The 53,053-nt window shown below is 47.6% G+C and carries 43 protein-coding genes, 1 tRNA gene and 3 pseudogenes; 35 read left to right on the top strand and 12 right to left on the bottom strand.

Annotated features, from left to right (window positions below; genetic code table 11):
- The 18 genes and pseudogenes from tuf to ACO0K1_RS14465 all read left to right on the top strand — a co-directional run.
- Positions 1–182, top strand: a pseudogene (tuf, locus tag ACO0K1_RS14550) (elongation factor Tu); the annotation flags it as partial.
- 69 nt (positions 183–251) lie between these two features.
- Positions 252–327 (top strand) — tRNA-Trp (locus ACO0K1_RS14545).
- A 36-nt stretch (positions 328–363) separates the two neighbouring features.
- Positions 364–747 carry a preprotein translocase subunit SecE gene (gene secE / locus ACO0K1_RS14540; RefSeq protein WP_423026943.1) on the top strand — a complete coding sequence of 128 codons (384 nt, stop codon included), beginning with the start codon at positions 364–366 and terminating at the stop codon, positions 745–747.
- Positions 747–1,340 carry a transcription termination/antitermination protein NusG gene (gene nusG, locus ACO0K1_RS14535; protein WP_423026941.1) on the top strand — a complete coding sequence of 198 codons (594 nt, stop codon included), beginning with the start codon at positions 747–749 and terminating at the stop codon, positions 1,338–1,340. The genes secE and nusG overlap by 1 nt, the downstream gene beginning before the upstream one ends.
- A gap of 146 nt (positions 1,341–1,486) precedes the next feature.
- Entirely contained in the window at positions 1,487–1,918 is a 432-nt protein-coding gene (gene rplK, locus ACO0K1_RS14530; RefSeq protein WP_186913846.1) for a 50S ribosomal protein L11, read from the top strand.
- Positions 1,918–2,610: a 50S ribosomal protein L1 gene (gene rplA, locus ACO0K1_RS14525; protein WP_186913847.1), complete on the top strand. Its 693-nt coding sequence runs from the start codon at positions 1,918–1,920 to the stop codon at positions 2,608–2,610. Before rplK ends, rplA begins: the two co-directional genes overlap by 1 nt.
- 287 nt (positions 2,611–2,897) lie before the next feature.
- A complete protein-coding gene (gene rplJ / locus ACO0K1_RS14520; RefSeq protein ID WP_423026939.1) occupies positions 2,898–3,434 on the top strand; it encodes a 50S ribosomal protein L10 in 537 nt (178 codons plus the stop codon).
- Between the two features lie 51 nt (positions 3,435–3,485).
- Positions 3,486–3,860, top strand: coding sequence for a 50S ribosomal protein L7/L12 (rplL, locus tag ACO0K1_RS14515; RefSeq protein WP_422990939.1), 375 nt, complete (start codon positions 3,486–3,488; stop codon positions 3,858–3,860).
- 214 nt (positions 3,861–4,074) lie between these two features.
- Entirely contained in the window at positions 4,075–8,181 is a 4,107-nt protein-coding gene (gene rpoB / locus ACO0K1_RS14510) for a DNA-directed RNA polymerase subunit beta (RefSeq protein WP_423026937.1), read from the top strand.
- Between the two features lie 300 nt (positions 8,182–8,481).
- Positions 8,482–12,711 (top strand): DNA-directed RNA polymerase subunit beta', encoded by a 4,230-nt coding sequence (gene rpoC, locus ACO0K1_RS14505; protein WP_423026935.1) that lies wholly within the window; start codon positions 8,482–8,484, stop codon positions 12,709–12,711.
- Positions 12,712–13,270: 559 nt separating this feature from the next.
- The gene (locus tag ACO0K1_RS14500) at positions 13,271–14,077 is read left to right on the top strand and encodes a biotin--[acetyl-CoA-carboxylase] ligase (RefSeq protein WP_423026933.1); all 807 of its coding nucleotides are present in this window, start codon (positions 13,271–13,273) and stop codon (positions 14,075–14,077) included.
- Positions 14,078–14,091: 14 nt separating this feature from the next.
- On the top strand, positions 14,092–14,862 hold the full coding sequence (locus ACO0K1_RS14495; RefSeq protein WP_423026931.1) for a type III pantothenate kinase: 771 nt from the start codon (positions 14,092–14,094) through the stop codon (positions 14,860–14,862).
- A gap of 18 nt (positions 14,863–14,880) precedes the next feature.
- On the top strand, positions 14,881–15,561 hold the full coding sequence (locus ACO0K1_RS14490; RefSeq protein WP_423026929.1) for an SPOR domain-containing protein: 681 nt from the start codon (positions 14,881–14,883) through the stop codon (positions 15,559–15,561).
- A gap of 59 nt (positions 15,562–15,620) precedes the next feature.
- On the top strand, positions 15,621–16,265 hold the full coding sequence (locus tag ACO0K1_RS14485) for an alanyl-tRNA editing protein (RefSeq protein WP_423026927.1): 645 nt from the start codon (positions 15,621–15,623) through the stop codon (positions 16,263–16,265).
- 91 nt (positions 16,266–16,356) lie between these two features.
- Entirely contained in the window at positions 16,357–16,800 is a 444-nt protein-coding gene (locus tag ACO0K1_RS14480) for a hypothetical protein (protein ID WP_423026925.1), read from the top strand.
- 186 nt (positions 16,801–16,986) lie between these two features.
- Positions 16,987–17,760, top strand: coding sequence for an IclR family transcriptional regulator (locus ACO0K1_RS14475; RefSeq protein ID WP_423026923.1), 774 nt, complete (start codon positions 16,987–16,989; stop codon positions 17,758–17,760).
- Between the two features lie 74 nt (positions 17,761–17,834).
- Positions 17,835–18,650, top strand: coding sequence for an N-formylglutamate deformylase (gene hutG / locus ACO0K1_RS14470; protein WP_423026921.1), 816 nt, complete (start codon positions 17,835–17,837; stop codon positions 18,648–18,650).
- Entirely contained in the window at positions 18,647–20,014 is a 1,368-nt protein-coding gene (locus tag ACO0K1_RS14465) for a formimidoylglutamate deiminase (RefSeq protein ID WP_423026919.1), read from the top strand. The genes hutG and ACO0K1_RS14465 overlap by 4 nt, the downstream gene beginning before the upstream one ends.
- A gap of 72 nt (positions 20,015–20,086) precedes the next feature.
- On the opposite strand, the gene ACO0K1_RS14460 is transcribed toward ACO0K1_RS14465, so the two are convergent.
- The 5 genes from ACO0K1_RS14460 to ACO0K1_RS14440 form a co-directional block, all read right to left on the bottom strand.
- The gene (locus tag ACO0K1_RS14460; protein WP_423026917.1) at positions 20,087–21,484 is read right to left on the bottom strand and encodes a hypothetical protein; all 1,398 of its coding nucleotides are present in this window, start codon (positions 21,482–21,484) and stop codon (positions 20,087–20,089) included.
- A 49-nt stretch (positions 21,485–21,533) separates the two neighbouring features.
- Positions 21,534–22,892 (bottom strand): hypothetical protein, encoded by a 1,359-nt coding sequence (locus ACO0K1_RS14455; RefSeq protein ID WP_423026915.1) that lies wholly within the window; start codon positions 22,890–22,892, stop codon positions 21,534–21,536.
- Positions 22,889–23,737 carry an ABC transporter ATP-binding protein gene (locus ACO0K1_RS14450; RefSeq protein WP_423026913.1) on the bottom strand — a complete coding sequence of 283 codons (849 nt, stop codon included), beginning with the start codon at positions 23,735–23,737 and terminating at the stop codon, positions 22,889–22,891. The genes ACO0K1_RS14455 and ACO0K1_RS14450 overlap by 4 nt, the downstream gene beginning before the upstream one ends.
- Positions 23,730–24,134 carry a GntR family transcriptional regulator gene (locus tag ACO0K1_RS14445; protein WP_423026911.1) on the bottom strand — a complete coding sequence of 135 codons (405 nt, stop codon included), beginning with the start codon at positions 24,132–24,134 and terminating at the stop codon, positions 23,730–23,732. Before ACO0K1_RS14445 ends, ACO0K1_RS14450 begins: the two co-directional genes overlap by 8 nt.
- A gap of 267 nt (positions 24,135–24,401) precedes the next feature.
- Entirely contained in the window at positions 24,402–25,457 is a 1,056-nt protein-coding gene (locus ACO0K1_RS14440; RefSeq protein WP_423026909.1) for a 3-deoxy-7-phosphoheptulonate synthase, read from the bottom strand.
- Positions 25,458–25,855: 398 nt separating this feature from the next.
- On the opposite strand from ACO0K1_RS14440, the gene ACO0K1_RS14435 reads away from it, so the two are divergent.
- Both ACO0K1_RS14435 and sodC read left to right on the top strand, forming a co-directional pair.
- Positions 25,856–26,608 (top strand): phytanoyl-CoA dioxygenase family protein, encoded by a 753-nt coding sequence (locus ACO0K1_RS14435; RefSeq protein WP_423026907.1) that lies wholly within the window; start codon positions 25,856–25,858, stop codon positions 26,606–26,608.
- A 106-nt stretch (positions 26,609–26,714) separates the two neighbouring features.
- The gene (sodC, locus tag ACO0K1_RS14430; protein ID WP_423026905.1) at positions 26,715–27,233 is read left to right on the top strand and encodes a superoxide dismutase [Cu-Zn] SodC; all 519 of its coding nucleotides are present in this window, start codon (positions 26,715–26,717) and stop codon (positions 27,231–27,233) included.
- Between the two features lie 145 nt (positions 27,234–27,378).
- Here the strand turns inward: sodC and lysA are convergent, their stop codons facing one another.
- The gene (lysA, locus tag ACO0K1_RS14425) at positions 27,379–28,626 is read right to left on the bottom strand and encodes a diaminopimelate decarboxylase (RefSeq protein ID WP_423026904.1); all 1,248 of its coding nucleotides are present in this window, start codon (positions 28,624–28,626) and stop codon (positions 27,379–27,381) included.
- 133 nt (positions 28,627–28,759) lie between these two features.
- On the opposite strand from lysA, the gene ACO0K1_RS14420 reads away from it, so the two are divergent.
- Both ACO0K1_RS14420 and ACO0K1_RS14415 read left to right on the top strand, forming a co-directional pair.
- On the top strand, positions 28,760–29,206 hold the full coding sequence (locus ACO0K1_RS14420) for an Lrp/AsnC family transcriptional regulator (protein ID WP_423026902.1): 447 nt from the start codon (positions 28,760–28,762) through the stop codon (positions 29,204–29,206).
- 108 nt (positions 29,207–29,314) lie between these two features.
- Positions 29,315–29,836, top strand: coding sequence for a TlpA family protein disulfide reductase (locus ACO0K1_RS14415; RefSeq protein WP_423026900.1), 522 nt, complete (start codon positions 29,315–29,317; stop codon positions 29,834–29,836).
- Between the two features lie 80 nt (positions 29,837–29,916).
- On the opposite strand, the gene ACO0K1_RS14410 is transcribed toward ACO0K1_RS14415, so the two are convergent.
- The 3 genes from ACO0K1_RS14410 to ACO0K1_RS14400 form a co-directional block, all read right to left on the bottom strand.
- The gene (locus ACO0K1_RS14410) at positions 29,917–31,041 is read right to left on the bottom strand and encodes a beta-ketoacyl-ACP synthase III (protein ID WP_423026898.1); all 1,125 of its coding nucleotides are present in this window, start codon (positions 31,039–31,041) and stop codon (positions 29,917–29,919) included.
- Between the two features lie 334 nt (positions 31,042–31,375).
- Positions 31,376–31,999, bottom strand: a complete 624-nt coding sequence (locus tag ACO0K1_RS14405; RefSeq protein ID WP_423026896.1) for a YitT family protein — start codon at positions 31,997–31,999, stop codon at positions 31,376–31,378.
- Between the two features lie 188 nt (positions 32,000–32,187).
- Positions 32,188–34,191, bottom strand: coding sequence for a site-specific recombinase (locus tag ACO0K1_RS14400; RefSeq protein ID WP_423026894.1), 2,004 nt, complete (start codon positions 34,189–34,191; stop codon positions 32,188–32,190).
- A 493-nt stretch (positions 34,192–34,684) separates the two neighbouring features.
- Here ACO0K1_RS14400 and ACO0K1_RS14395 point away from each other — a divergent pair, with 493 nt between their 5' ends.
- Positions 34,685–35,983 carry a hemolysin family protein gene (locus ACO0K1_RS14395; RefSeq protein WP_423026892.1) on the top strand — a complete coding sequence of 433 codons (1,299 nt, stop codon included), beginning with the start codon at positions 34,685–34,687 and terminating at the stop codon, positions 35,981–35,983.
- A gap of 29 nt (positions 35,984–36,012) precedes the next feature.
- Positions 36,013–39,663, top strand: a complete 3,651-nt coding sequence (locus ACO0K1_RS14390) for a sensor domain-containing phosphodiesterase (RefSeq protein ID WP_423026890.1) — start codon at positions 36,013–36,015, stop codon at positions 39,661–39,663.
- A gap of 63 nt (positions 39,664–39,726) precedes the next feature.
- Here the strand turns inward: ACO0K1_RS14390 and ACO0K1_RS14385 are convergent, their stop codons facing one another.
- Entirely contained in the window at positions 39,727–40,599 is an 873-nt protein-coding gene (locus ACO0K1_RS14385; protein ID WP_423026888.1) for an MBL fold metallo-hydrolase, read from the bottom strand.
- Between the two features lie 244 nt (positions 40,600–40,843).
- Between ACO0K1_RS14385 and ACO0K1_RS14380 the strand changes: the two genes are divergently transcribed.
- Positions 40,844–41,629: a sulfite exporter TauE/SafE family protein gene (locus ACO0K1_RS14380; protein ID WP_423026947.1), complete on the top strand. Its 786-nt coding sequence runs from the start codon at positions 40,844–40,846 to the stop codon at positions 41,627–41,629.
- A 122-nt stretch (positions 41,630–41,751) separates the two neighbouring features.
- Here the strand turns inward: ACO0K1_RS14380 and ACO0K1_RS14375 are convergent, their stop codons facing one another.
- Positions 41,752–42,411 (bottom strand): GntR family transcriptional regulator, encoded by a 660-nt coding sequence (locus ACO0K1_RS14375; RefSeq protein WP_423026886.1) that lies wholly within the window; start codon positions 42,409–42,411, stop codon positions 41,752–41,754.
- Between the two features lie 272 nt (positions 42,412–42,683).
- Between ACO0K1_RS14375 and dctP the strand changes: the two genes are divergently transcribed.
- From dctP to ACO0K1_RS14325, 10 genes and pseudogenes are all read left to right on the top strand, one after another.
- Complete coding sequence (dctP, locus tag ACO0K1_RS14370; RefSeq protein WP_423026884.1) at positions 42,684–43,745, top strand: TRAP transporter substrate-binding protein DctP; 1,062 nt, start codon at positions 42,684–42,686, stop codon at positions 43,743–43,745.
- A complete protein-coding gene (locus ACO0K1_RS14365) occupies positions 43,742–44,305 on the top strand; it encodes a TRAP transporter small permease (protein ID WP_423026882.1) in 564 nt (187 codons plus the stop codon). Before dctP ends, ACO0K1_RS14365 begins: the two co-directional genes overlap by 4 nt.
- Entirely contained in the window at positions 44,302–45,651 is a 1,350-nt protein-coding gene (locus tag ACO0K1_RS14360) for a TRAP transporter large permease (RefSeq protein ID WP_423026880.1), read from the top strand. The genes ACO0K1_RS14365 and ACO0K1_RS14360 overlap by 4 nt, the downstream gene beginning before the upstream one ends.
- A complete protein-coding gene (gene mdcA, locus ACO0K1_RS14355) occupies positions 45,651–47,315 on the top strand; it encodes a malonate decarboxylase subunit alpha (protein WP_423026878.1) in 1,665 nt (554 codons plus the stop codon). The genes ACO0K1_RS14360 and mdcA overlap by 1 nt, the downstream gene beginning before the upstream one ends.
- Before the next feature lie 8 nt (positions 47,316–47,323).
- Positions 47,324–47,638 (top strand): malonate decarboxylase acyl carrier protein, encoded by a 315-nt coding sequence (mdcC, locus tag ACO0K1_RS14350; protein WP_423026876.1) that lies wholly within the window; start codon positions 47,324–47,326, stop codon positions 47,636–47,638.
- A pseudogene (locus tag ACO0K1_RS14345) lies at positions 47,635–48,495 on the top strand (biotin-independent malonate decarboxylase subunit beta); the annotation flags it as partial. The gene mdcC and the pseudogene ACO0K1_RS14345, both read left to right, overlap by 4 nt.
- 105 nt (positions 48,496–48,600) lie before the next feature.
- Positions 48,601–49,293: a biotin-independent malonate decarboxylase subunit gamma gene (mdcE, locus tag ACO0K1_RS14340; protein ID WP_423026945.1), complete on the top strand. Its 693-nt coding sequence runs from the start codon at positions 48,601–48,603 to the stop codon at positions 49,291–49,293.
- A 57-nt stretch (positions 49,294–49,350) separates the two neighbouring features.
- Entirely contained in the window at positions 49,351–50,061 is a 711-nt protein-coding gene (gene mdcG / locus ACO0K1_RS14335) for a malonate decarboxylase holo-[acyl-carrier-protein] synthase (protein WP_423026874.1), read from the top strand.
- A gap of 4 nt (positions 50,062–50,065) precedes the next feature.
- Positions 50,066–51,040 (top strand): triphosphoribosyl-dephospho-CoA synthase MdcB, encoded by a 975-nt coding sequence (gene mdcB / locus ACO0K1_RS14330; RefSeq protein WP_423026872.1) that lies wholly within the window; start codon positions 50,066–50,068, stop codon positions 51,038–51,040.
- Positions 51,033–51,977, top strand: a complete 945-nt coding sequence (locus tag ACO0K1_RS14325; RefSeq protein ID WP_423026870.1) for an ACP S-malonyltransferase — start codon at positions 51,033–51,035, stop codon at positions 51,975–51,977. Before mdcB ends, ACO0K1_RS14325 begins: the two co-directional genes overlap by 8 nt.
- Positions 51,978–52,933: 956 nt before the next feature.
- Here ACO0K1_RS14325 and ACO0K1_RS14320 read toward each other — a convergent pair.
- Positions 52,934–53,053 (bottom strand): annotated as a pseudogene (locus ACO0K1_RS14320) (IS30 family transposase); the annotation flags it as partial.

Raw genomic sequence — 53,053 nt, 5'->3', positions numbered from 1 at the left:
CAACGGACGTAACTGGTTCGATCGAGTTGCCAAAAGACAAAGAAATGGTAATGCCAGGTGATAACGTATCTATCACAGTAAAACTGATCAACCCGATCGCGATGGAAGAAGGCTTGCGCTTCGCTATCCGTGAAGGCGGTCGTACTGTTGGTGCGGGCGTTGTTGCTAAGATCATCGAGTAATAAATTAAGTGGTAAAACAATATAGCGACTTGCCAAGGTCGCTATATTGATCAAGTGGTAACAAGCAGTAGGGGTGTAGCTCAATTGGCAGAGCGTCGGTCTCCAAAACCGAAGGTTGTAGGTTCGATTCCTACCGCCCCTGCCACCATCAAGGCCGCAGGGCACCGAAAGTAAATTAAGTATGTCTAATCATTCCGTACAAACTGTAAGTACTTCCAATGACAAATATAAGGTCATCTTGGCAGTTGCTGCGCTGGTTTCGGGAATTGCTGCTTTTTATATTCTTGCTGGTCAGTCCACCTGGGTTCGGGTTGCTGCGCTAGTAGTAGGTTTGGCAATTGCTGCTGGATTGATTGCTGTCTCTGAGATGGGCAGAAATTTTGTAGAATTTGCAAAAGAAGCTGTTCGCGAAACCAAAAAGGTGGTTTGGCCTACACGTAAAGAAGCTGGTCAAATTACAGCTGTTGTGTTCGGCTTTGTTTTGGTTATGGCGATATTTCTCTGGGGAACTGATAAGTTTCTAGAGTTCTTGTTGTATGACGTAATCCTCGGATGGAAAAAATAATGAGCGATAACATTCAGGAAGACGAACAAGGTACAGCGCCAGAGGTGTCTGTACCTAAAAGTGCTAAAAAATGGTACGCAGTGCATGCGTATTCGGGCATGGAGAAAAGTGTTCACCGTGCTTTATTGGAACGTATAGAGCGTGCAGAAATGCAAGATCTGTTTGGGCGCATTTTAGTGCCAACAGAAGAAGTAATTGAAGTTCGCAATGGTCGTAAAGCAGTGACCGAGCGTCGTTTGTTCCCAAGTTATGTGTTTGTTGAAATGGAAATGACTGACGACACATGGCACTTGGTGAAAAACACGAGCAAAGTGACAGGTTTTATCGGTGGCAAATCGAATAAGCCATCACCGATTCCTCAGCACGAAGTGGATAAGATTTTGCAGCAGATGCAAGATGGTGTTGAGAAACCAAGACCAAAAGTATTGTATGAAGTTGGTGAAGTTGTCCGTATCAAAGAAGGTCCATTCACAGATTTCAATGGCAACGTTGAAGAAGTGAATTACGAAAAATCTAAAGTACGTGTGACAGTAACGATCTTTGGTCGTGCTACACCAGTGGAGTTGGAATTCGCTCAGGTGGAGAAAGTCTGAGCGTCTCGTCATAAATAATGCAGTAAAAAACGTTGATCGGTACGTTAAAAGAAATTTTAAAAACTGGTCGGTAAGCAGGCAGAGGAGCCTGGCAGCATGGAATGATGTTGTTGGGCGCTACTACTCAATTAATGAAGGAGCCAAACATGGCAAAGAAAATTATTGGTTTTATCAAGCTGCAAGTGCCAGCTGGTAAAGCAAATCCATCCCCACCGATTGGTCCAGCATTGGGTCAACGTGGTTTGAATATCATGGAATTCTGCAAAGCATTTAATGCACAGACCCAAGGTATGGAACCAGGTATGCCGATTCCTGTTGTGATCACCGCATTTGCTGACAAGTCTTTCACATTCGTGATGAAGACGCCACCGGCAACATACATGATCAAAAAAGCAGCTGGTATCACTAAAGGCTCTGCTAAGCCGCATACTGACAAAGTTGGTAAGATCACTCGTGCGCAAGCTGAAGAAATCGCGACCGTAAAACGCGCTGATTTGACAGCAGCTGATATGGACGCAGCAGTGCGTACAATCGCTGGTTCAGCTCGCTCTATGGGCATCACGGTGGAGGGTCTGTAATGGCTAAGTTATCTAAAAAAGCAAAGTTGCTCGCAACTAAGGTTGATCGTCTGAAAGTGTATCCATTTGATAACGCTATCGCGTTGATCAAAGAATGCGCTACAGCAAAATTCAACGAATCTATCGACGTTTCTGTACAACTCGGTGTTGATCCTAAGAAATCTGATCAAGTTGTTCGTGGCGCGGTTGTATTGCCAGCTGGTACAGGTAAAACTGTACGCGTAGCCGTATTCGCACAAGGCGCAAAAGCTGAAGAAGCTAAAGCAGCTGGTGCAGATATCGTTGGTATGGAAGATTTGGCTGAACGCATCAAAGGTGGCGATATGCCATTCGACGTTGTGATCGCTTCTCCAGACACTATGCGTATCGTTGGTACATTGGGTCAAGTTTTGGGTCCACGTGGTCTGATGCCTAACCCGAAAGTTGGTACAGTAACTCCTGACGTAGCAACAGCAGTTAAAAATGCTAAAGCTGGTCAAGTTCAATATCGTACAGACAAAGCAGGTATTATTCATACAACTATCGGCCGTAAATCTTTCGCTGATGGTGATTTGAAATCAAACCTGGTTGCGCTGATCGAAGCATTGAACAAAGCTAAACCAGCATCCAGCAAAGGTGTGTATCTGCGTAAAGTCTCTATCTCATCGACGATGGGTGCAGGCGTACGTGTTGATCACGCAAATCTGGGCTAAGCAAAAAATTAAGTCCCTGTGCTGAAAAGCATAGGGCGCATCTTTGGGCTGGATGTTTGGAAATAAACATCCAGAGTGTCAAAGACCGTGGGGCTTAAATCAAGGTTTAAGTTAAACATCTGGAGAGTAATCGACAGAGCCCAACGCAGATGGTGTACCCGAGCAAGTTTTGTAGTGAATACTGGTTCGCCAGTGAAACTCCTAACTTCGGACGCCGTGTTCGAAACGATATGAGGGAAGTACATCATTCCGATGCACCGACTGAGTATCATTAATGGAGGTTGACCGTGAGTCTCAATCTGAATGACAAAAAAGCCGTCGTCGCTGAAGTCTCTGCAAAAGTAGCAACTGCTCAGACTATCGTCGTGGCTGAATATCGTGGCATCCAGGTCGGTCATTTGACGCAATTACGTGCTTCTGCACGTGCTCAAGGCGTCTACATGCGCGTGTTGAAAAACACACTCGCACGTCGCGCTGTTGAGGGAACTGTATTTGCAAGTCTCGCTTCTGAAATGACCGGCCCGTTGATCTATGCGATCTCGGACGATGCTGTTGCTGCTGCTAAAGTCGTTCAAGACTTTGCAAAAGGCAATGACAAACTGGTTGTTAAAGCGGGTAACTATGCAGGCAAATCGCTGGATAAAGCTGGCGTTGTCGCATTGGCAAGCATTCCTGCGCGTGAAGTACTGTTGGCACAAGTGTTGGGTATGATGCAGGCTCCTGTATCTGCATTCGCACGTGCTCTGGCAGCACTTTCCGCAAAGAAAGAATCCGATTCTCCAGCAGCACCAGTAGCTGAAGCTACTGAAGCCGCCGCAGAATAAGAACTTTCTGTCAAATACCGAATCAATGTAATTAATAAATTGGAGTTTCAAATGGCAATTAGCAAAGAAGATATCCTGGAAGCCGTAGGCGCGATGTCCGTAATGGACCTGAACGACCTGGTTAAAGCTTTCGAAGAAAAATTTGGCGTTTCCGCTGCTGCAATGTCCGCTGGTCCAGCTGCTGCTGGTGCTGGTGCTGCTGCTGCTGAAGAACAAACAGAATTCAACGTAATTCTGGCTGAAGTTGGCGCGAACAAAGTTGGCGTAATTAAAGCAGTTCGTGAATTGACTGGTCTGGGCTTGAAAGAAGCTAAAGACGTAGTTGATGGCGCACCAAAAACAGTTAAAGAAGCAGTTTCTAAAGCTGATGCTGAAGCAGCTAAAAAGAAATTGGAAGAAGCTGGCGCGAAAGCAGAAATCAAGTAATGCTGTACATGGCAAATCTTCGGATTTGCCAGGGTCAAAAGCAGGAATCCTCTCGAAAGAGAAGATTCCTCTTTGGCTTCTTTGTCGTTCAGGGTTGTTTTGCTGTTTATTAAGACCGAGGGCTGAGACTTGAGGTTTTTTGTCGCAGGGTTGATTTAATTTTGTGACAGGAATCCTGAATTCTCCATCCTTCCTTGTCACTCACGGAGTGTCCATGCACTACTCATTTACTGAGAAGAAGCGTATTCGTAAATCTTTTGCGAAGCGCGCCAACGTCCACAACGTTCCGTTCTTGCTGGCGACTCAAATCGAGTCGTATCAAAGCTTTTTGCAAGAAGACAGAACACCGGCAAACCGAAAAAATGAGGGTCTGCAGTCGGCCTTCACTTCGATTTTCCCTATCGTTTCACACAATGGATTCGCTCGTCTCGAATTCTTATCTTACGTTTTAGGCGATCCGGCATTTGACGTCAAGGAATGTCAACTGCGTGGTCTGACCTATGCGTCACCTTTGCGTGCGAAAGTGCGTCTGGTGATCCTGGATAAAGAATCCCCGACCAAGCCTGTCGTTAAAGAAATGAAAGAACAAGAAGTCTACATGGGCGAATTGCCTTTGATGACAACCACTGGTTCTTTCGTTGTTAACGGTACCGAGCGTGTGATTGTTTCCCAGTTGCATCGTTCTCCGGGTGTGTTCTTTGAACATGACCGCGGTAAAACGCATTCTTCCGGTAAGTTGCTGTTCTCAGCACGTATCATTCCTTACCGTGGTTCATGGCTGGATTTCGAATTCGATCCGAAAGATATCTTATTCTTCCGTATCGATCGCCGTCGTAAGATGCCAGTGACAATTTTGTTGCGTGCTATCGGCATGAGCAACGAACAGATCCTGGCTAACTTCTTCGTCTTTGATAATTTTAATCTGCACAACGATGGCGCAGAAATGGAATTCGTCGCTGAACGCTTGCGTGGTGAAGTTGCACGTTTCGATATCGCTGACAAGTCAGGCAAACTGATCGTTGCGAAAGACAAGCGGATCAATGCGAAGCACGTACGCGAAATCGAAGCGGGTGGCATCAAGCACATCTCCGTGCCTGAAGACTATCTGTTAGGTCGCGTAATTGCTAAAAACATCATCGACGCTGATACCGGCGAAGTGATTGCGAACGCCAATGATGAACTGACAGAAGAATTGTTAGGCCGTCTGCGTGAAGCCAATGTGACAGATATCCAAACGCTGTACACCAATGATCTGGATCAGGGTGCTTATATCTCCCAGACTTTGCGTGCAGATGACACAGCAGACCAGATGGCTGCCCGTGTAGCGATCTACCGCATGATGCGTCCTGGCGAACCGCCAACAGAAGATTCCGTTGAAGCTTTGTTCAATGGTTTGTTCTACAGCGAAGAACGTTACGACTTGTCCGCCGTGGGCCGTATGAAATTCAACCGCCGTATTGGCCGCGATGAATTGACTGGTGCCATGACATTGTCGAACGAAGACGTGTTGGCCGTGATTAAAATCTTGGTTGAGTTGCGCAATGGTCGCGGCGAAGTCGATGATATTGATCACTTAGGTAACCGTCGCGTTCGTTGCGTTGGTGAGCTGGCTGAGAATCAATTCCGTGCTGGTCTGGTACGTGTAGAACGTGCTGTGAAAGAGCGTCTGGGTCAGGCTGAAGCCGATAACCTGATGCCGCACGATCTGATCAACTCAAAACCAATTTCTGCTGCAATTCGTGAATTCTTCGGTTCTTCACAATTGTCTCAGTTTATGGATCAGACAAACCCATTGTCCGAGATCACGCATAAGCGTCGTATTTCCGCACTGGGACCTGGTGGTTTGACACGTGAGCGTGCTGGCTTTGAAGTACGTGACGTTCACCCAACTCACTACGGTCGCGTTTGCCCGATTGAAACTCCAGAGGGACCAAACATTGGTTTGATCAACTCGCTGGCGTTGTACGCTCGTTTGAACGAGTACGGTTTCCTGGAAACACCATACCGTAAAGTTGTCGACAGCAAGATCACTAACCAGATCGATTACCTGTCTGCTATCGAAGAAGGTCGTTACATCATCGCTCAGGCGAATGCAACGATCGACGGCGCTGGTACATTGACGGATGAATTGGTTTCTTCCCGTCAGGCTGGTGAAACAATTCTGGTTTCTCCAGAGCGCGTACAGTACATGGACGTGGCAACTGGTCAGGTGGTTTCTGTTGCGGCATCCTTGATTCCGTTCCTGGAACACGATGATGCGAACCGTGCATTGATGGGTGCCAACATGCAACGTCAGGCTGTTCCTTGCTTGCGTCCAGAAAAAGCATTCGTCGGTACTGGTATCGAACGTACCGTCGCAGTTGACTCCGGTACAACGGTACAAGCATTGCGTGGCGGTAAAGTCGATTACATCGATGCAGGTCGTATTGTTATTCGTGTCAACGACGCTGAAGCGCAAGCTGGTGAAGTTGGTGTCGATATCTACAATTTGATCAAGTACACACGTTCCAACCAGAATACCAACATCAACCAACGTCCTATCGTTAAAGTCGGCGACGTGGTTGCTAAAGGTGACGTATTGGCTGACGGCGCGTCAACAGACATGGGTGAATTGGCGCTGGGCCAAAACATGCTGGTCGCGTTTATGCCATGGAACGGCTATAACTTCGAAGATTCGATCCTGATCTCCGAAAAAGTCGTTGCTGATGATCGCTACACATCGATTCATATCGAAGAGTTGTCGGTTGTTGCTCGTGACACAAAGTTGGGCGCGGAAGAAATCACACGTGATATCTCTAACCTGGCTGAAAACCAATTAGCACGTCTGGATGAATCCGGTATCGTCTACATCGGTGCAGAAGTGACCGCTGGCGACACACTGGTCGGTAAAGTGACACCAAAAGGTGAAACTCAGCTGACACCAGAAGAAAAACTGTTGCGCGCAATTTTCGGTGAAAAAGCATCTGACGTAAAAGACACCTCCCTGCGCGTGCCTTCAGGCATGGTTGGTACCGTCATTGACGTTCAAGTGTTCACACGCGAAGGCATCCAACGCGACAAACGTGCACAACAAATTATCGATGATGAATTGAAGCGCTATCGCCTCGATCTGAACGATCAGTTGCGTATTGTTGAAGGCGATGCATTTGAGCGTCTGGAACGTATGTTAGATGGCAAGATCGCTGATGGCGGTCCAGCTAAACTGGCAAAAGGCAGCAAGATCACGAAAGAGTATCTGGCGAGCATCGACAAATACCACTGGTTCGACATTCGTCTGGCATCAGACGACGCAGCGAATGCATTGGTTGCGATGAAAGATTCTATCGCTGAGAAACGTCATCAGTTTGATTTAGCGTTCGAAGAAAAACGCACCAAGTTGACACAAGGCGATGAGTTGCCACCAGGCGTACAAAAAATGGTCAAGGTGTACCTGGCTGTTAAACGTCGCTTGCAACCAGGTGACAAGATGGCGGGTCGTCACGGTAATAAGGGTGTGGTTTCTCGCATCGTTCCTATCGAAGACATGCCATACATGGCTGACGGTACTCCAGCGGACATCGTGTTGAACCCATTGGGTGTTCCATCACGGATGAACGTTGGTCAGGTTCTGGAAGTCCATCTGGGTTGGGCTGCTAAAGGTTTGGGCTTACGTATCGGCGAAATGCTGAAAGCAAAAGCAAAAGTAGAAGAACTGCGTGAATTCCTGAAAAAGATTTATAACGAATCTGGTAAAAAGGAAGACATCGACGGCTTCTCTGATGCTGAGATCCTGGAATTGACGAACAACCTGAAAAACGGTGTTCCGTTTGCTACGCCAGTGTTTGACGGTGCGCACGAAAGTGAAATCCGTCGCATGCTGGATCTGGCGTTCCCTGACCATATCGCGCAACAACTGGGTATGACACCGTCGAAAAATCAGGTAACACTGTTTGACGGCCGTACTGGTGAAGCGTTTGAACGTAAGGTAACTCTGGGTTACATGCACGTTCTCAAGCTGCATCATCTGGTTGATGATAAAATGCATGCCCGTTCGACTGGTCCTTACTCTCTGGTTACTCAACAACCATTGGGCGGTAAAGCACAGTTCGGTGGTCAGCGTTTCGGTGAGATGGAAGTTTGGGCACTGGAAGCATACGGCGCGTCTTATGTCTTGCAAGAGATGTTGACAGTCAAGTCCGATGACGTCAATGGACGTACTAAAGTGTACGAAAATCTCGTTAAGGGCGATCACGTGATCGACGCTGGCATGCCAGAATCGTTCAACGTGTTGGTCAAAGAGATTCGTTCCTTGGGTATCGACATCGACCTCGAACGCAATTAATTAGTAAAAACAGAAGCTTGCCGCGCCTTTTACAGGGATGCGGCAGGTGTTCTGAAGAAGTAGATAGTATTTAGATAGTAGTGAGAATTTAGTACTAAAACCATCGCCCGAATTCGCTTCGGGCGTTGGTCATTCAGCTAGCCAGCAGTTTGGAAGCGGATTTTCGTTCCCGGTATGAGCGGAACCAGCGTCGTAAGACCCGGCTCTCCCGTTTATGCGAACAGGGTAAGGCGAAAGACCTTCTGTTGCAGCACCATTCAGCCACCAAGCGTTTTCAAGCGCTTTACTGGAGTGATATACATGAAAGCCCTGCTCGATCTTTTCAAGCAAGTCCAACCAAACGAACAATTTGACGCGATCAAAATTGGTCTGGCGTCACCGGATAAAATCCGTTCCTGGTCCTATGGCGAAGTTAAAAAGCCGGAAACCATCAACTACCGTACGTTCAAACCTGAGCGCGATGGCCTGTTTTGCGCCAAAATTTTTGGCCCAATCAAAGATTACGAATGCTTGTGTGGTAAATACAAGCGTTTGAAACACCGTGGTGTGATTTGCGAAAAATGCGGCGTTGAAGTGACATTGGCTAAAGTGCGTCGTGAACGCATGGGCCACATTGAACTGGCATCCCCAACCGCACACATCTGGTTCCTGAAATCCCTGCCATCCCGTTTGGGTATGGTGCTCGACATGACATTGCGCGATATCGAACGCGTTCTGTACTTTGAAGCATACGTTGTGACCGACCCGGGTATGACGCCGCTGAAAAAATGCCAGATCATGTCTGAAGATGACTACGCTGCAAAATACGAAGAACATGGCGATGAATTCACTGCGTTCATGGGTGCAGAAGGTATCCGTGAATTGCTGCGCTCTATCGACATCGATCGTGATGCAGAAACATTGCGTACAGAACTCAAAGAATCCAAATCTGAAGCCAAGATCAAAAAATACGCGAAGCGCTTAAAAGTGTTGGAAGCGTTCCAACGTTCTGGCATCAAGCCAGACTGGATGATCATGGAAGTATTGCCAGTGTTGCCGCCAGAGTTGCGTCCATTGGTACCGCTGGATGGTGGTCGTTTTGCGACATCCGATCTGAACGATTTGTATCGCCGCGTGATTAACCGTAACAACCGTCTGAAGCGCCTGATGGAATTGCGCGCACCAGAAATCATCACACGCAACGAAAAGCGTATGTTGCAAGAAGCGGTTGACTCCTTGCTCGATAACGGTCGTCGCGGCAAAGCCATGACAGGCGCGAACAAGCGTCCATTGAAATCTCTGGCTGAGATGATCAAAGGTAAAGGCGGTCGTTTCCGTCAGAACTTGTTGGGTAAACGTGTTGATTACTCCGGTCGTTCCGTTATCGTGGTGGGTCCACAACTGAAATTGCATCAGTGCGGTCTGCCAAAATTGATGGCATTAGAACTGTTCAAACCATTTATTTTCAATAAACTGGAATTGATGGGTCTGGCAACAACGATCAAAGCAGCGAAAAAACTGGTTGAAATCCAAGAACCTGTCGTTTGGGATATTCTGGAAGAAGTCATTCGCGAACATCCAATCATGTTGAACCGTGCACCTACATTGCACCGTTTGGGTATTCAAGCGTTTGAGCCAGTATTGATTGAAGGTAAAGCGATCCAGTTGCACCCACTCGTTTGTGCGGCGTTCAATGCCGACTTCGACGGTGATCAGATGGCGGTTCACGTTCCTTTGTCTATCGAAGCACAGATGGAAGCACGCACATTGATGCTGGCATCCAACAATATTCTGTTCCCGTCCAACGGCGAACCGTCTATCGTGCCTTCACAAGATATCGTTTTGGGTCTGTATCACGGTTCTCGCGAAGCCATCAACGGCAAGGGCGAGGGCATGATGTTCCCTGACGTATCTGAAGCGTTGCGTGCCTGGGACAACAAAGAAGTGGAACTGGCAACGCGCGTGACAGTGCGTATTACAGAATATCCAAAAGATCCAGTCACTGGTGAATTCGTTAAAACGATCAAACGTTACGAAACCACCGTTGGTCGCGCGATCTTGTCAGAAATTCTGCCAAAAGGCTTGCCATTCACCGTACTGAACCGTGCGTTGAAGAAAAAAGAAATTTCTAAACTGATCGATACCTCCTTCCGTAAGTGCGGTCTGCGCGCAACGGTCGTCTTTGCCGATCAATTGATGCAAATGGGTTTCCGCCTGGCGACACGCGCTGGTATCTCCATCTGTATCGATGACATGTTAGTACCACCACAAAAAGTCACTCTGTTGGCAACAGCAGAACACGAAGTGAAGCAGATCGAACAGCAATACGCGTCCGGTCTGGTGACTGCGGGTGAACGTTACAATAAAGTGGTCGATATCTGGGGCAAAACTGGTGATGAAGTCGGTAAAGCCATGATGGAACAGCTCAAAGTAGAGCCAGTGACTCGTCGTGACGGTACTGTCGGCACACAAGAATCATTCAATGCGATTTACATGATGGCTGACTCCGGTGCGCGTGGTTCTGCAGCACAGATTCGTCAGTTGGCAGGTATGCGTGGTCTGATGGCGAAACCGGATGGTTCGATTATCGAAACACCGATTACCGCGAACTTCCGCGAGGGTCTGAACGTTTTGCAGTACTTTATTTCCACTCACGGTGCGCGTAAAGGTCTGGCAGATACGGCGTTGAAAACAGCGAACTCAGGTTACCTGACACGTCGTCTGGTTGACGTTACACAAGATCTGGTTGTGGTAGAAGACGATTGCGGAACAGCAAACGGCTCCTCCATGAAAGCGATCGTTGAGGGCGGTGAAGTTAACGTGCCTTTGCGTGAATTGATCCTGGGTCGCGTTGCAGCAAACGATATCGTTAATCCAGAAACACAAGAAACATTGTACGAAGCAGGTACCTTGCTCGATGAAACTTCTGTAGAAGAAATCGAACGTCTGGGCATCGATGAAGTGAAAGTCCGTACACCACTGACATGTGACACACGTTACGGTCTGTGCGCTATGTGCTACGGTCGTGATCTGGGTCGCGGCTCGATGGTCAATGCTGGTGAAGCAGTGGGTGTTATCGCTGCGCAGTCCATCGGTGAACCAGGTACACAGTTGACAATGCGTACGTTCCACATCGGTGGTGCAGCATCTCGTGCAGCAGTGGCTTCTTCGGTTGAAGCAAAATCCAACGGTACGATCCGTTTCACAGCGACAATGCGTTATGTGACCAACGGTAAAGGAGATCAGATCGTGATTTCCCGTTCCGGTGAAGTCCTGATCACTGACGACCACGGTCGTGAGCGCGAACGTCATAAAGTACCTTACGGTGCAACATTGATCGTTAAAGATGGCATGGTGATCAAAGCTGGTACAGCATTGGCAACATGGGATCCTTTGACACGTCCGATCATTACTGAATACACCGGTACTGTGAAATTCGAAAACGTCGAAGAAGGCGTGACCGTTGCGAAGCAGGTTGATGAAGTCACCGGCTTGTCGACACTGGTAGCGATCGATGCGAAACGTCGTGGTAGCGCAGCAGGTAAAACACTGCGTCCACAGGTGAAGCTGTTGAACGAACAAGGTGAAGAAGTCAAGATTTCTGGTACCGAACACGCAGTAACGATCGGCTTCCAGGTGGGCGCGCTGATTACCGTAAAAGACGGTCAGCAAGTTCACGTTGGTGAAGTATTGGCGCGTATCCCGACTGAATCACAAAAAACACGTGATATTACCGGTGGTCTCCCACGCGTTGCTGAATTGTTCGAAGCACGTTCACCAAAAGATGCAGGTATGTTGGCTGAGGTAACTGGTACGGTCGCGTTTGGTAAAGAAACCAAAGGTAAGCAACGTCTGGAAATCACCGACATGGACGGCGAGAAACACGAGTTCCTGATCACCAAAGACAAACAAGTTCTGGTGCATGACGGCCAGGTGGTGAACAAGGGTGAGATGATTGTTGACGGCCCAGCCGATCCACAAGACATCCTGCGTTTGTTGGGTATCGAAGCGCTGGCACGTTACATCGTTGACGAAGTTCAAGACGTGTACCGTTTGCAAGGCGTTAAGATTAATGACAAGCACATTGAAGTGATCGTACGTCAGATGTTGCGTCGCGTTGTTGTGGTTAATCCAGGCGATGCAAATTACATCGTTGGTGAACAAGTTGAACGTTCTGACCTGTTAGGTGAAAACGATCGCGTGACTGCTGCTGGCGGTATCCCTGCAACTTACGAAAATATCTTGTTGGGTATTACCAAAGCGTCCTTGTCGACTGACTCGTTCATCTCTGCGGCTTCTTTCCAGGAAACCACACGTGTTCTGACCGAAGCAGCGATTATGGGCAAAAAAGATGGTCTGCGTGGCTTGAAAGAAAACGTCATCGTTGGTCGTCTGATCCCAGCAGGTACAGGTCTGGCATTCCACCGCGCTCGCAAGTTGAAAGAAACTTGGGAAGCGGATGAGCGTCAAGCGATGTTGGATGCAGAAAAAGCGATTTTCTCTCCAGCCCCTGAAGTTGCAGCCTCTGATGTGACTGAAGGCGAAGCTTAAGCTCCTCCGAAGTAATCTGAAAAAGGCACCGCAGTTCATTCTGTGGTGCTTTTTTTTATGTCTGTCGATACTGTTATCCAAGACTATCCTGATGTCTTACTTTTTGCGCCATTGTTGCTTCATTTTTAATATAAATTGATCGCTCTTTGTAGAACAAAGCCTGATGTGGCTCGGCAGCCACTTACCTTTCTTGCTTCGCCAAGAAAGGTAAGCCAAAGAAGGCGACGCTGAAGGGGACGCTAAGACTTTACACTGCGGGTGCCGTCACTGCGTGTCGGCACAATTAGCGCGTCACGTGAAACGGGAAACTGTCGAAACTCGCTGCGCTCAGACAACGACATTTTCTGATCCGTTTTCCATGAAGCACTCATTGCTTTGTCTAAAGCAGTGAAAATCAACAGCGACATTGCCGTGAATACAGATACTCAATCGGGCGGATTACGCCCGTCCTGCGCGACAACCAGGCTGCGAGAAACGATTGCCACGCAAAGAAGAGTGACGACACAAAGACCCCATAAAGGTATCATGGCACCGTTGCGCAATTTAATTCTTATCCCACATGTCCGAACAAATAAGTCACCCCAATGTAGTACTCGATGCCAACAAAATAACTGCATTGCGCGATGCGTTTGGCATGTTGCTGGATATCGAAGTCGTACCAGAAACTGGCTCGACTAATAGCGATCTGATGGCACGTCTGACGGCTCTGCAAAGACCTGTATGCCGCCTTGCCGTACACCAGACGGCAGGCCGTGGACGTGCTGGTCGTCGCTGGAGTTCTGAGGCGGGGAGTATGTTAATGTTCTCCATCGCCTGGCCAATGGCGAAGTCGGCGCATGAATTAATGGGCTTGCCGTTAGCAGTCGGCGTTGCATTGGCTGAGGTCTTGCATAGTCTGGATTTGCCGGTGCAATTAAAATGGCCGAACGACATTCTGCGGGACGGCAAAAAACTCGCCGGAATTTTGATCGAGAGTGCTACAAAAAAAGACGGTGGCACCTGGATCGTTACCGGTATAGGTTTAAACTTACTGGTATCGGATTCGTTCGAAGCCTCAATCGGGCGCCCCATCGCCGAAGCGCCGTGGTTAGCGCGTATGGATAGAAATGCCTTGACCGCCACCTTGCTGAATGCGTTGGCGAGGGCATTCGATCAATTCGAACGTGAAGGGTTCACCGCCTTTTCAGAACGCTGGAATAAGCTCCATGCGTATGCAAATCAGGAAGTCAGCATCATCGATCAAGGGCAAACGATACAAACAGGCGTCGCACTGGGTGTCGATGTGGCAGGGCGTCTGGTGTTGCAGACGATCAGCGGGCAAGTAGCTATTGTGGCAGGTGACGTATCCTTACGACCTGTTGAATAAACGAGAAAAGTCAAATGCTATTACTGATAGACGCGGGAAATACCCGCATAAAATGGGGTATTCCGGATAGTCAACAGCCGCCGGCGCCGTCCAAGCCGCAATGGCGCATCATCACTTCCGTAGCGCATGATCAGACCGATCAATTGGTGTCCGCCTGGCAGCAGCACCCTATCTCTAAAATCTTGATATCGAACGTTGCCGGGACAGAAGTTAAAGCGCGCTTAACCACTTTATTAGCACAAGCATTTCCCGGATTACAGCCGGAGTGGTTCGCCTCACAGAAGGCGTGTGCTGGCGTGAGAAACAGCTATGCAAACCCGCAACAACTTGGCTGCGATCGCTTTGCGTCGGCGATTGCAGCGACGTATCTCTATCCATCTCAACACGTCATCGTTGCCACTTGTGGCACCGCGACGACGGTCGATGCGGTAAGCGCCCGGGCAGAATTTTCTGGTGGCATGATATTACCGGGGCTTAAGCTGATGGCAGAATCACTCGCCCGTAATACCGCACAATTGCCGCAGGTCGCTGAAAGCATCCAAGTTGATCAACCATTTGCCGACAATACTGATCAAGCGATTGTGAGCGGTTGTATTCATGCCCAGGCAGGCGCTATTACGCTGGCATACCATCTGCTGCAAAAAAAACAAGCAGAAACGGTCATTTGTCTCATTTCTGGTGGTGCCGCACCGTATCTTTTGCCACATCTGTCATTTCAATGTGAACATATCGCTAATCTGGTCTTGACGGGACTCTTTGTCGTGGCACAATCGAACCCAAGCTGATTTCATCCAATTACTATCATGTTGCGATTTTTTTTCTGGTTTCTGTTGGTTGTTAATGCCGTCGTTCTGGCGTTTAATTTTGGCTTGTTAGGAAACTGGCCTTTGGAAACCCGCGAGCCGGAAAAACTCAAGCAGCAGCATCACGTGAATCAACTGCGGCAAGTTCCTGCCAGTGTGGCGCTCGCACCCGTTGCACCACCTCCAGAAAAAAAGGATGAAATTACCGCTTGCCTGGAAATCGGCAATTTTTTACAGACTGAGGTGCCTAAATTTGAAGCAAAGCTAAAAGACCTTGCTCTGGGTGACCGGCAGTCACGCTTGAACGTCAGTGATTCCGCCACGCATATGGTGTATATCCCTTCACAAGGAAGCAAAGAAGGTGCGGATAGAAAAGTGAGCGAATTAAAGCGTATTAACGTCACCGACTTCTTTGTGATTCAAGACCAAGGCCCTTTGCGTTGGGGCATATCATTGGGTGTGTTTAAAACCGAAGAAGGCGCCAAACAGCATCTGAATGCCTTAATTGCCAAAGGCGTTCATACCGCGAAAATCATGCCGCGCACGGTGACGACGAATAAATTTTCGTATCAATTACGGGCATTAAATATTGATGAGAAAGCCAAATTCGACGCGCTGAAAGCAGAATTTCCCGCGCAAGAGGTGCGCAATTGCCAAAATGCGGCCTACGGTAAAAATTAGACCAAAAGCCAGCCCCGATGTAGAGTGGGAGCAACCCGCCAATCTATGCAATCTATGCCATGACAAAAAAATGCTTCTGGTCTGATCCTTATTGCACGCAATTAATGGCACGCGTTGCTGATATTAATGGCGCAGAGATTCAATTGGATGCAACGATTTTCTTCGCATTTTCCGGCGGACAAGAAAGTGACCACGGCACAATAGGTGGCTTGCCAGTCATCGCTGCCCGCAAACAAGAACGCGGCATCATTTACACTTTGCCAGATGATCACGGCTTCTACGTCGGTCAGCAAGTGCTCATCGAGGTTGATTGGGTGCGGCGTTATCGCTTAATGCGTCTGCATTTCGCCGCCGAACTAGTGTTGGAGTTGTTTTATAAAGCTTTGAACGGCGTCGATAAAGTCGGCGCACATATCGCTCAAAACAAGGCAAGAATTGATTTTGCGTGGCCGCAAAGCATCGCACCATTGCTGCCAGAGATCACGCAAAAGGCCAATCAAATTATTGCCGACAATGTTCCCATCCATATCGGCTATGACGACGAAGAAAACGAGCGTCGTTATTGGGAAATCGAAGGTTTCTCACGCGTCCCCTGTGGCGGCACACATGTGCGCAGCACAGGAGAGATTGGCCCTCTCCGTTTGAAACGCGAAAATAAAGCCAAAGGTAAAGAGCGTGTAGAAATTTATCTGCAGGGCGAGTAACTCGGATGCTACCTGCGCGGTGATCGCGCTTAAGAATATTTTGTAGGTTGCATGCACCCTATCTGACCTGCATTTTTGAGACCATTGAAATATGAAAAAATTGGTTTTTATTATGATCATGGCGAGTGTTCTATGCTCGTCCAAGACCAACGCAGAAACTTATACCAATATGAACGTCGCTGCATGGCGCAATGCGGCCAGAGTGGCTCTGCGCACTGTTGGGTATAACAAGGATTTGATGATCACCTACAATGAAAACCTGCCTTTACCTGCACAAAATGCCTTGAAAGAATTGGGTAAAGCGATACCGCTCAGTGAACTTCCAGAACCAGAAAAATACACCCTACCGAGCGGATTTTTGCGCGTCAATCAATTTGAACAGCAAGGAAATATCTTTGAATTTAATGCCACCCGGGGACCCATTTCTAAGGGAAACAGTTTCTTAAGTTGTGGAACAACGGCGCATTTTCGCGTTAAGTACTGGCCAGGGAAAGGCTGGGGGCAAGTTGGCATGATGGAAACCACGGTGTGCTAGACCGTTTTTTTGAGTTCCTTCGCTCACTTGCGGTAGCAGGGGAATCTCGCCACATGATCTCCTTAAGTTTGCATCAGGTTCTCATTAAATTTTCATTAATTCCCATACAATGAGAATTAAGGCTTGAGCTTTTCCCATGAAGTGCTAGCATGGACAGACTAAATTCATTTGTTGGTATTGGTTTTTATGAGTCTGAGTTCAGCCGCAACGGTAGCAACCAGTGAGCGCGTGTTGCATGTGTTGGCATGTGTTGCCCGACAAGGGCAGCCGATGTCTGCACGTGATTTGGTGGCGCAAACGGGATTGCCGCTGAGTACCATTTACCGCCATCTGGCGGCATTAAAAAAATGGGGCTGGGTGCAAGAGCATGCGCGTAGTGGTTTGTATGAGCCAGGGCCGTTAGCGGTGCAATTAGCACATGGTTTTGATCAGCACTCATGGCTCATGCAAGCAGCACGCGCGGATATTGAGCAACTGGTTGAACGTTCCGGTGAAAGCGTTGGCCTGCTTTGTTATCTGGATGGCCAAGTGATCTGTCTGGATATGCAAGAAAGCCAGCAAGCATTGCGCTGTTCATTTGCAAAAGGGCGTACCAATTCTACTGTGCGGGGTGCATCAGCCAAAGCACTTCTCGCTTTTTTGCCTGATCAAACTCGTCAGCAACACCTCGATCAACATTTCGTAGAGATTGGCACCAATGCACCTCAGCAAGAACAACACGATAGGTCTACGCTAGAACGTAGCTTGCAACTGATACGTCAGCAAGGCTACGCTACCAGCGAAAACGAAATTGATGATGGCGTCTGGGGTGTCAGTGCCCCTATTTTTTCTGGCAAACATCAAGTGATCGCCACCTTGTCCTTAATGGCACCAGCGGCGCGTGCGGCGAGCCGCCACAATGATCTAATCCACATGACGGTGACGGCCGCGCATGGCATCAGCCGCGTGCTTCAAGAGTAAAACCTATAATAAAAAACCTACAATAAAAAAACCTGCAATCGTAAAAACTAAAAGACCAAAACGGAGAACTCGCTATGCATCCTTCTTTCCATTTTAAAGCCGGCAGCGTGCCGCTACTGATTTCCATGCCGCATGTAGGCACGACCATCGCGCCAGAAGTTGCCGCACAAATGTTGCCGATTTCAGAATTGAAAGCCGATACGGACTGGCATTTGCCCTTGCTCTATAACATGGTTGATGAGCTTGGCGCATCGACCATCATTGCCGAATATTCACGTTATGTGATAGACCTCAATCGCGCGCCCGACAACGCAAATCTGTATCCAGGACAAGATACGACAGGCTTATGTCCCGTAGATACTTTCGACAAAAATCCACTCTACGCGGTTGAGAATCTACCGGATCAAGCCGAAGTGGAGCGCCGTATTGCGACTTACTGGCAACCGTATCATCAACAATTAAATGCAGAATTAGAGCGACTCTTAAGCATCCACGGACACGTCGTTTTATGGGACGCGCACTCGATTGCATCGGTGGTGCCGCGCTTTTTTGACGGCACATTGCCAGACCTGAACTTCGGTACCGCAGATCAAAAATCCTGCGCCAGTGGTTTGCAAGAAGCGCTGCAACAGACGTTGGCACAATCGATTGAAAATCAGGCTTACACGCATATTTTTAATGGCCGTTTTAAAGGTGGCTATATCACGCGTCATTATGGTCAGCCACAGCGCAACATTCATGCGGTGCAATTGGAAATGAGCCAATGCGTGTACATGAATGAAACCGCTCCGTTTGCGTATCGCCCTGACCTTGCCCAGCGGGTGCAACCGGTGCTTAAACAAGCGTTGCAAACTTGTCTGAATTGGGCACAGCAAGGAGTGTCCAAATGAGCCAGCAAAGCCTATTTGCAGTAAATGCTTACCTGCCGCAGGGATGGACAAAAAATGTACGCCTGCATTGGGATGCCGCTGGTGCTTTAACTGAGATTGAAGTCGCCGCCCAAGTGCGCACTGGAGAAACACAAGCCGAATTTGTTGTGCCGGGAATGACTAATTTGCATTCACATGCATTTCAACGTGCTATGGCTGGCATGACCGAAATGGCGGGCGAATCCAAAGATAGTTTCTGGACCTGGCGCGATCTGATGTATCGCTATGCATTGCACATCACCCCAGAACAAATACAAGCGATTGCGGCGCAGCTGTATATGGAATGTCTGCGCCAGGGTTATACCTCGGTGTGCGAATTCCATTATTTGCACAGAGCAATCGATGGTAGTTGGTATGCACGTCCGGCAGAAATGGCGCAGCGTGTGATTGCTGCCGCCACCCAAACTGGCATTGGCATCACCATGTTGCCGGTGTTGTACAGCTATGCCGATTTTAATGCGCAAGCTTTGCGCGATGATCAACGTCGTTTCAAGACTTCTGTCGATGATATTTTGCGATTGGTAGAAAATTTGGACGCAGAGCGCAGTGCTCAAATTGAAGTCGGCGTCGCCCCGCATTCGCTACGCGCGGCCAGCATAGGGCAAATCCGCGAAGTCCATGCAGCGCTGCCAGCACAACGGCCTTTGCATATCCATATCGCGGAACAAACCAAAGAAGTCGATGCCTGCCTTGCCGCGACTGGCAAGCGCCCGGTGGAATTATTATTGGAAACGGGTCTAGTTGATCAGCGCTGGTGTCTGGTGCATGCGACGCATTTGACTAAAGCAGAAGTGCGAGGCATCGCCGCCAGTGCCGCCGTCGCCGGCATTTGCACCACCACAGAAGGCAATCTGGGTGATGGATTTTTTGACCTGCCAGATTACATCGCCGCTGGTGGGCGTTTCGGTATTGGCAGTGACAGCCACGTCTCGCAAAGTCCGGTGGAAGAATTGCGCTGGCTCGAATACGGTCAGCGTTTGCGCTTGCAAGGCCGCAATATCGCCAGCGCTGCTACGCAACGTCAGGTTGGCGATTTCTTGTGGCAGCACGCATTACAAGGCGGGGCACAAGCCAGTGGCCGTCAGGTCGGACAACTCGCCAGCGGCTATCGCGCCGATATGCTGATTCTCGATGACCAACATCCCAATCTGGCCGGGCTGGCAAGTAGCGCAGTCCTCAATACGTGGATCTTTGCAGGTAACGATAATCTGGTGCGCGATGTGTACGTCGCTGGTAAGCGCATCGTGCAAGAAGGTCGCCATATTGCACAGACCGAGATTCAGCAGGCTTATGTTGAATGTATGCGGCGTTTGCGGGCGCTGTAGATTTAACTAAAGTTAAAAAAACGAGGCACCTTATGCCTCGTTTTTTTGTTGCTCACTGTACTTCATCAAATCCTATGCTAAGTTGATTCGCATGAGCAGTAGCTCACTATTCCAGCGGCGATTATTGATACGCATCAGCAGGTAGCTGAGAGCGAGTAAGCATCCTGCATAGAATGGGCCGACATGAAATAGTGGTGTATTCAGAAAACGGATTGTCAAATATATTAACCCCCCGCCTATCAAGATGTATAAAAAAAGTTTTGTTTTTGCTGGCATACCTGGCTTGTTAAAACTCGCAAAAAAAATTGCAATTGTATTGACGAATATCCATTCAAACGGTAACAGCCAATAAGTTGGTAAATCGTGTACGAAAATGAAGAAATTATTTTTATTATAGATGATGGCAATACCCTGATTTATCAACACACCAATGACTAGAACCAAAGAATGGATTTCGATTGAGGAAAATAAGATGTTATTAGCAAGTTTTCGCTGTTGGACTTTTCCAGGGATGAGAAAATAACGCCATTGAATATCTTTAACAATTAAGAAGTTTGTGAGCACCAAGCTGTAGATGAAAAGTAAAAAAATATGGAAAGGAGTCTTATCTTGAGCGGACACTTCATTGAAAATATTTGGTAAAAACAGCCCAAATAACAAGAGGCCAGACATCATACTACTCAGTGAAACTATGGTTCCTTTTTTATACTGTGTACCTACTACATTCTTTATTGCTGAATATCTCTTTAAGTGTTTTTGTAAACTTTTCCATAGTTTGATAATTATGACTTCCTTGCAAACAGGAATGCGTCTGTTTAATTGTTTTTGTAAAAAAATTAATAAGATTGGCCATATCAAGGCTAAACCAATAAGTACGTTTGTTGAAAGCAGATTTAATTGCTCAACGAAGCTCCGAACATGTCCATCGGACGAAATGAGAATGATGAAAATCAAAATAGCGCTGTTAATCCATGTACTCATCTTAGTTAGAAAGAAGCCGTAATGCATCAAAGCTATTACTAGAACCAGACTATTTACAATGGCAATAAGTACAGCGGGCATAGCGAACGACCATGGCGAGTAAGGAAACAGAAATGCCGTTCCTAAAATGCAGCTTGCAATCGTCGTGTGTCGGAGTAGTTCAAATAAAATCCCTTGTACACATTCTTGCCAGATACGTTGTGGGATTTGCTTGCTTCTTAATACCCTAGCAATTTGCGAGAGATATGCTATTTGCGTTCGGACCCGCATCGCTAATATCAGCGCAATTGTAAAACTGATGTACTGTGATAGCTGATACATATCATCTGTATATGTTGTGTTTTGAGCACTGAATAATCCTGTCAATACGACGATCGCTATGACGACGGTAAAAAATGCGTACAAAACAAAATTGCTCGCTGTGTTATCAGGGCGCAGACGTATCGAGTCTGCACTTAATTGATACGCCGGAACGAAGGAGGTTTTCATATTTTTTGCCTATAAAATATTGAATTGCTAATGTCTTTGGCTTCAACAATTATTTTAATTTCTCAAATAACAAACGGGCAGTCCATTGGCGGTTATTGATGCGCATTGTGCAAAAGCTAAATAACATCAGACCAGCGATATAGATATAATTTGCAGGAAATAGTACCCACTCTTGTTTATTCGAAAATGTTGGTAGGTGGATGAGCCAGTAGATAAAAACTGCACTTAGCATAATTAGAAAAGCTATTCTGAACCACTTTTTCATCAATGAGGGAGATATAGCGAGAGTGAACATGGCAACCCATTCAAATGGAATTCGCCAATAACGTGGTACATCAAGAAGTGCTTCGTAGGTCCATTGCGGTGCGATCAGGAAGCCTATCGTCAGAGCTAAGCAGACTAACAATAAATACGCCGTGCATTGCACTCTTAGTGTGGAAAATAGAATATTACTAGCAAGGTTTTTACGCTCTAAACCACCTGGTCTAAGGAGATAACGCCAATGCACATCGCGCACCATTAGCTGGTTTGACATCATGACCGTCAATGCGAACATCAGGAATAATCTTGAGCCGCTAACACCCGTTTCACCACTAAGACTCACGTGAAGCGGTTTTGATAATAAAACTGGAACGTAGACAGACAGGAAGGGATTGAACAGAAAGTTATTGAATACAAAATTCGTTGCGCCTTGATTCATCTTCGTTTGAATTAGCGTATAGCGTTTGATTTCACGACGAATTCGTTCGAGTAAGCCTGGTGTGCTTGTCTCGGTGGTGCTGACGTTCACAAGTAATCGATCAACCGGACGCTTAATTTGCCATATCAGCATAGCGGGCATCAAGGCCGCAATAACTAAAAGTAATACGGTTGAAATTTGATGCAAGCTATTGAATACTATTGTTGTCGTGCGAGATGCTAACAGCGTTATGATCGCTAAGCCGTACAGAAAAAGTATGATGCGTTGCCATTTCAAATTCAAGAAGCCATTATTTGCCAATCCGAACATCACACTCAGTACACAGCTCAAAGACATCAGCATCAATGAAAAAATCAAGGAAGTCGGAGCGGCGATCAGAAAGTGGACAATCAGTGTGCTTGCCGCAACAAGGTAATCTCTGAGCAAAGTCTGACATTCACTTTTCAGACTTGCTTGCCAAAGATTTTTCGGCGTGATTTGGTGTTGCAGAACGCGTGAAACTGATGCCAGATGCGCTATTGCGATTAAGATGCGAATCGTCAGCACAAAACAGAACAACCCAGTGAAGATCATGCCAAGATCCGTATCCATTGTCCTTTGCTGAATAACCCGAATAATCATGATTAACAGCACTGCCAAAAAGATTCCAGTGGACAGGAAAAAATTCAGTACAGTGGCGATGAGATTCTCTCTGGCGATGCCTTTCATGCATTCAACTCCAAAAACAGTTCATCAAGCGTCAATGCCTTGCCGCGTTCTGCCAATTCAGGTTGAAGGCGGATGTCGACGATGCAGCTTGCTTCTTTTTCGTTCTTGCTGATGATCACCGAAGGATTAATGTCGTCACTCGCTGGCACCAGACGATAAAATTCCAACATCGCGTCCCAGCTATCAAAGGCTTGCAGATGCCCGTCGCGCATAAAGGCAACATGGCTGACGACGCGTTCCAGATCATTGAGCAAATGGCTGGAAATAATTACAGTGCGCTCACGTTCCGCTTGTTGTTCATTCGCCAGATCGCCAAACATCGCCAACATAAATTCACGGCGGCTGATCGGATCGAGGTTGGAGACGGGCTCGTCAAGAATGAGCAAATCCGGGTCATGCGCGAGTGCCAATACAAACGACAGTTTTTGTTGGTCACCACCAGATAATTTGCCTACTTGTGTCGTCAGCGGTAAGTTCATCCGACAGGCGAGTCGCATGCAGCGGTCTTCATCCCAGCGCGCATAGGCTTTGCCGATTTCACGTAAATGTTCGTAGGCGGTCATCCATTCAAATACATCTGGCGTTTGTGCGACGTAACCAAGACGTTCACGCACATCGTCGTTGAGATCCAGGGATGAACAACCAAACAGTGACGAACTGCCACTATTCGGTTCACGCAAACCAACCAAGGCTTGTAGCAAGCTGCTTTTACCTGCACCATTACGACCCACTAATCCAACTACCGCGCCCGTTGGGATTGCCAGATCGATGTTTTCAAAAGCCGCCCCGCGTGGGTGATAAAGACTCAAATTTTTCGCTTGAACAATAATTTCCAGATCATTCATGTGATTCACCTTTCTCTTTTTGCTTGGTATCTTGCAGACAAGCCAGGAATAAAGCTTGTGCTTCTGCTACCGGAATTCCCAGTTGAGCGGCAACCTGGGCAGCGGCTTCTAAAGACGGACGTAATAGTTCCAGCTTGTCTTCGTTGCTGGACACATTTTGCTGATAAGCGACGGCCATCCCCACGCCACGCTTGCGGACGATGCTGCCGGCAGTTTCGAGCATGCTGTAGGCCTTGCTGACAGTCATCGGGTTAATCGCAAAATGCAACGCTACTGCCCTTACCGAAGGCAAGTCGTCATTTGGCAGCAACTGGCCGCTGGCGATCAGACGCTGCACCTGCTCGACGATCTGTCGGTAGATGGGAATTGGGGAGGATGTTTGTATATCGTATAACATGGTGTACAAGTGTATCACTACAATAATACACATTGCAAGAAGCGGCTGTGAGAAATTCAAATCTCATTAATCCGCTCTACAGCAGGCTTAAAAATTATTGCCTCTTAGATTTGATAATGAAAAAGTCTTGGTATATCAGCAAAAGCGCGTGTGCGTCGCTGGCAGGAAAGAGAAAAAAATAATCCCCTAACATCCATGCGCCTCTCAGGTCAAAAAGCAGCCACGAGGCGCATCAATATTAGGGGATGATAATTGGATATTGAAAATTTAGTTATTGCGCAATCTGCCAGCCGCTTCACGCAACATATTTTCAGTCGTTGCCCAATCGACGCAAGCGTCTGTGACTGAGCAGCCGTATTTGAGTTGGCTCAGATCTGCTGGAATCGATTGATTGCCAGCAACGATATTGGATTCAATCATCACGCCGACGATATTATCGTTGCCGTTAGCAATTTGATTGATGACATCAGCCATCACCAGGGGTTGTAATTCTGGCTTTTTATAGCTATTTGCGTGTGAGCAATCGACTACGATGTTTGGTGGCAGTTTGGCTTTGATCAACGCTTGCTGTGCCATTGCAACCGAGACCGTATCGTAGTTAGGCCGATCACCGCCGCCGCGTAATACCACATGGCCATATTGATTGCCGCTGGTGCGGACGATAGAGACACGCCCCTGACCATTCAGACCGAGGAACGAATGTGGATGCGACGCGGATAAAATCGCATTAATCGCAATGCTGATATCGCCGTCAGTACCGTTTTTAAAACCGACTGGCGTCGATAAGCCCGACGACATTTCGCGGTGTGTTTGTGATTCCGTGGTGCGCGCACCGATCGCTGTCCAGGCAATCAGATCACCGAGATATTGTGGTGAAATCGGATCCAGTGCTTCAGTGCCGGTTGGCAAACCTAGTTCGCAGACATCAAGCAAAAATTTGCGGGCTTTTTCCATACCCTGATCAACGCGGAAAGAGTCATCCATGTCAGGGTCGTTGATATAGCCTTTCCAGCCAGTCGTGGTGCGTGGTTTTTCAAAATACACACGCATCACTAACAGCATCACATCTTTGACTTCTTCTTGTAAGGCTTTCAGACGACGGGCGTAGTCCAGACCGGCTACCGGGTCATGAATTGAACATGGACCAACGACGACAAACAGGCGATTATCTTTACGTTCAAGGATGTTGCGCAGTGCCTCGCGGCTTTGTTCGACGACATCACCTGCCAGATCGCTGAGCGGTAAGCGGGCGTGTAATTCTTCCGGGGTGGGCATGTTGTCAAACGAACTGACATTGATATTTTCTAAAATGGTTTGTGTCATGATGTTTTAGGTAAAAATAGAATTCGGGGTATTCCGGGTTACGCATGAAATCAACGGTGCAACGCGCAGGCAGGGTAGCGGCGGAGGCAAGTTGGGCAACCGCCGTCTGATCCAGTTTGAGGGTCAGGCTAATAGAGAAGCGAACTTGTGGTAGCAAGTGGCAACGCGGGCGAATTAAAGCGCAAATCTAACGTAAATTGAGCACGGAATCGGTTTCAATACCTATTATGCCGCATTTTTGATGCGCTGCAAAAATACCAGTTGTGTGATCGGTATGCAGTATTGCAATGCGCTACTGTTATGCATCAATAGTATGGATAGAATTTGATCTGTTACCTATTGCCTTCTATTGCACGTGGCACAATAGCGTTTTGTGCTTATATGAAATGGCAGAAGTCATGCTGAGTACCGCTCAATTACAAGAATTTCAGACGCAGGGTTTTTTGGTCTTAGGCCAGGCTGCCCCCCCCGCATTTTGCGAGCAAGTCATTGCTTATGCCGAACAACAATTGGCAGACCATGTGTTGCCGATAGAATATGAAGCTGATACACGTTACCCGGGAGCACCGGTGTCGCGCCAGGCTGAGGGCGGTCACACTGCCCGGCGGTTGTTGCAGGCGTATGCGCGTGATCCGCTACTGGCGCATTGGGCAACCGGAGAAACTTTGTCCGTGCCTTTGCACCAATTGTTAGGCGACGGTGCGCTGATGTCACAAGTACATCACAATTGCATCATGACCAAGCAACCACAATATTCCACCGCCACTGGCTGGCATCGCGATAGTCGCTATTGGAATTTTCAGCGAGCTGAATTGGTGTCGTCATGGTTGGCGCTGCGTGATGAGACGGTAGAAAATGGCTGCCTGTTAGTGATTCCTGGTTCACATCAGGTTCACATTGAGGCTGAGCAGCTAGACCCCGCCCAATTTTTGCGGACGGATCTGCCTCAAAATCAAGCATTGTTAGCGCAGGCGGTACCGGTCGCTTTGAATCAGGGCGACGTTTTATTGTTCCATAGTAATTTGTTTCATGCTGCAGGTAAAAACCAGACGGCGGCGACCAAGTTTTCTATGGTGTTTACCTATCGTGCCGCCGATAATCTGCCGCTGCCAGGCTCCAGATCGGCCAGTTTGCCGGAACAAACGCTTTAAGCAAAAACAGGTATAGTGAGTGCCTGCAATGCCTGACCTGAATTGCTTGCGGTGGCGTTTGCATAGAATTCACACTCAATCTCACTTTTCTTTAGCAGGAGTAAGCATGTCATCTTCACTGAAATTATGCGTATTGGCGAGCGCACTATTGGCTGGTCTGGCACAAGCACAAACTGTGGAATTGCAATTTGTTGATGCAAATGGCGCTGTTGGCCCGGCTGGTAAAGTCACTTTGGAAGATACCGCATATGGTTTATTGATCACGCCGGATCTGAGTGGATTACCTGCCGGCGTGCATGGTTTTCATGTGCATGCCAATCCATCCTGCGCACCTGGCTTGAATAATGGTGTTGCGACGCCAGCATTGGCGGCCGGTGGTCACTGGGACCCAGAAAAAACCAATGAACATCTGGGGCCTTATGGTAAAGGTCATAAAGGTGATTTGCCTGCCTTGTTTGTGACGGCAGACGGTAAAGCAACTTACCCCGTTCTGGCGCCACGCCTGAAAGCGGCGGACTTAGTCGGTCATGCAATGATGGTCCATGCCGGGGGTGACAACCACAGTGATCATCCAGCGCCTTTAGGTGGTGGCGGTATGCGTATGATTTGCGGCGTCGTTTCCTGATAAAGCCGACGCAACACCGAGTCTGAAAAATTTAAAAAGCCTGATGCCGATGCATGTCGGTATCAGGCTTTTTTGTGCCCTTATTTTTATGGTTGGGCGTACTTGATATTGATATTGATATTGATATTGAATTTGATTGTGATCCTTATAGTTCTAGTGCAATCAATTCTTGTATCGTTTGTCGACGGCGAATCTGTTTGATCTGGTCGCCATCAACCAACACTTCCGGAATCAACGGACGTGAATTGTAATTTGATGACATGCTGGCGCCGTACGCGCCGGTATCATGGAAAACAAACAAATCTCCGACCTCACATGCTGGCAAATCCTGCGACGTCAACACGCCGCCTTCTTCTTGCGTAAACACGTCTCCCGATTCGCACAAAGGTCCGGCAACCACGCTGGCGCGTAAGTCATTAGTGCGCGGCGCACCATCTGGAGCGTGAGCGCTAATGCGGTGGAAGCTGCCATACATGGCGGGACGGGCGAGGTCATTAAAGCCAGCGTCGACCAACGCAAAAAAGTTATTCCCGCTTTGCTTTTGTGCGCGTAATTCAGAAATCAAGATGCCAGATTGCGCCACCAGAAAACGCCCGGGTTCGATTTCCATACTGATTTTGTGACCCAGAAGTGTTTCGATTTCTTTACGTGCTTTATCCCAGATCTGGAAGTAATGCGCCGTATCGACAATGGCTTCGCCCTCACGATACGGGATCGACAAACCACCACCGATAGAGATTGCTTGCAAATCACGTCCAGCCAGTTTGACCTGGTTGATCATGGCATCACAGACACTTTGCAAATGATCATAATCAACGCCGGAACCAATGTGCATATGCAAGCCCACGAGTTGCAGACCGTATTGTTCAATTAATTTATAGGCTTCTGGTAATTCTTCAAACCAGATGCCGTGCTTGCTTTGTTCGCCGCCGGTATTGGTTTTGCGGCTATGACCATGACCAAAGCCTGGATTGATGCGTAACCATACCGGATGCCCGGGATGCGCTTCACCCAATTGTTTTAACATGTCTGGTGAGCCGCAGTTGACCGGAATATTGAGCTCAACTACCCGTTTCAATGCATGGCGATCCAGCAGATCGGCAGTGAACACGATTTGTGCATGCGTCTGATCAGCGTCGTGCGTTGGTGTAAAGCCTGCCATCAATGCACGTTCGACCTCCCCCAGTGAAACTGAATCCACCATCACGCCTTCTACGCGCATCAGACGCAATAAATGAATGTTGCTGGAAGCTTTTTGTGCAAAACGAATCACATCAAATTGTTTTAACAGGCCGATTTGCTGACGAATAATGCTAGCGTCATACGCCCAGCAAGGCGTTTGATATTCTTGCGCAATCGCGGCGATCTGGGATTTGGTGATATGGGTTGCCATGATGATTTTCGTCTAGCCAGTAGAGTTTAGTGTAAGCTCTACTTTAACAAGCAGTTTCACGCAAATGAATACTGATTCATAAGCAATTCAGATGCGAATGATGGAATTCAATTGAAAATGACGATAAAACCTTATGAATCCCAAGATTGATCAATTTGACCAAAAAATCCTGCAATTATTGCAACAAGATGCCCGCATGTCGCATGCAGAAATTGGTCGTCAGGTTCATTTAAGCCAGCCCGCCGTGTCTGAACGCATCAAGCGACTGGAAGCGGCCGAGGTAATTCGTGCTTATCGCGCTGATATCAACCCCAAAGCGTTAGGCTACCAGATCACGGCAATGATACGTCTGTCGACCCAACAGGGCCGGCCGTACGCGCAGTATGTGGCAAATTGTCCGGAAATTATCGATTGCTACACTGTGACCGGCGAAGATGGTGCCGTCATGCGAGTATTGGCCACTGATGTCGAACATTTACAACGTATCATTAACGAATTAAATGCCTTTGGTTCGACATCAACGGCCATTGTCCTGACCACGCATGTGGCTGGCAAAACTATCACCGCACCGCAGACCTGATATTGGCAGTCAAGTTTGCGACGACGCAAGCAAAGCTTTGCTTGAACTTCTATAATACGAGGCAATTAAAGTGCATCAGCCTTACCTTATTCTTGCCAGAAAGAAATCATGCTAGAACCGTCATCCCCGCACAAATTTCGATTATTCGCCATCATCGCCGCTGCTGCGTTGATCGTATTGGGTATTTTGTTTTTTCAGTCGTTATCCGCTAAAACGACGATTCCTGATGTGACTTTCACGAATCTGAAGGGCGAAAAAATCAGCGCGCAAAGTTTGCGCGGAAAAGTGGTGATGGTGAATTTTTGGGCGACGTCATGTGCAACTTGTGTTGCAGAGATGCCTAAGATGGTCTCTACCTATAACCAATATCATGCCCAAGGCTTGGAATACGTTGCTGTCGCAATGCGCGACGACCCAGCTAACTATGTTTTAAATTATGTCGAAACCCGCCAACTACCTTTTCAGGTGGCACTCGATGTCGACGGTCAGTTAGCAAAAGCCTTTGGCGAAGTAAGAATGACCCCAACGACTTTTGTGATTGACAAGCAAGGCAATATTTTAAAACGCTATCTTGGTGAGCCTTCGTTTGATGAGTTGCATGGATTGCTCGAAAAAGCACTCAAAGCATAAGTGAATTGAGACAAAAAACGCCTTAGACCATCAGATTTAAGGCGTTTTTTGTTACGCAGTTTTGGAGTACTTGCAACAGCTTAGTTTAGTTTTTTGACGACCACGCAACCAATGGAATAGCCCGCACCAAACGAACAAATCACACCAATAGCGCCAGGTGCAAGATCGTCCTGATGTTTGTGAAATGCGATGATGGAACCTGCGGAGGATGTATTAGCGTAGGTATCGAGAATGGTCGGTGATTCTTCCGTAGTCGCGTCACGACCCAGGATCAAACGAGCGATCAGCAAGTTCATATTCAAGTTAGCCTGATGCAACCAGAAACGGCGTACATCGTTCACAGCCAGTGAGGCATTCGTTACCGTGCTGGTAATCATCTCAGCGGCCATTGGACAGACTTCTTTGAAAACTTTACGCCCTTGTTGACGGAATAATTTGTCTGGTTTGCCAATGCCAGATTCATCGGCACGATTCAAGAAGCCAAAGTTATTACGAATGTTGTTTGAAAACTGCGTCTTCAGTTTCATGCCAACAATTTCAAATTGATGTGCCGAGGTAGCGAGATCAGCGCGTTCAATCAAAATTGCGGTACAAGCATCACCAAAAATAAAATGGCTATCACGATCGCGCCAGTTTAAGTGGCCGCTGGTGATTTCAGGATTGACCACCAATACGGCACGCGCCTGACCGCTTTGGATCGCAGTGACAGCCGCCTGAATACCGAACGTTGCAGAAGAGCAGGCAACATTAATATCGTAGCCATAGCCATTAATTCCCAGTGCATTTTGAATCTCGACGGCCATCGCCGGATAACCGCGTTGCATATTACTTGCCGCGCAGATCACCGCATCGACGTCAGCTGCCGTACGTCCGGCGCGTTCCAATGCTTGTTTTGCAGCAGCAACCGCCATGTCGCACATTATTGACGGTTCGTCATCACTACGTTCCGGAATACGCGGCACCATGCGATTAATATCCAGCACACCGTCTTTGTTCATCACATACCGGGATTTAATACCAGACGCTTTTTCGATAAACGCTACGCTGGATTCTTCCAATGCAGTTACTTCACCCGCCGCAATTGCGTTGGCATTTTCTGCATTAAATTGCTGGACGTAACCGTTGAAACAAGCAATGAGTTCTTCGTTAGAAATCGATTCGGAAGGAGTGAACAGGCCGGTGCCGCTGATGACTACATTGTTCATCGTTTTACTTTCTGGTGTTGGGCGCGGGGCTAGTGCAATTTGTAGACGCCGTCTGCAGCATCTGGAAAAAGCAGTGGCGTCGTGCCGTAATGTTAGTGTGTTGTCAGTTATTATTGGGTGCGAAGGCTCGCAAAATGCGCGACCTTGTCGCTCGATTTTACACAAAATTGGTCGTTAAATCGGGCTAATTTTGCAGAAATAGAGTGCTTATTCCACAGGGCTGCCTCAACACCGCTCATGCTGCGTTGCACATTCCTTTTCTGAGCGACGTTGAGGCAGCCCTGAAAAGTGGGCAAAAGTAGGTAAAACACCGCTCTGATCGATTTGCATAAAATTACGCAGAGATGTAACGCCCTGGCCGATGATTCAGGCTGATTGCCAGGTTCAAGGCAAATGCGCCGAGTATGGAAGCGACCAGAGCCATCGGTGTGACGACCGCCAGTGATGCTAAAACGATACCTATATCTAGTCCCATTTGGAGTTTCCCGGCACGAATGCCGCGGGTCTGTTGCAGATACAATGCCAGAATATTAATGCCGCCTAGACTAGCCTGATGGCGAAATAGCACCACAAAACCGACTCCCATCAATAGACCGCCAATCAGGGCAATGTAAAACGGTGTCCACAACGTGACGTTAATAAGTTGCAAGAAATGAGAATGGAAACCGGAAAGCACCGATACCAATGCGACGGAGCAAAACGTTTTTAGCGTAAATTTCCAGCCCATACGCTTCCACGCCAGCCAATAAAATGGCAAATTGATCAGAAAAAATATCAGCCCGAAAGGCATTCCTGTGCGGTAGTGGAGTAAAAATGCCAGACCAGCGGTGCCCCCGGTCAGTAGACCCGCCTGATTGAACAAAGCGACACCGAGTGATACAAACAGAGTGCCAGTGATAATGGCCAATATATCTTCGATCATGCTGTGTGGCACAAAACGTTTAGACAGGGCGGGCATAGACTTGGGCTTCGTCATCGTCATATTGGGCGTCAGGCAATCATTGGAGAATCGCTGATTGTACGCTTGTCATTTCGCTGAAAGCATTTCCCGAGAGCTGGCTTGACTTGCGTCAAGCCATTCACTACGTCTTACATTAAGCCTATTCTCAAAAGGCATTGTTGAACAAATTTTTATCTGAGAAAAGTCTAAATGTCAGGTGATTGTTGGTCAGGCTTCGCTGGTAAAAAGAAATCTCTGGTGCCTGAAAAAAATCGTCGCATCAGTAAGCGTAGCAAGTTTCCACCGTGACCAAAACTCACGCGCCGCGAACGTAACGCGACCAACATCGCCAGGCTAAAGCTGACGGTCAGGTTGACCAGACCAATCAGGATAATCCCAAATATTGAATAAGTTGCGAGCTGCCAACTCATGTGATTGTCCATGCCAGCCAAAGCAAAAGCAAAGTTAGCGCTGGAGAACGTGATATGGCGAATATCGATAGGCAGACCAAAGAATTTGCCTAACTGTCCGATTGAGCCAAGCATGATGCCAAAAAAGAAATTACCGGCCAGGGCACCCAAATTGTTACCTATGTAGTCCGTCATTTTGAATAAACGTTGCTCGCCAAGAATCTTGCGTAGCCATGTCAGTTGTCTTAGCCGGGCAGGGATGTGAGAATAACTCGCCTTGTTATCGTAATAGCCTGAAATTAATCCTGACAAAAACAAGCAGACTCCCGCAATCGCCGCATGCGGTAAGGCCAGACTGCCAAATGGATCCAGATCATGCAACAAATGTTGTGCCTTTTCAGGACTGACCAGATGCTCACCGCAGATACCGTGCCACGCCCATGCAATGGCAAAGGCGGTCGGCATTGCCAATCCGATATTGCCCACAATGGCGATAAATTGTGAACGCAACACTCTTACAATCAGTTCGACTAATTCATCGAGCTTTTGTTTGCCTTCATCGATTGCCTTGGCGATCAAGGCAGCCGTCATCGCTGGCTGTTTGGTCGCAATCGTAAAATGCAAAACGTGCACCAACATAAAGCCAAATGAATAATTGGCGCTATATAGCAGGGCATAACCAAATGGTGCTAATGCAATCGTGCCAAACAAAATTTTAATCATGGCCATGAAGCCGACAATGAATCCCGCGCCTAAGGCGGAATACAACATGGCGAACCATTCCGGGCGGGTGTTAGCGACATAGTGTTCACCGCTTCGACCAGCGCGCTCAGTGACTTGCAACGAGAGCAGTTCCGTATTGCTTTGCATTAACTCCCGCAGGCTGTGACGCTTATTGTCCGCGGTGACTAATTCCTTAAATAATCCCGTGCCAATTTGAATACTATCTCGCGTTGCGCGGCTGTCGAGTAAGTTTAATAAAGTCTGTAAGCGAGCCATACTTTGATCAAGACGGAGCAATAGCCGGGTTAAACTGACCGATACCCCGGAAACGGCGGCATTGCGACGTATGCGGCTGGCAATTTCTTCGCATTGTTCAAGCAATACTTCGATCTGCTTGGCATCATCGCGCGCTATGTGATGATCGATTAGCCACTCACGATAACGCAGAACATATTCATTGATGCCATCGTTTTGGCGTAAAAATGGGGACTCGAATTTTTCGATGTCGGGATAGTTGCGCACTAATTCTGCTTCTAATCCTATATTTGTAATTCGATAGGATAAGACTTGGATCGCATTGAGGATTTCGTTTGCAATAACGGCGTAGGTATGCAGAGCTCGTTTTGCACGAAAGCCAATGCAGTGGATGAGGTCACACCAGATATCATCGGCAACCGCATTGACCCATAAGTAGTCAGTAGGACGATCAAATAATTGTCCAAAAATGTCTTTGACGTAGTCGTCGTTCACCAATGGCGGTAAGAATTTGCTGAACAAGCGCTGCGCACCAGCCCCCCAAAAGCCACTGGTCAAGGTAATGCCCGTATCGGTCAGTAAATGCACCAGTTTGCGGCTTGTGATCATCTGGATCAGGTATTGGCGCAAGCTGGCGCGCCATGATGGATTTTGCCGTAGGACATAACATAGCGCGCGCAGATTATCAGTCGCACGCTGCCCATCGCTTGCTTCCTGCGGACGTATCAGGGCAATCAATGCGCGCGCGTAACGAATATCGTTGTAAGTTGGTGTCGTTGATACACTGAGATGAATCTCAGTCAAAATCTTATCTAAAGACAATTTTTCTCCCTTCAAACCTCGCGCAAGGTCAATCTGGTTCTGTCATTGGCAACTTGCAGGGGGGATTTAGCGCCTGTAGGCACCAAATAAGAATTTATAAGAATTAGATGATAAATAAACAAAAAAATAAACAAAAGAATAAACAAAAAAATAAAAAAAAATTAAACAACAAACGAGTAGCACATAGTGAAGAAATAAATTATCTTTTTATTATAAAAATCCTTACAAACGCCGATCTAAGCTTTAATTGCATGCAAGAACCGATATCAATGCCATTGGCGTTGGTCGTTTCTTTATTCTGGTAGTTGTATTTTCGGTATATGGGGACACATTTACCAAAAACATCCTCCATAATCCTATTGAATCATATTGAGTCCATATGACCCTAAAAACGCGAAAAACGTTCTTTGATTTGATGTAAATCGACCCAATTATGAGCGTGATGATGTAATTTAGTCTAAAGTGTTGTGATGTTTGTTACTAGGGTTTTGCGTTGAATAACTTTTTTTTGGTGGTAGCCGCTCTTTTATTGGTGCTATTAAACGGTTTTTTTGTAGCGGCTGAATTTGGTCTGGTAAAAATACGCCAGACGCGCGTCCGCAGCATTGGTAAAAGTTCGGGCCTGCGGGGTAGATTGTTGGTCAAAGTGCATCAGCATCTTGATACTTACCTGTCGGCGTGCCAGTTAGGCATTACCCTTGCTTCATTGGGATTGGGATGGATCGGCGAGCCAGCTTTTGCCAGGTTGTTACTGCCATTATTTGATCTGTTTCGGATCACATCCGTTGACATCATTCACGGTGTTTCGTTTTTCTTTGCTTTCTTTGTGATCTCGTTTTTACATATCGTGGTCGGCGAATTAGCGCCGAAATCGATGGCAATTCGTATGCCAGAACGCGTATCACTATGGACTGCACCAGCGTTGTATGCTTTTTATTGGGCGATGTATCCAGCAATCTGGTTTCTTAATACCAGTTCTAACAAGGTGTTGAAGTGGATAGGTCTCGACGTCGCACATGGCAGCGATAGTCATTATTCACCGGAAGAACTGAAGCTAATTTTGCGTGGTAGCCATGGCGGGAGCAAAGAGACCCGCGATGAGTGGAGCATCATGGCGCAGGTGCTTGATTTTGGTGGTTTAGAGATTTCTGACCTGATGCGTCCGATTAACGAAGTCGCAGCGATGTATAAGGGCATGACGCTCGAAGAAAATATGAGTACGGCAGCACGCAATCGCTTTAGTCGCTATCCGTATTTTGATGACGACGAAAAAACCGTATTGGGCATGTTGCACTTGAAAGACTTATTTCTTGCGCAACAGGCGGGCAAAAACCTGGATGATTTGAGTAAGCATTTACGACAGGTCGAGTACGTTCCTCCGACGATGCCAGCACTGGAATTGTTTCGCCGCTTTAGAAAAGGTGCACCTCACTTTGCGATCGTTGGCCATAAAGGCAGTAAGCCGGTCGGTTTTTTGACCTTGGACAATTTGTTGAGTGCTCTAGTAGGACAAATCAGAGATGAATTCCGTCAAAATGAAAATGACTGGACACTGCTCGATGATGGTACCTTGATTGGTAAAGGCAGTTTGCCGTTATATACCTTGGGCATGGCATTAGGTTTTGATCTCGATAGTGACGAAGTCGAGTCGATCGGTGGTCTGATCATGCAAAAACTGGGTGATTTACCCGTCGAAGGGCAAAAAATCGAATTTGAACATTTTGACGCTGTCGTAAAAAAAATGAACGGTCCACGCATCATTCTGGTTCGCATATATCCAAAGAAGCTCTGACATTTGTGGTGACATAGAGGAGGTTTTAAGTGAAGCTTAAACCTGCACATCGTAGCTTGTCCGCTTACACGCGTAGTTTTTGGTGGCTGCTCGTTGCGATGCTATCGTTCTCTATCGTCCTAGTTTTATATCTACGTTCGGAGAAAGAGCTGGATCTTGCGACCGAACAACGGATTGAGTCGTATATTCTCTCTGAGGAGTTACGACAATCTTCCGATGACCTGACCAATATGGCACGTAGTTACGTGGCCACAGGTGATATTCGGTACCAAGTTTATTATCAGCAAATTCTCGATATCCGCGATGGTAAGCGGCCGCGACCAGTAAAAAATAAAATCAATTATTGGGATCTTTCGTCAAATTTGAATTCAAAGGAAATCAGTACTGCTGTCACGCAATACCAAGGTGGTGTCGCTATAGCGTTGCTCGATTTAATGCGTCAATCTGGTTTTAACGACGAAGAATTTTCAAAATTGGCCGAGGCAAAAAATGATTCCGACGAGTTAACTGCTACAGAGCGTAATGCGATGTATCTGTATGCCGTGTCTGAGGAGCATTCTAAAGAGCGGGATTTCTCCAGACATATTCTGTATGACGCTGCTTACCAACACTCAAAGGTAGCGATTATGCACGCGATCGATGAAGTGCACCGATTAATGAATAAACGCACCGCCGATGCCCTTGCCGACTCACAGATGCGGAACACGCGTTTAAGAATTTGTTTTATCTTTTTTTGCCTGGTTTTTCTCGGTTTATTATGGCGTGCCCGACGCGCGCTTGCTGAGACTCTTGGCGCGCCCCTGGAAGACATTTATGCTTTGCTGGCAAATTTGGGGAGCGGAAACTTTGGCCAGGCGATTGAAGTTACTGCCGATCAAGAAGGAAACATTAAGGCCTCAATCGCGCTGACACAAAGTAAATTAGCAAAGGCCGAACTAAAACACTACGAAATAAACGAAAAAAACCGGCGTCTGACGGGTTTATATAACGCCCTCAGCCAATGTAACCAGGCAATCGTTCGTAGTCATTCTGAACAAGATTTATTTGAGAAGATCTGTCAGAACGCTGTCGTCTATGGCGGCATGAGAATGGCTTGGATAGCGCTTGTGAATGAAGAGACACTGGAAATTACACCGACAGCCTTCTATGGTGCCAACGGCCAGGAATATCTGGAAGGACTGAAAATTTCCAGACAGCCAGATCGTAATGGCCAGTTAGGACCGATTTCGACTGTTTTGATGAATGATAGTCCGATGTGGTGTCAGGACTTTTTGAATGATATTGTTGATTATCACTGGTTTGAATACAGTGCTAATTACGGCTGGCAATCGATGGCGATTTTGCCTTTACATAAAAACGGCAAAGCGATTGGCACCTTTAATTTATTTTTAGATCAGGTGAATGCCTTTGATGATGCTTCACGTCAATTACTCTTAGAAATGACGTTGGATGTCAGTCATGCGTTGACACGATTCGAGTTAGAAGAGTCGCGCGATCATTCTCGACGCGCCGATGCGTTGCGTAGCTACATGTTGGAAAAAATTACTAGTTCTTCGTCGCTGTCAGAGATATTGCGTGATGTTGTCCTTAAATTAGAATTGATTATGCCCGGCAGCATATGTTCGATTATGCTGGTGAGCGAAAATGGTCGCCATTTGCAATTGGGGGCAGCACCGCATTTACCAGATTTTTATTGTCAGGCGATTGATGGGCTTGAAATCGCTCCAGGCGTCGGCTCATGCGGAAATGCCATTGCTACCGGGGATCGAACGATCGCGGAAGACTTGTCGACACATCCTTTCTGGGCGCCTTATACAGCACTCACTGAACAAGCAGGATTGCGTGCCTGTTGGTCAGAACCCATTTTTTCGTCAGGCTCGACAATTTTAGGTGCGTTTGCTGTTTATCATAAAAATCCGGCTACGCCGCAGCCATTCCAAATTCAATTACTGGAAATGGCCGCACACTTTATTTCAATCGCGATTGAGCGTAAGAAGTCAGAAGGAACTTTACGTAAATTATCGCAGGCCGTTGAGCAGAGTTCTAACGCTATTATTATTACCAATCATCGGGTTCAGATTGAGTATGTGAATGCCGCATTCTTAAAAAGCAGCGATAAAACCCTTGAAGAAGTGATGGGTAAACGGCCAGACTTGCATCAGTCAAATCAATCTTCACGGTCTAGCTATAAAGCAATGTTGAGGTGTTTGCGAGACGGTAAGAGTTGGCACGCCGAACTCAAACATTTTGATCGTTCAAATATCGAACATACCGATTTTATCCAGGTTTCGCCGATCAGGGATGAGCTTGGAGAGATAAGCCATTTTCTATTTGTTCAGGAAGATATTACAGAGAAAAAACGCAATGAAGAACGCATCCAGTATCTGGCCCATTTTGATGCTTTGACGGGCGTTGCTAACCGGACTTTACTTGAAGAGCGGGCGCGCTTCGCGTTGGGTCGCTCAGCCCGATCTAAAGAACCAATATCTGTTGTATTTTTTGATATTGATCATTTCAAAGATATCAATGATTCTTTGGGGCATAGTTTTGGTGATGCTTTATTAGTGGAATTATCCAAACGTATGGTGGGCCGGCTCCGGGCCGAGGATACCATCGCGCGTCTTGGCGGCGATGAATTTGTGTTGTTGTTGCCTGGCATTGATGCCAATGGTACCGAGGTAGTGGTGCAGAAACTCATGCAACTGATTAAACAGATTTATCGCATTGGTGAAATTGAGCTCAACATTACGACGTCGATGGGTATTGCAGTATTTCCTGCTGATGGCACTGATTTAGAAACACTCTCCAAAAATGCCGATGCAGCGATGTATCGTGCGAAACGCGAGGGTCGTAATACCTATCGCTTTTTCACGCCAGAAATGCAAGCGCGCTCAGCACGGCATCTCGAGTTGGTGAATGCATTGCGCTATGCATTGGAACGCGATCAACTCTCGTTGCATTATCAGCCGCAAGTAGCTATCGAGAATGGTGGAGTGATTGGTATCGAAGCCTTGTTACGTTGGAATCATCCTGAGTTAGGCAGTATTTCTCCGAATGAATTTATTCCTGTGGCAGAAGAAACCGGGCAGATCTTACCTATTGGCGAATGGGTGATACGCACCGCTATGCGGCAACTGAAAGCGTGGCATGAACTAGGTTTTGATGATTTGCGTATGGCGGTCAATTTATCGGCAGTTCAATTCCGGCATGGAGATTTGCCGAATACGATTAACAGAATATTGATAGAGGCGAACATCGATGCCAAGTATCTTGAATTGGAGCTCACTGAAAGTGTCGCCACGCATGATCCAGAAGGCGCGATAAGCATTATGAACACGCTCTATGAACGTGGCGTTCGCATGTCTATTGATGACTTTGGTACTGGTTATTCTTCGCTGAGTTATTTGAAAAAATTCAAAGTATATAAATTGAAAATTGATCGTAGCTTTGTACGTGATATTCACACTGATCCAGAGGATAAAGCGATTGTCAGCGCGGTGATCGGCATGGCGAAAAGTCTGGGTTTAAGGACGATTGCTGAAGGTGTTGAAACGGCCGAGCAACTGGAATTTTTACGCCAACAAGGTTGCGTTGAAGTACAAGGGTATTACTTTTCTCGTCCATTGCCAGCGCCAGAGTTTGAACAATTTATGAATGCAAGGCAGCAAGTGCTGGCGTGATTCTTATAACGTTCGTCGCCAGCAGTGTCTGAAAAATTCTGATTCAAACTATAAAGTCCACGCTTAGAGTTGATTGACTGGAATTTTTAAATATGTCACACCATTATCTTCAGCGCGCGGAAACTGTCCGGCACGAATATTGACTTGTATCGCTGGGAGTAACAGTACCGGCATATCCAAGCCAGCATCGCGTTTTGACCGCATCGTGACAAATCCATCTTCTGTAATGCCATCATGAACGTGAATATTTTTCGCTTTTTGCTCGCCTACCGTGGTCAGTAAGAGAGGGGCGCGCCCGTCCGGCGGATAGTCATGGCACAAAAATAATCGGGTGTTTGTGGGCAATGCAAGTAATTTTTGTATAGAGGTGAAAAGCTGGTGCGCATCACCGCCTGGAAAATCACAGCGTGCCGTACCAACATCTGGCATAAACATGGTGTCACCGATAAATATGGCATCGGCGACGTCATCCGTGATTTGATAAGCCATGTCGGCCGGAGTATGACCCGGTAAAGAAATGGCTTTTGCCGTTAATTTTCCAATTGCGAAAATTTCATTGTCTTTAAATAGATGATCGAATTGCGAACCATCGGTCGCAAATTCAGCTTCCAGATGAAACAGTTTTTTGAATACCGCTTGTACTTGATCGATATGTTCACCAATCGCAATTTTTCCACCCATCTGTTGGCGTAAATAATGGGCGGCGGTCAGGTGATCCGCGTGTGCATGGGTTTCTAAAATCCATTCTAAGGACAGGCGTTTTTCTTTTAGAAATTCTAGTATTTGGTCGGCACTATGGGTATGCGTTCTACCTGATTTTGGGTCGTAGTCTAGTACCGGATCAATCACTGCGGCATGACCACCTTCCTCGTCGTACACAATGTGTGTCGCCGTACTGGTCAATGGGTCAAACAGACTTTGAATGCGTGGATTCATATTAAAATGATAATAAAATAGAAATGTAATCGCTTCTTTAAAAGCATAGTAGCAAACTTGCCTATAAGGATGACTACAAGGATGACTACAAGGATGACTACAAGGATGACTGCAAGGATGACTGCAAGGATGACTGCAAGGATGATCTCAAAAGACAAATTACGAGTATCATTATGCATTAAGTGAATAAGCTTATGTGATTTTTGTATAAGGGGCGAAAGTGTTGTCATTTGCACTCATTTTAATGATGCTGGCAGGAACCTTGGTAGGTCTGGTTATGGGCCTGACAGGCGCTGGCGGCGGTATTTTGGCCGTGCCAGCTTTGGTTTATAGCCAAGGATGGAGCATGCAACAAGCGATGCCTGTCGCTTTGCTAGCAGTCACAGTGGGTGCGATGATAGGTGCAATCGAGGGCTTTAGTAAAAATTTGGTGCGTTATCGGGCTGCGATGTTAATGGCCTTGGCGGGAAGTTTTCCGACCTGGCTTGGGGTCCGATTAGCGCAGCATTTATCACAACGTTGGTTAATGGCTTGTTTTGCCGGGGTGCTTTTGTTGGTCGCGTTGCGTCTTTACTGGCAGTTACGCATCCGTGCGTCTGATCAGGATGAGAAGCAGTGCATGGCGCAGGTGAATGCCGTGACAGGGCGGTTTGATTGGACAAGTAAGTCTATTACTGTCATTGCCAGTATAGGTAGCGTTGCTGGTTTAAGCTCTGGTTTGTTGGGTGTGGGTGGTGGTTTTATTATTGTTCCTATGCTGCGCCATTTCACCAATATCAGTATGCACGGTGCCATTGCGACATCTCTATTTGTGATCTCATTAGTTGGCACGATGGGCGTTAGCATGGCAGTCATCAACGGCGCCAGCTTGCCCTTGGTCTTTTCTGCCATTTTCGTGGCGACCACAGTAGCAGGAACGGTAGCCGCACGGAAAATAGCCAGTTATTTGCCTCCAGCCGCCGTGCAAATGGTTTTTATCTCGCTATTACTTGCGGTGGCCGCCAGCATGATTTATCGCATCGCGGCTTAATTCTCAACGACAAATGCGATCGTTAGTGACGAGCAATGAAAGTGAGTACATACCTGCTGCATTCTTTGATACATTCGTCGCGCCATTCGTCGCGCCATTCGTAGCGCGATTGATTGCGTCATTCAATGTGCAGCTTTCAACTTGTTCATGGAAGCGATCAGATCAGCAAAACGCTCACCCTGAATAATGATATGGCCGCGAAGTAGTTGGGCGGCTTGCTCACCGTCTCCCGCTAAAATTGCTGCGACGACCTGATCGTGTTCGTGAAACGACATTTTTACCCGGTCACGTACTCTCAATTGCAAACGCCGATAGGGGCGCAAACGCCGATGCAGATTCATGGCCTGCGTTGATAAAAATTCGTTGTGACTGCCCTGGTAAATCAATTTGTGAAACACTTCATTCTGATAAAAGTAATCATCTGTATCGTCGGTATTACTTGCCGCTTTGCAGGCTAGATGGGCGGCTTCTAAGTCTGACATTTCCGATTTGCTCATACGTCGTGCCGCCATTCGTCCGCACATGGCTTCAAATTCAGCCATTACTTCAAACATTTCGACTAATTGCTGTGGGCTGACTGTGGCAACTTGTGCCCCACGCCTTGGTCGCATATCAATGATCCCCATCGACGCCAGCTGAATGAGTGCCTCGCGGATGGGGGTGCGCGAAACGCCAAATTGGGTGGCAAGCTCGGTTTCGTCTAAATGATGGCCGGGTTGTAATTGTCCAACGGCGATCATTTCTTCGATTTCTTCACGCAAGCTCGTAGAGCGATTTTTCATTCTGTGATTCCTGGACGACTGTATATTAATGTGAAGCAGTATATATTATTGTTGACTTTGGATGCAAAATAAACGATCTTGTATACAAGAACAATTGGAAGTGTATAAATATAAAAGCAACTCAGCACCGATTTCAGCTTTTAGTCGGCTTTTTGTGACTGCAAGCGTAGATTGTGCTGAGAAACTGCGAGGCAACTCATCCCATATAAGCAGAGGAGCGTCATTGAACAGCTCCCGATTTAAGTTTTACGATCTTAAACTTAGGAGACAACATGTTTAAACCGACCCGCCCATCCGGCAAAGCCACACCTCAAAAAAATAGCAGAAGAACTGTATTGCAAGCCCTCAGCCTTGCACCGCTGGCGGCGTTGATGCCGGGTTCGGTGTGGGCTCAAAATCAAATTTTAAAAATTTCGCATCAATTTCCTGGTGGCACGATTGATACTGGCGATTTTCGCGATCGCATCTGCCGTCAATTTGCAGCCGAAGTAGAGAAACGCAGCAACGGCAGCCTGAAATTTGAAATCTATCCCGGTTCATCGTTGATGAAAACCAACGCGCAATTCTCTGCCATGCGCAAAGGCGCATTGGACTTATCGCTCGTTCCTTTATCGTATGCGGGGGGCGAGGTTCCAGAGGTGAATATTGGTCTCATGCCAGGACTAGTACCTTCGTACGAAGTTGGCGCGGCATGGAAAAATGCCGAAGTAGGTAAGGAATTAAGCCGCATTTTGCTGGAAAAAGGCATCGTCATCGTAAGTTGGATCTGGCAGGCTGGTGGCGTCGCGTCACGCACGAAGGCGGTACTTGATCCAGATGATGTTAAAGGTATGAAAATTCGTGGTGGTTCGCGCGAAGTCGATCTGGTCTTGAAAGCTGCTGGCGCCGCCGTGGTTTCTTTACCATCCAATGAAATCTACGCCGCCATGCAAACGGGCGCGATGGAAGCCGCGATGACGTCGTCCACGTCTTTGATTTCATTCCGCTTAGAAGAGGTTTCTAAATTCCTCACCAGCGGACGTGGTCAAAGTTACTGGTACATGCTAGAGCCATTAATGATGTCGAAAGCGAATTTCGATAAACTCACCAAAGAGCAACAAAATATCATCTTGAGCGTCGGTGCAGACATGGAAGCAATCGCGACCAAAGCAGCGAAACAAGATGACATCACCGTTGCCTCAGTCTACGAAAAGAAAGGCGCAAAAGTTGTCGATCTCAACGCTGCGACGGTCAAAAAATGGCAAACAATCGCAAGAGCTACCGCCTGGAAAGATTTTGCTGACCGCAATGAAAGTTGCGCAAAACTAATTAAGCTGGCGGAGAAATTACTATGAGCCACGGCTTCGAACCCGTGACGGCTCAATTGCCCGCGCTGCCGGAACAAAAATTCTTGCGTATGCTGGTGATCGCGATGAATTTTATTAACCGGCAGATTGTCAACATATCGATGGTGGGCATGTTTTTAACCACCTTAATACTGACCTATTCTGTCGTCAGTCGTTATCTTTTTAAAGTACCAACGGACTGGCAAGATGAGGCGTGTGTCTTCATGCTCATTGGCATTAGCTTTTTTTCAGCCGCCTATGTGCAGTCGTATCGCGGTCATATTGGTATTGAAGTCCTGTCCTCCATGTTGCCAGCCAAAATCAACGCGTTCCGGCTGATCATGGTGGATGTCATCAGCGCCGCATTTTGTAGTTTTTTTGCATGGAAGTCATGGACCCTGTTTCATGAAGCATGGACAGAGGGACAAACGACCTCGTCCACATTTGCCCCGCCACTTTGGATTCCATATTCAATGATGGCGTGCGGAATGACTTTATTATCGATTCAAATTATTCTGCAAGTGGCAAGCGCCTTACTGAATAAAACAGCAAAGACGGAGACGCCATGAGTCCATTAAGTTTAGGTGTGTTGTACGGCGTTGTTACCTTGATCGTCATGTTTTCAGGGATGCCGATTGCATTTGCGTTGGGCGTGGTCGCCAGTGCTTTTATGTACTTCTTTATGCCACCTGCCTCACTCGATACCATCACTCAAAATGTCTATGAAGAAATGGCGTCGATTACGTTGCTGTCGATTCCCTTATTTATTTTGAAGGGGGCGGCGATCGGGAAATCTTCTGCTGGTAAGGATTTGTATTCGGCAATTCACGCTTGGTTGCATAAAGTGCCCGGTGGCTTGGGAATTGCTAACGTCTTTGCTTGTGCGATGTTTGCCGCGATGGCTGGTTCGTCACCTGCAACTTGCTCCGCGATTGGCTCGGCAGGCATTCCTGAAATGCGTCGTCGCGGCTATTCTCCTGGTTTCGCCGCGGGGATTATTGCCGCTGGTGGCACGTTGGGCATTTTGCTGCCACCTTCGATCACCATGATTTTGTATGCAGTTGCGGCCGAACAATCTTTGGGACGGTTGTTCTTGGCGGGCGTGGGGCCAGGCGTATTGTTAGTGATTTTATTCGCGGGCTATGCGGTGTTTCGCGCACGCAAGGAATATGCTGCTGCCTATGATGCGTATCAAAAAGACGGCGTCCAATCGGCGTATCTTGAAAAAGAACATTTTACGCTAAAGCAAAAAGTTGAGATGCTGCCACGTGTACTACCTTTCGTGATCTTGCTGATCGGTGTCATGGTCGCGTTGTATGGTGGTTACGCGACACCTTCAGAAACAGCGGGTCTTGGCGCGTTGTTAGCGATGGGATTGATTGCGATTGTGTATGGTGTCTGGCGGCCACGTCAGATTGCACCGTTTATCTCAGCGACGATTAAAGAATCAACGATGCTGCTCTTTATTATCGGTATGTCGTTGCTGTATTCGTATGTCATGAGTTACCTCAATATTAGTCAGTCAGCCGCACAATGGGTCGTCGCACTGCATCTCAGTAAGTGGCTGCTACTGATGGTGATTTTGGCGATGGTGATTGTGTTTGGTTTTTTCTTGCCGCCAGTATCAATCATATTAATGATGTGCCCGATCATCTTGCCACCACTCAAAGAAGCCGGTTTCGATCTGATCTGGTTTGGCGTCGTCATGACGATTGTGATGGAAATGGGTCTGATTCACCCGCCCGTAGGATTAAATATTTTTGTGATTAAAAATATCGCACCGGACATTTCTTTGAAAGAAATCATCTGGGGTGTTTTACCATTTCTGGGTTTGATGTTGTTTGCCGTGATTTTGTTATGCGTGTTTCCGCAAATTGCGACAGCATTTCCGGATAGTTTAATGGGAGTGAAATAATGACCGCGACAGGTCGCTGGAACACTTTACAAAGCAATCGCCAACAACGTTTAGCGCGTGTGGCAGATGCTTTAGGAAGTGATTTACAAGGCAAACTCTTTCCGCAGCAGCGCATCAAAGACTTGCTGCATGCCGTGCTGGAAGTGGGGGATCGGGTTTGTATTGAAGGAAACAACCAAAAACAGGCAGATTTTTTGGCCAAGGCGATGACGCAACTTGATCCTCAGCGCGTCCATGGTTTGCATATGTTGCAGTCGGTATTGGCCTTACCGGAACATTTGGACGTGTTTGAAAAAGGGATTGCTTCCAAACTTGATTTTTCTTTTTCAGGCCCCCAATCAGGGCGTCTGGCGAAACTGGTCTCTGCCGGAAAGCTCAATATCGGTGCTATTCATACGTATCTGGAATTGTATGCGCGTTATTTCGTTGACTTAACGCCGCGCGTGGCACTGGTCGCGGCACAAGCGGCGGATCGGCATGGCAATTTGTACACCGGCCCCAATACCGAAGACACACCACCGATTGTCGAAGCAACTGCTTTTAAGTCAGGCATTGTGATTGCGCAGGTCAATGAGATCGTCGACGTATTACCGCGTATTGATATTCCGGCAGATTGGGTTGATTTTGTAGTGAAAGCACCGACGCCGCATTATATTGAGCCATTGTTTACACGTGATCCTGCGCTCATTTCAGAAATACAAATTTTGATGGCGATGATGGCGATCAAAGGTATTTACGCAGAATATGAAGTGAAGCGCTTAAATCATGGCATAGGATTTGATACTGCAGCGATTGAATTGTTGCTGCCAACCTATGCGGCGTCGCTAGGATTAAAAGGCAAGATTGCGAGTCACTGGGCATTGAATCCCCATCCCGCGCTCATTCCTGCAATTGAAGCAGGTTTTGTCACGTCGGTACATTCTTTTGGTTCAGAGCTCGGCATGGAGGATTATATTCGTGCCCGCTCAGACGTCTTCTTTGTCGGTGCCGATGGTTCGATGCGTAGTAATCGCGCCATGAGCCAGGCAGCAGGGCATTATGCCTGTGATATGTTTATTGGCTCGACGCTACAAATCGACTTACAGGGAAATTCATCGACGGCGACCCTGGGGCGTATCGCCGGATTTGGTGGCGCACCAAATATGGGCGCAGATGCCCGTGGTCGTCGTCATGCCAGTCCCGCCTGGTTGAAAGCAGGACGTGAAGCGCGTGATGGTAAATACGCCATGCCACGGGGACAAAAATTAGTTGTGCAGATGGTCGAGACTTTCCGTGAACACATGCAGCCAGCGTTCGTCGAAAATTTAGATGCGTGGCAATTGGCAGAACAAGCAAAAATGGAATTGCCGCCGGTCATGATTTATGGCGAGGACGTCAGTCATATTCTCACGGAAGAAGGCATCGCCAATCTCTTATTATGCCGTACCGATGAAGAGCGTGAACAAGCCATCCGCGGTGTGGCAGGGTATACGGCAGTCGGTTTGGGTAGAGACCACCGCATGGTTGAGAATCTACGTGATCGAGGTATTATCAAACGCCCTGAAGATCTGGGCATAGACAAGCGTCTCGCGACCCGTGATTTGCTCGCTGCAAAAAATATGAAAGATTTGGTACGTGCCTCTGAAGGCTTGTATCAGCCACCGAAACGCTTCAGAAACTGGTGAGGGCAGGTATGGAAACATTGGTATTCCGATTTGAAAATGGGCGCCGCAAATTGCAAAACCATGCGCAATTAGTGGGCGTTGTCAGCTCCGGCAATCTGGAGGTGTTAGTGAATCACGCCGATTTGCAATCCGCGTGTGAAATCGAAATTAATACCGCTGCGATCGGCTTTGGTGCGATTTGGGAAGCGGTGATGAACGATTTTCAGGCGCGTTGGCAATTGGCCGACGTCAGGATAGCGATTAATGATATGGGCGCGACACCAGCCGTTGTGAGCTTGCGTCTGGATCAGGCCATTGAAGCGAGTCTGGAATCTACAAAATGAATAGTTATATTGAAGCGACAGCACGCCAACGAATACATGCCGTTATCGAGAATTATTCGGAATTATTGCCGCCTGCAAAACAATGGACCAGTCCACATTTACCGCAACTCAATGCTGCCGTTTCGTTTGATGACGGCGTGATCATTGGTGTTGGTCAGTTGGCTGGGCAACGCGTCTTCGCCGCCGCCCAGGAAGGCGGATTTATGGGCGGTGCCGTTGGTGAAGTACACGGCGCTAAGCTGGTTGGCCTGATGCGCCGCGCAGTGATAGAAAAGCCCGCGGCTGTCATATTGCTGGCCGAATCGGGTGGCGTGCGCTTGCACGAAGCAAATGCGGGCCTGATTGCCGTGTCAGAAGTGATGCGCGCTGTGTTTTCAGTGCGTGCGGCAGGTATTCCGGTGATCGTCTTGAATGGCGGTAGTAATGGCTGTTTTGGTGGTATGGGCATTGTCGCCCGCTGCGCCAATCTGGTCATTATGTCCGAAGAGGCACGACTAGCCATGTCGGGGCCTGAAGTCATTGAGACGGCGAACGGGGTTGAAGAATTTGACTCCAAAGACCGCGCCTTAGTCTGGCGTACGACTGGCGGCAAACATCGTTATCTGATGGGCGATTGTCAGATGTTGATTGCTGACGATGTGGCTGAATTTAAGGCCGCAGCGATACAAGCAATAGACTTGTTTGCTGGCGTCAATGCGCGCTCTGCTGCGTTAGATTTGGTGGGGATGCAGCATGAACAGCAGATGCTGATGCAACGTATCGCTGACTGCGGGGAATACCGTGAACCAATGGAAATATGGAAAAAATTGGGGATTAGCGAACCCGAAAAAATTGCCATGCTCGATGCACCAGCTTTCCGGCAATTGGTCAGCACGCAATTGAAAGCGTTGGCGGCTGCTGTGTCGGTTGAAAATTTAGTCCACGATGCGGTTGAGAAAAATCATCAAACAGCATGGAAAGGTATTGCAGACCAGCTTTTCCCAACCGGTCATCAGATCACGGAATCACAGGATTTTTTATGTGGTACGGCACAGGTTAATGGTGTTGTGACCAGTATTATCGGTACGACCGGACATACTCCGATCGGTGTTGAAATTGCTTTGAAGCAGGCACAGGCGGTACTGAAAACGATCCATGAATTTCCGCAACGCCCGATTCTGTTGATGGTTGATACGCAGGGTCAACGCTTGCGCCATCGCGACGAGATGCTGGGTATTAATAGCTATATGGCGCATCTTGGGAAATGTCTGGAATTGGCACGACAATCGGGGCATAAAATTATCGCTTTGGTTTATGATCAGGCCTTATCCGGTGGGTTTATCACCAGCGGAATGATGGCGGATGCTTGTTACGCACTTCCAGAGGCAACCATACGGGTGATGGGCTTGCCTGCGATGGCCAGAATTACCAAGGTTGCAGATGAACGGCTCATGGAATTGGCAAAAGATAATCCCGTATTTGCACCAGGACCCCGCAATTTCGAACGTATGGGCGGCGTGCAGGCGATTTGGGAAGGCAATTTGGCAGCCCATCTGGAATCGGCTTTTGCTGACGCGAATCCTATCGACCAACGTATTGCCACCGGCGCAACACGCGGAGGACGTTGTATGGCACAAAGGGTAGTAGATGCCGTATTATCGGAGACTATATCGTAATTATCGTAATTATCGTAATTATCGTAATAGGGTTGGCGAGATGAAGGCAGTGTCAAATTGGATCAGGTAGAACACTTTCAGCGACATGATTTAGTGTGGCTTTCGCATCAGGCTTGGGCGAGCGTGTTCGCGCAACAAATGGCGCGTGTGCCTGATGAGTCAACTAGTTTGTTGATTCAGTCTTTACATCGTTGGCAACAAGAAGAATGGCCAGCCGTGGTGCGTCGTCGCGATGCCGATGCAGCCGATGACGAGGTCTGCATTGGTTTTGCCTTGGTGCCGGTGAATGGACGTAAGCCGCGAGTAGCAGCAAAAGTAAAGGTGCAAGATATACTCGAACACCAACCGAGCTTGTCACTCGCAACCGTGATCCCATTTGTTGCGCCAGATTGGCAAGCGACCTTGCGTACTTTTAATTCTGAAGGTAGTGCGGTTGGCGTACGCTGGCGCGTGTATGGTTCGCTGGTATTCCAATTTTTGACGGGTCAAAGTTATGTCAACGAAACGTCGGATATCGATGTCTTATTTCGCCCGCAAACCCAGCAGCATTTACTATACGGATTGACGTTACTGCGCCAATATCAGGGGCAAATTCCATTGGATGGTGAAGTGATTTTTCCGCAAGGACAAGCAGTGGCGTGGAAAGAGTGGCTGTTGTCTGACTCGGTACCCGAGCCGAGCAATAATCAGCGTTTGCTGGTGAAGGATAACCAACAGGTCAGGTTGGTCACTAAGCTCGAACTCATGCAAAGTTTAGCGGTGGTCTGATTATATGGCGACCATTATTTCTTCTGATTCTCATCATGTCGACCGACAGCGATCAAGTGTCCGTACGACAAAGCGGGTTGTAACAGCACCTCAAAAAAATACTGACGTCGCGGCACGTCTGATTGCCAAATTGGCGGTACGCAGTTTATATGCGGAACTTGTGTTGTATCCCAAGCCAGGTCTGGTTTCGCTACGAGACAATGGCAGCCATACCGACATGAACGCAATGACCTTTTTGCGTAGTCTTTTTTCTTTGCGCCATTACTTTCGCCACATGGTGTTAGCGGGTGTCAATGACGCAGATTTTCAGGTGCTGAAACAGAGTGGTATCGATGCTGAGAAACGGATGTTGCGAGCGACGAATGGTATCAATACACATCGTGGGGCAATTTTTTGCATAGGAATGTTATGTGCGGCGGTAGGGCGCTGTCTCGCACAGGATTTGCCGTTGAGTTCACACAATGTTCGTCTGGTATTAATCAACGTTTGGGGTGACGCTCTGCATACGCATAGTTCGGTCTTATTGGATGCGGCAGATCGGCTTGCATCAGACAAGGGAATCAGCCATGGCCTGCAGGTAGCGCAACACTATGCCGTGAGCGGTGCCCGAGAAGAGGCGGCGTTGGGTTTTCCGTCTGTCTTTGAGTTAGCTTTACCACGCTTGCTGCTCAGTCTGGCACAAGGTCGTTCACAGACGGAAGCAAAAATTGATAGTCTGTTTGCTTTGATGGCACAGATGCATGATACCAATTTATATTATCGCGGCGGTATTGCGGCAGCTGAATTTTCACAGCAAGCGGCAGCGCAATTTTTAACCGCTGGTGGCACGGCGCAAGCTGATTGGCTGGCGCAGGCGGAAACGTGTCATCAACAATTTGTTGAACGTCGGCTGTCGCCAGGTGGCGCTGCCGATTTATTGGCCGCGACCTGGTTTATCTATCAGCTTCAAGATACGAGCTTGCACCTCTCCCATGCGTAAATTTGCCTTGCTTTGTCCAGGCCAGGGTGGCCAAAACGAGCACCTGTTTTCATTCGCAAGAAATGATGAAACGGCGACCACGTTCATTGATCAGATCGAGATGCAACAGGGCTTTGGGCGGCCTTTACAGGAACTTCTGAACGCCCCGGATTTGATGTTCGATAACCAGTTTGCGCAACCCTTGATTACAGCAGCGACTTTGGCAAACTGGCTGGCATTACATTCGCATTTGCCCAAGCCAGAACTGATTGCAGGCTATAGCATTGGTGAAGTCGCTGCGCATGCCATCAGTGGTGAGATCAGTGCTGAACAAGCGGTGACGCTTGCGCGTTGCCGGGCACAGGCTATGCAAGCCTGCATTGATCCTGCTCGTGCGCAAGGCATGCTCGCAGTCACTGGGCTGCGGCTGGATGCTTTGCAGCGATGTTGTTTGGAGCATCGACTAGATCTTGCCATCATTACCGGTGAGACCAATGCGATTATTGCAGGCCTGCGGTCAGATGTAGACCGCGCTGAACAAGCCTTGCGCAGTCATCCATCGGGACAACTACACCTCTCCGTTCTGCCAGTGCATATTGCTTCTCATACGCCGTTGATGACGGCTGCCATCCCGTCATTGAGTGCCGCCTTAGATCAGCTCGCGTGGCAAGCGCCCGAAGTACCGGTAATTGCCGGTATCAATGCGATGAAAATGCTTGATAGCGTGAGCAGCAAACAGAGTTTACTTGCGCAGATGACGCAGACGATACGGTGGCACGAATGCATGGATGCGTATCATGAAGCCGGGATCAACGTAGTACTTGAGTTGGGGCCGGGCGCCGCTTTGTCGCGTATGCTGCAAGCCCGTCATCCGCATATCGCTTGCCGCTCCGTGGCGGATTTTCGTAGTCGCTCAGCGGCGGCAGAATGGGTGAACCGACAAATGCAGGCAGATTAGCGGCATTTGGTTCATCGTGCTGGTGATTGTCAGGGTAGCAGATGGCTCGATAGCTCGATACGGTTAAGGGTGAACGACTCGTCAATCAATTACTCAATTAATTATATTTTAGGACCTGCGCTTGCCGCATAGGAATTGTTGGGTTTCTAAGCTCCACGCTAACTCATGACGAGTTGCGAACACACAATATCTCAGGCTCATTGTGGTGTCAGATACCCGCGCAATAACATTCGGTTAAAGGCATTACGGCGCACAGTTTCTGGTTGGCCAGAAAAGTTGGTCTGCGTCTAATTTGCGTCTGATTTTCGTATAACTCACTAGAGTCACCAGCAAATATTGGCAACAATAAAGGCATGTCGCGTATTGCCTCATGCCCTTCAAAATATCTGGCTTCTTGAGATTATGGCTTTACATTGACGTGTAAACGTTTGTAACTGTGCAAGTATTCCAAATGATTCACGTGTTAGTCTCAATACGTCTAATCGATTGACACTTTTTAAACTAATCTAAAGGAGTGAAAAATGAAATTGTACCCACCATTATTCTAATTTTCTTGGTCCTCTGACCACATGACCGAAGAGTAGGTGATCAAAAAACTGCCATAAGTTGAAGTTTCTCAGTGACGTTTTATCGAGGTTACCGTCTATATCTCTTCTCATCGGTCTCTTAGATGCTACGAAAGTATTTATGGATTTAAGAAATACCCCAGTTGAGTTATATGATTAGTCAAAAAAATAGAATTTCTTGCGCTTTCCTTACTGCACAAGCGTGCAGCACATCAATTGCATTCTTTATGGAATGCGGCGTGTTGTTTACTCTCATAGCAATTGATAGTGAAAGCAGAATTTGGGGAAGTTTCTATTTGTTCCTCGTGCTCTGTGCACCTTATTGTCTCACTTCCCTATTATCGGTCCAATTGCTGGCTCGATTTAACGCAACAAAATTGATGCGCGAGTTCAATTTTGAAGTGCAAGCGTATTTTTGAAGAATACCTGATTGGGTGTAAGGTATCCTAATCTTTTTCTTGGTCGATTATTCAGTCTATTCATGGCGTGATCAATCTCCTGTTGTGTAAT

The organism is Undibacterium sp. SXout20W, from assembly GCF_049340285.1.
GTDB lineage: Bacteria > Pseudomonadota > Gammaproteobacteria > Burkholderiales > Burkholderiaceae_D > Undibacterium.
The sequence above is the reverse complement of the archived record's forward strand: the minus strand, read 5'-3'. Positions and strand labels throughout refer to the sequence as shown.

Bases quoted from the DNA above. Each gene is read 5' to 3' on its own strand.
- secE (WP_423026943.1), top strand. From the start codon at position 364: ATGTCTAATCATTCCGTACAAACTGTAAGTACTTCCAATGACAAATAT.
- nusG (WP_423026941.1), top strand. From the start codon at position 747: ATGAGCGATAACATTCAGGAAGACGAACAAGGTACAGCGCCAGAGGTG.
- rplK (WP_186913846.1), top strand. From the start codon at position 1,487: ATGGCAAAGAAAATTATTGGTTTTATCAAGCTGCAAGTGCCAGCTGGT.
- rplA (WP_186913847.1), top strand. From the start codon at position 1,918: ATGGCTAAGTTATCTAAAAAAGCAAAGTTGCTCGCAACTAAGGTTGAT.
- rplL (WP_422990939.1), top strand. From the start codon at position 3,486: ATGGCAATTAGCAAAGAAGATATCCTGGAAGCCGTAGGCGCGATGTCC.
- rpoB (WP_423026937.1), top strand. From the start codon at position 4,075: ATGCACTACTCATTTACTGAGAAGAAGCGTATTCGTAAATCTTTTGCG.
- rpoC (WP_423026935.1), top strand. From the start codon at position 8,482: ATGAAAGCCCTGCTCGATCTTTTCAAGCAAGTCCAACCAAACGAACAA.
- ACO0K1_RS14500 (WP_423026933.1), top strand. From the start codon at position 13,271: ATGTCCGAACAAATAAGTCACCCCAATGTAGTACTCGATGCCAACAAA.
- ACO0K1_RS14495 (WP_423026931.1), top strand. From the start codon at position 14,092: ATGCTATTACTGATAGACGCGGGAAATACCCGCATAAAATGGGGTATT.
- ACO0K1_RS14490 (WP_423026929.1), top strand. From the start codon at position 14,881: ATGTTGCGATTTTTTTTCTGGTTTCTGTTGGTTGTTAATGCCGTCGTT.
- ACO0K1_RS14485 (WP_423026927.1), top strand. From the start codon at position 15,621: ATGACAAAAAAATGCTTCTGGTCTGATCCTTATTGCACGCAATTAATG.
- ACO0K1_RS14480 (WP_423026925.1), top strand. From the start codon at position 16,357: ATGAAAAAATTGGTTTTTATTATGATCATGGCGAGTGTTCTATGCTCG.
- ACO0K1_RS14475 (WP_423026923.1), top strand. From the start codon at position 16,987: ATGAGTCTGAGTTCAGCCGCAACGGTAGCAACCAGTGAGCGCGTGTTG.
- hutG (WP_423026921.1), top strand. From the start codon at position 17,835: ATGCATCCTTCTTTCCATTTTAAAGCCGGCAGCGTGCCGCTACTGATT.
- ACO0K1_RS14465 (WP_423026919.1), top strand. From the start codon at position 18,647: ATGAGCCAGCAAAGCCTATTTGCAGTAAATGCTTACCTGCCGCAGGGA.
- ACO0K1_RS14460 (WP_423026917.1), bottom strand. From the start codon at position 21,484: ATGAAAACCTCCTTCGTTCCGGCGTATCAATTAAGTGCAGACTCGATA.
- ACO0K1_RS14455 (WP_423026915.1), bottom strand. From the start codon at position 22,892: ATGAAAGGCATCGCCAGAGAGAATCTCATCGCCACTGTACTGAATTTT.
- ACO0K1_RS14450 (WP_423026913.1), bottom strand. From the start codon at position 23,737: ATGAATGATCTGGAAATTATTGTTCAAGCGAAAAATTTGAGTCTTTAT.
- ACO0K1_RS14445 (WP_423026911.1), bottom strand. From the start codon at position 24,134: ATGTTATACGATATACAAACATCCTCCCCAATTCCCATCTACCGACAG.
- ACO0K1_RS14440 (WP_423026909.1), bottom strand. From the start codon at position 25,457: ATGACACAAACCATTTTAGAAAATATCAATGTCAGTTCGTTTGACAAC.
- ACO0K1_RS14435 (WP_423026907.1), top strand. From the start codon at position 25,856: ATGCTGAGTACCGCTCAATTACAAGAATTTCAGACGCAGGGTTTTTTG.
- sodC (WP_423026905.1), top strand. From the start codon at position 26,715: ATGTCATCTTCACTGAAATTATGCGTATTGGCGAGCGCACTATTGGCT.
- lysA (WP_423026904.1), bottom strand. From the start codon at position 28,626: ATGGCAACCCATATCACCAAATCCCAGATCGCCGCGATTGCGCAAGAA.
- ACO0K1_RS14420 (WP_423026902.1), top strand. From the start codon at position 28,760: ATGAATCCCAAGATTGATCAATTTGACCAAAAAATCCTGCAATTATTG.
- ACO0K1_RS14415 (WP_423026900.1), top strand. From the start codon at position 29,315: ATGCTAGAACCGTCATCCCCGCACAAATTTCGATTATTCGCCATCATC.
- ACO0K1_RS14410 (WP_423026898.1), bottom strand. From the start codon at position 31,041: ATGAACAATGTAGTCATCAGCGGCACCGGCCTGTTCACTCCTTCCGAA.
- ACO0K1_RS14405 (WP_423026896.1), bottom strand. From the start codon at position 31,999: ATGCCCGCCCTGTCTAAACGTTTTGTGCCACACAGCATGATCGAAGAT.
- ACO0K1_RS14385 (WP_423026888.1), bottom strand. From the start codon at position 40,599: ATGAATCCACGCATTCAAAGTCTGTTTGACCCATTGACCAGTACGGCG.
- ACO0K1_RS14380 (WP_423026947.1), top strand. From the start codon at position 40,844: ATGATGCTGGCAGGAACCTTGGTAGGTCTGGTTATGGGCCTGACAGGC.
- ACO0K1_RS14375 (WP_423026886.1), bottom strand. From the start codon at position 42,411: ATGAAAAATCGCTCTACGAGCTTGCGTGAAGAAATCGAAGAAATGATC.
- dctP (WP_423026884.1), top strand. From the start codon at position 42,684: ATGTTTAAACCGACCCGCCCATCCGGCAAAGCCACACCTCAAAAAAAT.
- ACO0K1_RS14365 (WP_423026882.1), top strand. From the start codon at position 43,742: ATGAGCCACGGCTTCGAACCCGTGACGGCTCAATTGCCCGCGCTGCCG.
- ACO0K1_RS14360 (WP_423026880.1), top strand. From the start codon at position 44,302: ATGAGTCCATTAAGTTTAGGTGTGTTGTACGGCGTTGTTACCTTGATC.
- mdcA (WP_423026878.1), top strand. From the start codon at position 45,651: ATGACCGCGACAGGTCGCTGGAACACTTTACAAAGCAATCGCCAACAA.
- mdcC (WP_423026876.1), top strand. From the start codon at position 47,324: ATGGAAACATTGGTATTCCGATTTGAAAATGGGCGCCGCAAATTGCAA.
- mdcB (WP_423026872.1), top strand. From the start codon at position 50,066: ATGGCGACCATTATTTCTTCTGATTCTCATCATGTCGACCGACAGCGA.
- ACO0K1_RS14325 (WP_423026870.1), top strand. From the start codon at position 51,033: ATGCGTAAATTTGCCTTGCTTTGTCCAGGCCAGGGTGGCCAAAACGAG.